General features: G+C 36.0%; 42 protein-coding genes, 2 tRNA genes, 3 rRNA genes and 1 pseudogene (2 of these 48 only partly in view). 25 read left to right on the top strand and 23 right to left on the bottom strand.

Annotation, left to right across the window (positions count from 1 at the left end):
* A protein-coding gene (locus XJ32_RS05435; protein ID WP_254422500.1) for a type IIG restriction enzyme/methyltransferase crosses the window boundary here: on the bottom strand, positions 1-3,173 show its 5' portion. 958 nt of this gene lie to the left of the window's left edge; only the first 3,173 of its 4,131 coding nucleotides appear in the window; it begins with the start codon at positions 3,171-3,173; its stop codon lies beyond the left edge, outside the window.
* A 116-nt stretch (positions 3,174-3,289) separates the two neighbouring features.
* On the bottom strand, positions 3,290-4,132 hold the full coding sequence (locus tag XJ32_RS05430; RefSeq protein ID WP_077388595.1) for a 4-hydroxy-3-methylbut-2-enyl diphosphate reductase: 843 nt from the start codon (positions 4,130-4,132) through the stop codon (positions 3,290-3,292).
* Between the two features lie 310 nt (positions 4,133-4,442).
* Between XJ32_RS05430 and XJ32_RS05425 the strand changes: the two genes are divergently transcribed.
* A complete protein-coding gene (locus tag XJ32_RS05425) occupies positions 4,443-5,987 on the top strand; it encodes a flagellin A (protein WP_004086178.1) in 1,545 nt (514 codons plus the stop codon).
* Between the two features lie 593 nt (positions 5,988-6,580).
* Here XJ32_RS05425 and XJ32_RS05420 read toward each other — a convergent pair.
* The 3 genes from XJ32_RS05420 to XJ32_RS05410 all read right to left on the bottom strand — a co-directional run bounded on the left by XJ32_RS05420 (position 6,581) and on the right by XJ32_RS05410 (position 10,211).
* Positions 6,581-7,189, bottom strand: coding sequence for a hypothetical protein (locus XJ32_RS05420; RefSeq protein ID WP_077388594.1), 609 nt, complete (start codon positions 7,187-7,189; stop codon positions 6,581-6,583).
* Positions 7,190-7,464: 275 nt separating this feature from the next.
* Positions 7,465-8,895, bottom strand: coding sequence for a response regulator (locus XJ32_RS05415; protein WP_005216989.1), 1,431 nt, complete (start codon positions 8,893-8,895; stop codon positions 7,465-7,467).
* Between the two features lie 83 nt (positions 8,896-8,978).
* Positions 8,979-10,211, bottom strand: a complete 1,233-nt coding sequence (locus XJ32_RS05410; protein ID WP_005216990.1) for an ABC transporter permease — start codon at positions 10,209-10,211, stop codon at positions 8,979-8,981.
* A gap of 338 nt (positions 10,212-10,549) precedes the next feature.
* Between XJ32_RS05410 and XJ32_RS05405 the strand changes: the two genes are divergently transcribed.
* The 4 genes and pseudogenes from XJ32_RS05405 to XJ32_RS05390 all read left to right on the top strand — a co-directional run bounded on the left by XJ32_RS05405 (position 10,550) and on the right by XJ32_RS05390 (position 16,653).
* Positions 10,550-12,367 (top strand): SLOG cluster 4 domain-containing protein, encoded by a 1,818-nt coding sequence (locus XJ32_RS05405; RefSeq protein WP_077388593.1) that lies wholly within the window; start codon positions 10,550-10,552, stop codon positions 12,365-12,367.
* A gap of 1 nt (position 12,368) precedes the next feature.
* Positions 12,369-14,000: a polysaccharide deacetylase family protein gene (locus tag XJ32_RS05400; RefSeq protein WP_077388592.1), complete on the top strand. Its 1,632-nt coding sequence runs from the start codon at positions 12,369-12,371 to the stop codon at positions 13,998-14,000.
* Positions 13,987-16,191 carry a glycosyltransferase family A protein gene (locus tag XJ32_RS05395; protein WP_077388591.1) on the top strand — a complete coding sequence of 735 codons (2,205 nt, stop codon included), beginning with the start codon at positions 13,987-13,989 and terminating at the stop codon, positions 16,189-16,191. The genes XJ32_RS05400 and XJ32_RS05395 overlap by 14 nt, the downstream gene beginning before the upstream one ends.
* A gap of 42 nt (positions 16,192-16,233) precedes the next feature.
* Positions 16,234-16,653: pseudogene (locus XJ32_RS05390) on the top strand (MerR family transcriptional regulator).
* A gap of 187 nt (positions 16,654-16,840) precedes the next feature.
* Here XJ32_RS05390 and XJ32_RS05385 read toward each other — a convergent pair.
* Positions 16,841-17,575, bottom strand: coding sequence for an AzlC family ABC transporter permease (locus XJ32_RS05385; protein WP_005220107.1), 735 nt, complete (start codon positions 17,573-17,575; stop codon positions 16,841-16,843).
* A 296-nt stretch (positions 17,576-17,871) separates the two neighbouring features.
* On the opposite strand from XJ32_RS05385, the gene XJ32_RS05380 reads away from it, so the two are divergent.
* From XJ32_RS05380 to XJ32_RS05355, 6 genes are all read left to right on the top strand, one after another.
* Positions 17,872-18,186: a hypothetical protein gene (locus tag XJ32_RS05380; protein WP_004084531.1), complete on the top strand. Its 315-nt coding sequence runs from the start codon at positions 17,872-17,874 to the stop codon at positions 18,184-18,186.
* Between the two features lie 26 nt (positions 18,187-18,212).
* The gene (locus XJ32_RS05375) at positions 18,213-18,935 is read left to right on the top strand and encodes an RNA polymerase sigma factor FliA (protein WP_004084530.1); all 723 of its coding nucleotides are present in this window, start codon (positions 18,213-18,215) and stop codon (positions 18,933-18,935) included.
* Positions 18,928-19,998: a flagellar motor switch protein FliM gene (gene fliM / locus XJ32_RS05370; RefSeq protein ID WP_004084529.1), complete on the top strand. Its 1,071-nt coding sequence runs from the start codon at positions 18,928-18,930 to the stop codon at positions 19,996-19,998. The genes XJ32_RS05375 and fliM overlap by 8 nt, the downstream gene beginning before the upstream one ends.
* Complete coding sequence (gene fliY, locus XJ32_RS05365) at positions 19,991-20,827, top strand: flagellar motor switch protein FliY (protein WP_004084528.1); 837 nt, start codon at positions 19,991-19,993, stop codon at positions 20,825-20,827. Before fliM ends, fliY begins: the two co-directional genes overlap by 8 nt.
* 163 nt (positions 20,828-20,990) lie before the next feature.
* Positions 20,991-21,434: a hypothetical protein gene (locus XJ32_RS05360; protein ID WP_077388590.1), complete on the top strand. Its 444-nt coding sequence runs from the start codon at positions 20,991-20,993 to the stop codon at positions 21,432-21,434.
* The gene (locus XJ32_RS05355; protein WP_077388589.1) at positions 21,395-22,651 is read left to right on the top strand and encodes a DUF2972 domain-containing protein; all 1,257 of its coding nucleotides are present in this window, start codon (positions 21,395-21,397) and stop codon (positions 22,649-22,651) included. Before XJ32_RS05360 ends, XJ32_RS05355 begins: the two co-directional genes overlap by 40 nt.
* Positions 22,652-23,074: 423 nt before the next feature.
* On the opposite strand, the gene XJ32_RS05350 is transcribed toward XJ32_RS05355, so the two are convergent.
* The 4 genes from XJ32_RS05350 to XJ32_RS05335 all read right to left on the bottom strand — a co-directional run bounded on the left by XJ32_RS05350 (position 23,075) and on the right by XJ32_RS05335 (position 28,206).
* On the bottom strand, positions 23,075-25,087 hold the full coding sequence (locus XJ32_RS05350) for a methyl-accepting chemotaxis protein (protein ID WP_077388588.1): 2,013 nt from the start codon (positions 25,085-25,087) through the stop codon (positions 23,075-23,077).
* A 231-nt stretch (positions 25,088-25,318) separates the two neighbouring features.
* Positions 25,319-25,732 carry a hypothetical protein gene (locus tag XJ32_RS05345; RefSeq protein WP_077388587.1) on the bottom strand — a complete coding sequence of 138 codons (414 nt, stop codon included), beginning with the start codon at positions 25,730-25,732 and terminating at the stop codon, positions 25,319-25,321.
* Between the two features lie 206 nt (positions 25,733-25,938).
* Positions 25,939-27,237 (bottom strand): RNA polymerase factor sigma-54, encoded by a 1,299-nt coding sequence (locus XJ32_RS05340; protein WP_005217557.1) that lies wholly within the window; start codon positions 27,235-27,237, stop codon positions 25,939-25,941.
* A gap of 111 nt (positions 27,238-27,348) precedes the next feature.
* The gene (locus XJ32_RS05335) at positions 27,349-28,206 is read right to left on the bottom strand and encodes a flagellar hook-basal body protein (protein WP_005217556.1); all 858 of its coding nucleotides are present in this window, start codon (positions 28,204-28,206) and stop codon (positions 27,349-27,351) included.
* A 464-nt stretch (positions 28,207-28,670) separates the two neighbouring features.
* On the opposite strand from XJ32_RS05335, the gene XJ32_RS05330 reads away from it, so the two are divergent.
* A complete protein-coding gene (locus XJ32_RS05330; protein ID WP_077388586.1) occupies positions 28,671-29,483 on the top strand; it encodes a tetratricopeptide repeat protein in 813 nt (270 codons plus the stop codon).
* A 253-nt stretch (positions 29,484-29,736) separates the two neighbouring features.
* Here the strand turns inward: XJ32_RS05330 and tsaD are convergent, their stop codons facing one another.
* Positions 29,737-30,846 carry a tRNA (adenosine(37)-N6)-threonylcarbamoyltransferase complex transferase subunit TsaD gene (gene tsaD / locus XJ32_RS05325; RefSeq protein WP_077388585.1) on the bottom strand — a complete coding sequence of 370 codons (1,110 nt, stop codon included), beginning with the start codon at positions 30,844-30,846 and terminating at the stop codon, positions 29,737-29,739.
* Between the two features lie 78 nt (positions 30,847-30,924).
* Between tsaD and XJ32_RS05320 the strand changes: the two genes are divergently transcribed.
* On the top strand, positions 30,925-32,088 hold the full coding sequence (locus tag XJ32_RS05320; protein ID WP_077388584.1) for an agmatine deiminase family protein: 1,164 nt from the start codon (positions 30,925-30,927) through the stop codon (positions 32,086-32,088).
* Positions 32,089-32,395: 307 nt separating this feature from the next.
* On the opposite strand, the gene XJ32_RS05315 is transcribed toward XJ32_RS05320, so the two are convergent.
* Together XJ32_RS05315 and waaC are read right to left on the bottom strand one after the other, a co-directional pair.
* Positions 32,396-33,166 carry a hypothetical protein gene (locus XJ32_RS05315; protein ID WP_005216866.1) on the bottom strand — a complete coding sequence of 257 codons (771 nt, stop codon included), beginning with the start codon at positions 33,164-33,166 and terminating at the stop codon, positions 32,396-32,398.
* 89 nt (positions 33,167-33,255) lie between these two features.
* Positions 33,256-34,338 (bottom strand): lipopolysaccharide heptosyltransferase I, encoded by a 1,083-nt coding sequence (gene waaC, locus XJ32_RS05310; protein ID WP_005216865.1) that lies wholly within the window; start codon positions 34,336-34,338, stop codon positions 33,256-33,258.
* Between the two features lie 124 nt (positions 34,339-34,462).
* On the opposite strand from waaC, the gene pyrD reads away from it, so the two are divergent.
* Together pyrD and XJ32_RS05300 are read left to right on the top strand one after the other, a co-directional pair.
* Positions 34,463-35,536 carry a dihydroorotate dehydrogenase (quinone) gene (gene pyrD, locus XJ32_RS05305; protein ID WP_005216864.1) on the top strand — a complete coding sequence of 358 codons (1,074 nt, stop codon included), beginning with the start codon at positions 34,463-34,465 and terminating at the stop codon, positions 35,534-35,536.
* Positions 35,537-35,574: 38 nt separating this feature from the next.
* Entirely contained in the window at positions 35,575-36,843 is a 1,269-nt protein-coding gene (locus tag XJ32_RS05300) for a M16 family metallopeptidase (RefSeq protein WP_077388583.1), read from the top strand.
* Positions 36,844-37,031: 188 nt separating this feature from the next.
* Here the strand turns inward: XJ32_RS05300 and XJ32_RS05295 are convergent, their stop codons facing one another.
* On the bottom strand, positions 37,032-37,610 hold the full coding sequence (locus XJ32_RS05295; protein WP_077388582.1) for a hypothetical protein: 579 nt from the start codon (positions 37,608-37,610) through the stop codon (positions 37,032-37,034).
* 150 nt (positions 37,611-37,760) lie between these two features.
* Between XJ32_RS05295 and XJ32_RS05290 the strand changes: the two genes are divergently transcribed.
* From XJ32_RS05290 to fliS, 3 genes are all read left to right on the top strand, one after another.
* Positions 37,761-38,090, top strand: a complete 330-nt coding sequence (locus XJ32_RS05290; protein ID WP_004086043.1) for a YraN family protein — start codon at positions 37,761-37,763, stop codon at positions 38,088-38,090.
* Positions 38,091-38,378: 288 nt separating this feature from the next.
* Positions 38,379-40,418, top strand: coding sequence for a flagellar filament capping protein FliD (gene fliD, locus XJ32_RS05285; protein ID WP_005216860.1), 2,040 nt, complete (start codon positions 38,379-38,381; stop codon positions 40,416-40,418).
* Positions 40,419-40,427: 9 nt separating this feature from the next.
* The gene (fliS, locus tag XJ32_RS05280) at positions 40,428-40,817 is read left to right on the top strand and encodes a flagellar export chaperone FliS (protein ID WP_004086047.1); all 390 of its coding nucleotides are present in this window, start codon (positions 40,428-40,430) and stop codon (positions 40,815-40,817) included.
* A gap of 746 nt (positions 40,818-41,563) precedes the next feature.
* On the opposite strand, the gene XJ32_RS05265 is transcribed toward fliS, so the two are convergent.
* The 9 genes from XJ32_RS05265 to XJ32_RS05225 all read right to left on the bottom strand — a co-directional run bounded on the left by XJ32_RS05265 (position 41,564) and on the right by XJ32_RS05225 (position 49,400).
* Positions 41,564-41,878 (bottom strand): hypothetical protein, encoded by a 315-nt coding sequence (locus XJ32_RS05265; protein WP_077388579.1) that lies wholly within the window; start codon positions 41,876-41,878, stop codon positions 41,564-41,566.
* Between the two features lie 309 nt (positions 41,879-42,187).
* Entirely contained in the window at positions 42,188-42,469 is a 282-nt protein-coding gene (locus XJ32_RS05260; protein ID WP_077388578.1) for a hypothetical protein, read from the bottom strand.
* A gap of 235 nt (positions 42,470-42,704) precedes the next feature.
* Positions 42,705-42,938 carry a hypothetical protein gene (locus XJ32_RS05255; RefSeq protein WP_077388577.1) on the bottom strand — a complete coding sequence of 78 codons (234 nt, stop codon included), beginning with the start codon at positions 42,936-42,938 and terminating at the stop codon, positions 42,705-42,707.
* A gap of 51 nt (positions 42,939-42,989) precedes the next feature.
* On the bottom strand, positions 42,990-43,229 hold the full coding sequence (locus tag XJ32_RS05250) for a LysE/ArgO family amino acid transporter (RefSeq protein ID WP_077388576.1): 240 nt from the start codon (positions 43,227-43,229) through the stop codon (positions 42,990-42,992).
* A 126-nt stretch (positions 43,230-43,355) separates the two neighbouring features.
* Positions 43,356-43,471, bottom strand: a 5S ribosomal RNA gene (gene rrf, locus XJ32_RS05245).
* 520 nt (positions 43,472-43,991) lie between these two features.
* A 23S ribosomal RNA gene (locus tag XJ32_RS05240) occupies positions 43,992-46,874 on the bottom strand.
* Between the two features lie 361 nt (positions 46,875-47,235).
* A tRNA-Ala gene (locus XJ32_RS05235) sits at positions 47,236-47,311 on the bottom strand.
* A gap of 90 nt (positions 47,312-47,401) precedes the next feature.
* Positions 47,402-47,478, bottom strand: a tRNA-Ile gene (locus tag XJ32_RS05230).
* Positions 47,479-47,722: 244 nt separating this feature from the next.
* A 16S ribosomal RNA gene (locus XJ32_RS05225) occupies positions 47,723-49,400 on the bottom strand.
* Together the 16S, 23S and 5S rRNA genes with 2 tRNA genes alongside form the textbook arrangement of a ribosomal RNA operon.
* A 970-nt stretch (positions 49,401-50,370) precedes the next feature.
* Between XJ32_RS05225 and XJ32_RS05220 the strand changes: the two genes are divergently transcribed.
* The 7 genes from XJ32_RS05220 to atpD form a co-directional block, all read left to right on the top strand.
* Entirely contained in the window at positions 50,371-52,506 is a 2,136-nt protein-coding gene (locus XJ32_RS05220) for an ATP-dependent helicase (protein WP_077388575.1), read from the top strand.
* A 407-nt stretch (positions 52,507-52,913) separates the two neighbouring features.
* Positions 52,914-53,339 carry a F0F1 ATP synthase subunit B family protein gene (locus XJ32_RS05215; RefSeq protein WP_004086526.1) on the top strand — a complete coding sequence of 142 codons (426 nt, stop codon included), beginning with the start codon at positions 52,914-52,916 and terminating at the stop codon, positions 53,337-53,339.
* A gap of 23 nt (positions 53,340-53,362) precedes the next feature.
* Positions 53,363-53,893, top strand: a complete 531-nt coding sequence (locus tag XJ32_RS05210; RefSeq protein WP_004086524.1) for a F0F1 ATP synthase subunit B family protein — start codon at positions 53,363-53,365, stop codon at positions 53,891-53,893.
* Positions 53,894-54,430 carry a F0F1 ATP synthase subunit delta gene (locus XJ32_RS05205; protein ID WP_077388574.1) on the top strand — a complete coding sequence of 179 codons (537 nt, stop codon included), beginning with the start codon at positions 53,894-53,896 and terminating at the stop codon, positions 54,428-54,430.
* A gap of 13 nt (positions 54,431-54,443) precedes the next feature.
* Complete coding sequence (gene atpA, locus XJ32_RS05200; protein ID WP_005216490.1) at positions 54,444-55,961, top strand: F0F1 ATP synthase subunit alpha; 1,518 nt, start codon at positions 54,444-54,446, stop codon at positions 55,959-55,961.
* A 12-nt stretch (positions 55,962-55,973) separates the two neighbouring features.
* Entirely contained in the window at positions 55,974-56,879 is a 906-nt protein-coding gene (atpG, locus tag XJ32_RS05195; protein ID WP_004086518.1) for an ATP synthase F1 subunit gamma, read from the top strand.
* A 22-nt stretch (positions 56,880-56,901) separates the two neighbouring features.
* Positions 56,902-57,671, top strand: the 5' portion of a protein-coding gene (atpD, locus tag XJ32_RS05190) for a F0F1 ATP synthase subunit beta (protein ID WP_005216492.1). The gene runs 640 nt beyond the window's last position; 770 of the gene's 1,410 nt are visible here — the first part of the coding sequence; its start codon is at positions 56,902-56,904; the stop codon falls past the right edge of the window.

Below are 57,671 nucleotides of genomic sequence, written 5' to 3'. Positions count from 1 at the left end.
TTATTATCTATAAAATCTCTAATTCCCTTGCCAGAATCCACACAAATATACGCAATAGGGTTAATAAAACAACAATATCCATTACTACGCATTAGCTCTTTAGTTCTTTCTATAAAATACACAAAAATACTTCCTTCTTTGTTGGTTTTGTATATCTTTGATTTTTTATTTAAGAATGATTTTGTTTGGGTATCTATTTTTCTATAATCAATATAAGGCGGATTGCCGATGACCAAATCAAAGCCTAGAAAGTCGCCATTAGAATCTAGCACTTCAGGGAATGCAAACCGCCATTCAAATGCGTTAGTGTAGCCTTCACCACTTGTTGTAGAATCTAGCTTTTTACGCAGGGCGACTATTTTGCCATAGGAAATATAGGCTTCATCTTCTTGCTCTTTGTTAAGCTGTGGATTGCCAAATATATTGTGTGCGTAGGATAAGCCATCTAATAAGCTTTCATTATCTAAAAGCGAAATGCCATAATTTGTGATATGTGTTTGAATAGCTTTTTCTAGCTCATTTTTGGTCTTTGGGTCTTTCAGTGTGAGTGTGAAAGTTTGCTTGATAGATTCAATTTGTGCTTCAATCTCTTGCTTTGAGATGTTTAAGATATTTTGGTCGGCGTTTTTGTAGTCAAAGACAAGCTTTTTGTATCTTTCTATTTGGTGTGTAATATTTGGAATATGTTTGAGTGAATCTTTTAAATCAAAGCGGCTTATAAGTGAATTTCCACATTTAATATTTATATCAATGTTTGGCAGGGTTTCTAAATCGCCTGTATTTTTACCATTAGAATCAAAGATATAAAAGCTGTATTTAAGTAGCTCTATCCATAGCCTTAGCTTTGTGATTTCACAAGAGTTTGGGTTTATATCCACGCCAAAAAGGCAGGATTCTATCAAAATGCGTTTGTTATGAAATAGGGCTTTTTGGATTATGTGAGATTCTAAATTTTCGTGGGCTGGGGTTTGATAAGTATGCAGGGTGTTATTAGAATCTTGTATTAAAATCTCATCATTTTCTAGGCGTAATCTTATGTCTTTTAATCGCTTGTAGTCTCGCTCTCCATTATCATCAATGTGAATCTCACAGAGAATCTTAAGGCGGAATTTTAGCTCTATCATAGCATTGAGCATAGATACAAGGAAGTGTCCGCTACCAACGGCTGGATCGCAAACCTTTATAGAATCAAAAATGGCATTTGCCTCTTTATAGCCATCTTTTGAATCTGTGAGTTTATCTAGCTTTTGTGCTAAAGATTCTAAGCTATCGCATTCCCACGATTTTCTTTCATTAAACTTATCTATAACGACTTTTTCTAGCGACTCTTTACACATATAGCTAGTGATAAAGCTAGGCGTGTAGAAACTGCCCTCTTTATAGCCATTTAGCTTTTCAAAGACTAGTCCTAACACAGCGGCATTTATCAGCTTGTCGTGGTTTGTTTTGGTGTGGTTTATAATGTCCTTTGGCGTGGTGGTGAAGTCATAGGCGTGTAAGAATTTAAAGAGATATTCTAAAAGGGGCAGGGACTGCGTGTCTTTATAATCTTTGTCTTTTTTAAGGATTGAGTGCTTGAAAATGGCGAGATGATTAGAATCTAGTTTGCTTATTTCGTTATTTTGCTTTTCTAATTCTGTTTTGTCAAAAAGGCTTGAGTTAAGATAAGGGATAGAATCTTTTAGCTTTAAGTCTGTTTTTCGCTTCTCTTTTTTAAGGGCTAATATGTCAAAAAAGAGTGTGTTTAAGTCTGTGAAGTTTTGCAATGTGTCAATGTCTAAAAAGGGCTTTTTAATATGCTTGAAACTTAAAAGCATAGATTCTAAAAGCCTTAGGAATAATATGCGGTTATTCCAAGTGGTAAGCAAGGAAAAGATTGTCTCAAAGTCTTTGTCTCTATCAAGTCCTAGTTTGTTGCAGATTGAATCTAAAAGCGTGTTTTGCTCTGTGGTGGGGAGGATTAGAATCTTGCCTTTTTGGTCTATCTCTTTTAGCCCTAGAATGTAGAGCAATTCATCATAAAAGCTTTGATTGAGTGTGTTGGCGTCAATGCAATTTTTTTGTTTGAGTAGGATTTGTGGGCTTAGGGCTTGATATAGCAGGGGCAGGGGTGTAGTCTGTATATTAAAATGGGTAAATTTTAGTGTGGAGTTAAGGGAGAGCAAATAGTCTTTAAGTGTGGCGTAAAACTTGCTTGTGCTTGTGTCTGTGCCTTGATTCTTATCGCAGTTATCAAAGGCTTTTAGGATTGTTTTATCTTTAGCAAATGTGAGATACTCTCTAGCGTCTATGAGATAGAAATCTCGCGTATTTGTTAGGATAATGTGCTTTATGTCGTTGTTGTTATGGGTTTTATACTCGCGTAAAAAGTAGAGAATGGATTCATAAAAGGCTTTGGATTCTAGATTTTCTACCAAAACTGGGCGGGTGCAGGGTTTAGGGTGCGTTATTTTAGATTCTAGTTTCTTGTCATTTTTGCAAGTGTGGGCAAGAGATTGTTTCGTGTGAGCCTTTGAAAAAGGCAAAAAATCTTTTTTAGAATCTATGTTAGATATTTCGCTTTGCTCAATATGACAAGCATTAGACTCCAGATTTTCTAGGATTTGTGCCTTAACCCCCACAGCCAGCTCAAGTGGTATAGATTCTAGATTCTGTATTGTTTGGTTTGTGCTATTTATAGAATCTGTAGTTTTAGTAGATTCTAGAATTTTGTCATTTTTGCAAGTGTGGGCAAGAGATTGTTTCGTGTGAGCCTTTGAAAAAAGCGAAAAATCTCTTTTAGATTCCAAATCTTTAGATACTTTTGCTAACGCTTCAGTATGACAAGGATTAGAATCTAGACTATATTCTGGTGCAAATAGTGTTACTACCCCCCCCCCCCCATTGTTAGCGTTTATAAACTCTGCTTTGTTGCTTAGACTTTTGACTTCAAAAAGCACTCTAGCTTTGTTGTCTTCATAAATGCTTAAATCAATGCGATTTTTGGTGTTGCACTCATAGGCAAAGCTTTTGGCTAGAAACTCTATCAAAGCGATTTTTTGATGCTCTTCACTCTCATTTTCATTTGTGTGTAAAAGCTTATCCCTATGTTTGCTAAAAGATTCTAGCTCACTCTCACTTGGACTATGGGCGTTTGATAGAAAGTCTTCTAGGGGGATAGGCGTGTAAGTCATTGTAGCTTCTCTTTTGTGGGGTTTGTAAAGTGGATTATAGCAAAACTTTGACCATTCAAACTATACGATGGATAGCATTTAATAAAAAGCAAGTAGCCTTATTAAAATGGCAACATTCACACAAGACTCTTTATCGCATTTTCTACATTTTTTATAACCCAATTTGGTGTGCTAGCCCCAGCGCTTATTCCACATATTTTTTTACCTGCAAACCATTCTTGTTTGATGTCGTTTTCATCTTCGACTAGATAGCTATCCTTGCAATGATTTTGTGCGATATAGAAAAGCTGCTTTGTATTCGATGAGGTTTTGCCGCCGACAATAATCATAATATCAGCCTTTTGACTAAGCGTCCTTGTTGCCTCTTGATTCTCAAAAGTCGCATTGCATATTGTGTTAAACACTCGCACTTCCATGGCATTACTGACAAGATACTGCACGATTTGTAGGAATTGCTCTATTTGCTTTGTGGTTTGTGATACGACTGCTACTTTTTTTGGAATCTTTTTTATTTGCTGCAAGGATTCTAAATCACTCACAACGATGGGTGTTTTCACACTATAACTCATCACGCTACGCACTTCAGGGTGATTAGAATCTCCAAAAATCACAATATTATACCCATCATTACTCATCTTTTCTACAATCTGCTGTGGCTTTGTAACAAAGGGGCAAGTCGCATCAGTGATACTAACGCCCTTTGTTTGCAAGATTGCTAGATTCTGTTTTGTGATGCCATGTGTGCGGATAATCACGCTTTTACTATCGCCTAGCTTTGTAATATCTTCTTGCACTTTTACGCCAAAATTTTTCTCTAAACGGCTGATTTCAAGCGGATTGTGTATAAGCGGTCCTAGTGTGAGTGTGTTTGGGTTGTTTTGTGCGATTTTTTCTGTGATTTTTATCGCTCTTTTCACACCAAAACAAAATCCATATTTATCTGCAAGTATGACTTCCATGATATTCCTTATTGTAATTTTTTAGCCTTATATAATGTGTATTGTGAAAAATTATAACAAAGTTGTTTTAAGATTGCATGGCTTTTAAAATAGGGCAAATAAGATTCTAAGATTGCATTTATATGATTTAACGCCATATTAGAATCTTTTCTTTTGAGTTTAGAATCTAGTCTAAACTCGCACAGACACTACACATGAGATATTTTGCCAAAACTATATCGCGTCTAAAAACTTCAATTCATCTCATAATTTTAGGAACACCTTTTGCTTCAAAGAGTGCGTATTCAAATTTTTCGCAAAGGATGCAAACATGAGTTTTAGGATAAATACAAATATCGCGGCACTCAATGCGCATACCATCGGTGTGCAAAACAATAGGGCAATAGCTAACTCGTTAGAGAAGTTAAGCTCTGGTTTGAGGATTAACAAGGCAGCAGATGATGCTTCAGGTATGTCAATCGCAGATAGTTTGCGTAGCCAAGCAAGCTCGCTAGGGCAAGCAATCGGCAACGCAAATGATGCTATCGGTATGATTCAGATTGCGGATAAAGCAATGGACGAGCAATTAAAGATTCTTGATACCGTGAAGGTTAAAGCAATCCAAGCTGCTCAAGATGGGCAAACCACTGAATCAAGGCGCGCGTTGCAAAACGATATTGTGCGACTCTTAGAAGAGCTTGATAATATCGCTAATACAACAAGCTACAACGGGCAGCAAATGCTATCTGGTGCTTTCTCTAACAAAGAGTTCCAAATCGGTGCGTATTCTAATACAACGGTGAAAGCTTCAATCGGTCCAACAAGCTCGGATAAAATCGGGCATGTAAGACTTGAAAGCTCGTCTGTAACAGGTATTGGTATGCTTGCTAGTGCTGGTGCTAAGAATCTTAAAGAGGTAGCATTGAAATTCCGCCAAGTTGATGGTAAGAAAGACTACAAGCTTGAGACTGCAGTCATTTCTACAAGTGCTGGCACAGGTATTGGTGTATTAGCAGATACTATCAACAAATTCTCTGATACACTCGGTGTGCGTGCGTATGCAACGGTGCTTGGGACTGGTGGTGTGCCGGTGCAATCTGGAACGGTGCATGGCTTGGTTGTAAATGGCACAACTATTGGGACAATCAATGATGTGCGTAAAAATGATGCCGATGGTAGATTGATTAATGCCTTTAACTCAATTAAAGAAAGAACAGGTGTAGAAGCGTATGTGGATATCGAGGGTAGATTAAACCTTAGAAGTCTTGATGGTCGTGCTATATCTGTGCATGCTGAAGGTAAAACAGGTGCGGTGCTTGGTGGCGGTAGCTTTGCTGGGGTATCTGGGACAAATCACGCTATCGTGGGTCGTATAAGCCTTGTTAGGACAGATGCAAGAGATATTATTGTATCTGGGACAAACTTTAGTAGCGTTGGTTTCCATTCGGCTCAAGGTATCGCACAATACACTGTGAATTTGCGTTCTGTTCGCGGTAATATGGACGCAAATATCGCAAGTGCAAGCGGTGCAAACGCAAATGCGGCTCAAGCAGTGCAGAATAAAGATGGTATCGGTGCAGGTGTAACATCACTTCGCGGTGCGATGGTTGTTATGGATATGGCAGAATCTGCTACAAGACAGCTTGATAAAATCCGTGCTGACATGGGTTCTGTGCAAATGCAACTTGTTGCTACAATCAACAACATTTCTATCACACAAGTTAATGTTAAAGCGGCTGAAAGTCAAATTAGAGATGTGGATTTCGCACAAGAATCTGCGACATTCTCTAAGCATAATATCTTGGCTCAATCTGGTAGCTTTGCTATGGCTCAAGCTAACGCAGTGCAGCAAAATGTTTTAAGACTTTTACAATAGTGAAAGCTTTTAAAGCAAATGGGCTTGTGGCTTAGAGGCTATAAGCCGCTATCTTAAGATAGATTACGCCACATTTACCTTTGATATAGTTTTTCATATATCTTTGGGTAGATGTGGCTTTTTAGATTCTGTGCTTCTTTTTTCTTTGTGTTTTTATTCTATCAAATTTAATTATGTAGTTTTATATGCTTTATGTTTTAAATAAAAGATTCTATAATCTCTTTATATTCTTTACGAAAAGATTCTATGCGATTATAGAGTGTGTGTTATTTATAGATATGAAGGCTTTAATGATAGCCTTGCATAAAACTTTTAGATATTAAAGATTTTAGTTTATGTGATCTTAGATTCTGCATTTATTTATCACTGCTTGAATTTAGATTTATTATTGTTAGAGTATTTAGAATCTAAAATGGATTTTGTGCTATGTCTTTATGCAAGGCATGTATAAATTATTAAATAATACTATGTTTTATAATCTTGTGATAAGTGATCAAATCTTAGATTCTAAAAGCTTATAAATTTTTCTTTTTAGAATCTATCATACTAAAATAATTATAATCTAGTTTAGACTGAGTAATTATTTAAAGCGATTATTTTTCAATAGTAATAAGCGGTGAGCTGCCACCTAGCACTCTTTCATGCTCTTTCGCAAGGACTTTTAGATTCTCTCCTTTAATGCTTATGCGTAACAATCCTACATTTAAAAAGCCAATTTTTTCTAGAAATAAAGACTCTAGCTTACCATCGTATAAACCACAAAAACGCAACACTCTAGGCAAGACTTCAATCTTTATAGAGAGACTCTCATTATCTAGCATTGTCTTTGCCTGCATGAGTTCTTTTACGCCAAGTTGATTTGATAACTCACTTTTTCGTAAGAAATAGAATCCATGATATTTTTTCACGCTTATGTCATGCAGGTCGCTTGGAGAATAGATCCTGCCATTTCTGCGTGCTTTTATGCTAAACTCAACACAATCTCCATTGTGAGTGATATTTTCTATCACACCGCTAATTGGCGATACTATGGCATTTGGTATCGTGGGATTAATGAGTTTTGAACTACAAAAAAACAGCCATGCTAATAACATAAGCAACAAAATCCCAGTCAAAATATAGAATCCAAAATATGCAGCAATCAATCCAAATATAACGATAATATAAGCTCCTTGCTTACTTTCACTCTCTATAACACGCATCTTTTCCCCTTAAAATAAATATATGGATTATAGCAAGTTTTTATACAAACGCGCTTTAAGATTTTTGTTATTTTAGATTTCAGCACAACTTAGAATCTAACTTGCTGCGGATTAAGAAAACCTAAACTAAACATAATGCTTAAATACTACATAATTTGCTTTAAACTCCAAAGTATCACAACCTAATATTATCCAACAAACAAAAAAATACCCAGCATTTGTAACCCAGTCCTAAGACACAAAACAATCTGGAATCTTTAATAAAGACAACGCGATCAAATAACCATTCGTATAGCGTCAGAGAAGCCTTCAGCGTCATTTGCTAATACATAATATTCTACGCCGATTGCTCTGCCTTCCTCCATTACATCGTATTCAAGTGGTGTGGGTGTAACTACGATAAACACAGGGTTTTTAGCATTTGGCGTTGCTTTATATTCTCGTATGAAATCAAAGGCTAGTAATCCCATGTTTTTATAATCAAGCACAACTATATCTTGTGGTTTTGCCCCTAGCTTTGCAAGTGCATCAAAAGGATTATGCTCAACTGTTACCTTAAGTCCAGAATCTACGCGTTCAATAAGCTGTTGGGATTTAAATGACTTTGTGTCGTTTTCTTGTATCACCATGACATTTTGCATACTAAGCTTTTCTAAATCTTTTAGCAGTCCAAAAAGCTCTTTTGTCTTTGCGGATACAACCTTATTCTTATCAAGCCCTTTGAGAAAATAGCGTAAGTAAGTCTTTGAGTTATATCCACCATGAATGTCTGCATCGCGGAAAAATTTCTTTACATACTGATTTGTCTTTGCACGCGCCCACATCGCCTTATCTAGCTCATAGCCTTTTGTATTAAGTAGCTTTATAAAACGCCCCTTTATTTCAGCGGTCATAGGGGCAAATACATCAGCAAAGGTTTGAAAATGCTTTTCTTTAAAGACTTGCAATCTCGCACTCTCTCTTGCGATAATATCTTTTTGCTTTGCGATATAATCTATCAAATCTACAAATCTTCTGCGTAAAACTTTCACTTCTTTTTCAAACTCTAAGTATTCCTTGCTTTTTTTATCAGGCATAAGCCTTAAAGTCCGCTCTTCTTCTTCAAGTCTTCTGCCAAGTGGTTCAGATTCTGCCTTTGCACCTGCCATGCCTATTTTCACATCTTCGATATATTGCTCTAAATGAGTGTAAGAGACTTGTCGCACCAAAAAGATTCTCTCAAAAGCATAGGGTAGTGGATATTGCGTCTTTTTATTATACTCTTCAAAGTCTCTATATAGTGATGCAACTTCATGCTTAACCGCTTTTAACTCTTTGTTTTCAAGCATAGAATCTAAATCGCACAAATCATTATAAGCTGTGAATAAAAAGCGTTTCATACGCATAAAGTCAAGCTCTTTATTGCCCTCAATAAAATCATGATGATGACTTAAGATATTCTTTTCTCTTGCAAAATATTCGTTAATGCAATCTTCTGGAGATTTCGTAACAGGTATTGCCTCTTCATCTTCTAATGAAATCTTTAACTGCATTTTTACGACAACGCGATTTTCTACCACAAACTCAACCTCAATGTTTGTTGCTAACTCTTCTTCTTCGCCCTGCCACACATCAAAGGTAAATGGATAAACGCGTTTATTGAGTGTTTGCTCTACTTTACCCTCTTTATTTGCAGGATCTAAACTTATAATTTGCCCTTCTAGCATTATTGCTCCTTAAGTTATGACAAAACATAAAACTTTATATTATATCTAAAAACATGTATTTTCAAACACAATAATCTAAAATTCTACTCATTACGCAAGACTTGCAATACATCTATTTTGCTTGCTTTTTTAGCAGGATAATATGACGATAAGCACACAATAACACATGCTCCAATGATAGTCCATAATAAATCACTCCAAAGTAACTCAATAGGCAGTTTTGATACACCATACACATCAGCAGGGATTGAGATAATATCAAAAGTTTTTAGAATCCACATGACAATAAATGCCCCAATTACGCCAAATACAATGCCACTCCCGCCAATCACCGCACCTAGGCGGAAAAATATCTGCTTTACATGCTTCTTACTTGCCCCAAGACTAATCAGCAGGGCAATCTCTTTTCGTCTATTCATCACAACCATAAGCAATGAGCTAATAATATTTAAACTCGCCATAAGAATAATTAGCATAAGCACTAAAAACAAAGCCTTTTTCTCCAACTCCATAGCCGCAAAGAAATTGCCATTTTGCTCCCACCAGCCTTGTGCTTCTGCATGCACGATATTACCACTCTCTTTCATATAAGATTCTATAGCAAGGCGGATAGATTCTATATCTTTCATAGGCTCATTAGAAAAGATATGAAATCCCTCATAAGCCCCATTTCCCACACCACGCAATGCTTGTAATGCCTCAAAAGTCGTATAAACAATGGAGTTATCATAGTTTCGCAGACCACTTGTAAAAGTGCCATCAATGCCAAATTTCTTCATCTTTGGAGTAAGGGCTATGCCTGTTGGGGCAAGCTCTGTAAATATGAGAGTAACTTTTTCATCTTTATTTAGCCCAAGTGAATAGTAAAATGTCTCACCCATAATGAGATTAAAGGTATTGCTAAACTCTTTTGTGCGACTTTCATATAAGACCTTATTGACATTTTTCTCTCTCTCTAGATCGATTGCATACACAACGAGTGGATAGATTTCTGCATTCATGCGGATTACTGCTTGTGTTTGCATATATGGGCTAAATTTTAATTTTGGAAACTTTTCTTCTAAATACTCTAAAAGCTCTTTTGATAGCCCCCTATTAGAAGTTGCAAAAATAGTAATTGGATAATTCATTATAAAAAGCTTGTGTTCAAACTCTTTTATCATGCCATTCATAATACTCATCGTTACCAAAAGCACCATAACGCCCACACCCACACCAAGAAAGGCTAAAATCGCAGTGATTGATATAAAAGGCTGCGTTTTATCAAACTTAAGATAATGTCGCAATATAAATGTTATAAGGCGTGTATTTTGCATAGAATCCCTTTTTGTGAAGCCATAAAATTTTAAGTATTATAACAAAATCATTTTAGGTTTCTAAATAACTGAGTGTGAGTGCGGGGGTTTTAACAAGCTACATTAATCTTATTCAAGTTGTGCTTATTGCGGTTTTTAGAAATAGAAAGTATCCACAAGAATATGGTTAATTACATTTCTATGATCATATATTCCGCTTAACTGCAAACAAGATGAACTTAAGTTTGGACATATGTATGTTAGCTTAAGGACATGTAGCACAGGCTAAATTGTTCCTTGACTTCAAAAAAAAAAAAACGATACACTACGATTTTTATTTTAAATTCTGCGGAGTTTATATGCGTAAGATTATTGCTGTTATTGGATATGCAAGCTTAGAGCGTTTGGAAGAAAAAGATAAACAAATAATACAAGATTTAGCACGAGATTTAGGTAAAAAGCTTATACAAGAGGGTTATGTTATCGCAAATGGTGGGTTAGGTGGCGTAATGGAGGCTGTTTCTCTTGGTGCTAGATGTGCTAATAATTATAGCGATGGACAGATATTAGGACTTATTCCAAATTATGATAAAAGTATCGCAAATCCCTACATTGATAGGGTATTGCCACTTGGGTTTGATATAGCAAGAAATGTTTGTGTGGCAAGTGTTTGTGATGCTATGATAATTATTGGCGGGGAGAGTGGAAGTCTTAGTGAAATGGCTCTTGCGTGGCAGCTTGGTAAATTAATTATCGCACTTTCAGATTATGGTTATGGTGGTGAATTTAAAAACAGAACACTAGATTCTAGACGAAAAGATAAAATCTATTTTGCAAACAACGCAAACGAAGTTATAGAGATTTTAAGAGAGAAATTACCCCTTTATCAAAAAACTTTTGCAGGTATTAAAAAAGATATGACAAAACAAGAAGCAAAAGATATTATTAAAGCACATTGTGATATTGAGGTGGGATTAGACTTTTTAGGTCAAGGAAGTGAGGGTTTTGTATTCACAGATAGGAAAAAGATATATAAACTTTTTAAACACTCCCCCTATATTTCAAGGCTTTATTTTCAATTAGAACCACTCTCTAAACAACTTAAAAATACGCGTTTTAGCCTGCCTTTTGAGATATATTATAATAATGATATATTGATCATATCGTATGAGTATTTTGAAACAAAACCTTTTAAACCTATGCCTTATACTGCATATATAGAGTTACTTTCAGATTTTTATTATGCAGGTATTGTGTGTTGTGATATGCAGCCTAAAAATTTATTAATTGATACGCAAAATGATAGGCTTGTTATTTGCGATATTGGCTGGGATTTTGTCTCTTATAGTGATGCATTTTTTAAGAGTATGTGTAGAAGGGCATTTGCGATTTATAAATTACAGAATCATTTATGCAAACTTGATAATATCAAGGAATTTCTTAGCCCACTTAATACACAAGAAGATTTTAGTGTCTTAGAGAAATTTTTACAATGTGAGAATCTCTTAAGCGAATATCAAAGATTTTTCTCAAAAATTGGGGCTTTTGGACTGCATAAAACTTTAATAAGAGATTTTTATAAAGAGAATCTGCAGTATAAAAGCATTTTTGATTATGGTGCTGGAAGTGGAGAAATCGCTTATAGCTTAAATAAAATAGGTAAAAGCGTCGTAGGTTATGAAATTAGCAAAGATATTATTAAAGATAAATATCAAAAGGCTTTTGAAAAAATTATTATTGAGAAAGAGTTAGAAAACTTTATACAAACAAAGAAGCAGTTTGATTCTATCTTATGCTCTCTAGTGCTATGCCATCATCTAGCAGATACGCAAGAAGAGGCCTTAAAAATTATTGATTCTATTATGAATAATCTTGTGTTATTAAGCAAAAAGCATATTTTTATTGTGATTTGTAATCCACTTTTTTATAATGCAAAATCTAATATACAAAAGCGTAAAAGTAGCGACTTTTATGATACACAACACATTATTACAAAAACAATGTTTGCTACAAAAAGAGATAGACTTGACTTTCATTATCCTTTGGGATTTTATGAGAATCTTTTTAAGCGCTTTAATCTTAAAATAGAAAATCTTTTTCAAAGTGGGGATACAAGCACAAGTCCTTATAGAATCTATAATTCTGATTTTATGTTTTTTAGTCTTATAAAGGAATGATATGGATAAATCTAAGGAAAAAATTGGCATTATTGGCTATGGTTATGTTGGCAGGGCATTTTATGAATTTTTTAAAAATCATTTTGAAGTATTTGCATATGATAATAATCCTACCCTAAAGAATGATTTTTCTTATTTGCAAGATTCTATGGATTTTATTGAAAATGTTTCATTAGTGCTTGTTTGTGTGCCAACAAATGCCCTGCCTAATGGATGCGTAGATACGAGTGCGGTGCATCAAGTGCTAGAAAGCATTAAACAAGAAAAACTCGTATTGATTAAATCAAGCATACCGCCATTAAGCACTGAATCTTTGTCAAAAAAATATCCGCATTTAAAACTTGTATGTAGCCCTGAATATATTGGGGAAAGTAGCTATTACTTGCCACCACCTTATGATTTTGATAAAGAGGTTGTCAAGACGCCTTATTTTATTTTTGGTGGCAGGGATAATGACTGCTCTGCTATTATTAATTTTTTCAAAAAAGTAGCTGGACCAACAAAAGAATATATAAAAACAACAAGCTCTAATGCTGAAGTGTGTAAATATATGGAAAATTCATTTTTTGCAACTAAAATTACTTTTTGCAATGAATTTGAAAAGATTTGTAAAACTTTTGGGGCAGATTATGATATTGTAAGAGAATTATGGCTAAAAGACCCACGCATTACAAAAACTCACACTTTAATAATGGATGAAGATAAAGACTACTGCTTTGGTGGTAAATGTCTGCCAAAGGATTTAGATGGGATTATTACGCAAAGCTTTAAGTATGGTTATGAGGCAAACTTTCTAAAATCTGTTAGAGATTCTAATAAAAATTTAAGAAATGAAGCTATAAGGCCCCACATTTTATGCTTTCATCGCATTGCATATGAAGAAGCAATAAGTCCAATTTATTTTGAACGAAAAATGGCAATAGGGCTTTTAAGATTAGAGCAGTATATAGAATCTTATCTTCAAAGGGGATATAAATTTGGCAGTATTAAGCAATGCTTAGATGAGCCAAAGAAGTATTTTTGCTTAAGTTTTGATGATGGTTTTAAAGAACACTTAGAGATTGCTAAAATATTACAAAATAAATATAATCCAAAAAAAGAATCTTTAATTTTTTCCATAAATGTGAATAATGCTTTAAACAATATGCTTTGCGGAATGGATTTATTGTATTGTTTAATTGAGAAAGGGAAAATAAAGGAAATTTTTGAATATTTTAAACTTGATTTAACACCAAGCACTCTTAATAATATAGAGGTATTAAAACAACACTATATCAAGCAAGATTCTAAAAGTCTTTGCAAATTTTATGAAACATTTAAAGCAGATTTATCGCATATTTTCTTAGATTCTAAAGAGCTTAAAGAACTTGCAAATTACGGCTTAATTGCTTCTCACGCATTATTTCATCGCGACCTTACCCAACATAAAGCACAAAGCAAAGAAGAGATTCTAGAATCTAAACAAATTTTAGAGCAATTACTTGATACAAAAATAGATATTTTTTGTTATCCAGAGGGAAAAAATGATAAAGAATTGCAAGATTTTGTAAAGGAAGCTGGTTTTACATTTGCACTTTCAATCAAGCATATACACTCACAATATGGTATAGGAAGACGCGTTGCGAAACTTTGAAATTGGTGTGATTATTGCATTAAGTAGCAATAGGATAGAAAGTTTATTTGACAGGGCATTGAAAAGTGTTTATAAGCAACAATTACCCCTTAAAATAAAGCCTAAAATTAGAGTTATTATATCTTGTGATGATTTTAATGAGGCACAAAAAGAAAAGGTTAAAAATAAAGTTAAGAGCATAAGAGATGAATTATGTTTTAGTGATAATTTTCCAACACAAATTATAGATAATAATCGCACAAAAAAGCATTCTGGCACAGGAGCGTGGAATAGTGCCGCTTTTCATTTACTTAGTATTTGCAAGAATAAAAAGAAATGCTATTTTGCCTTTTTGGATGATGATGACTGCTGGGATATAACATATTTGCAAGAATGCCTTAAAGTTTTATACAAAAATAAAAATGTCGGCTTAATTGCTAGTGGAATCTACTATCACACGCCCAATGAAACAAAAATTCTTCAAGCAAATAAAAATACCCTGCAAAAAGAAAATGTTTTCTTGCAAAATCCCTATATACAAGGAAGTAATCTTTTTATCTCTTTGAGAGTATTTTTTGCTATAGGTGGATTTGATGAGAGTATGCCTAGCACGACAGATAGAGATTTAATTATGCGTTATTTAGAATACACGGAAGTTTGTAAAAAGATTCAAACAAAATTTATAAATAAGCCATTAGTATCTCACTTCGCAGATGATGATAGGGAGAGAATTACAACAAATAGTAAGGCAAAGCACAAAGGATTGGAGTTATTTTACCGCAAGTATCTAGATGATTTTTCTTTGATATTGCAAGAGAAATCATTGAATAGAGCAAAAAATATTTTTAATTTCAAACTTCACTCTTTTAAAACATTAGATTCTTATAAAAATTTAGAACAACAAGATAATAAACACAAAACTTTAACACAACAAAATTCTACAAAACCTTTAAATCTTATTTTAGCCTTTGCCTGTTTTGATACAAAAAATATAAAAGAGCTTTTAGAATCTTTTATAAAAATCACACTTTCCAAGCAACCAAATTTAAGTATTAAAACCTGTGTGCTTACAAGCACTAAGCTAGAAACAAAAATGCAAGAAATATTAAGTCAATACCCTTTTAACTTTCATTTAAGCATTATGGATAAAAAGGAGAGTATTGCTATTTCACGCACGAAATTACAACATTTTGTATATAAAATAGGAACAAAACATTACGGGAATGATTTTGTAACTTGGATTGTTGATGATGATTTGAGATTTTGCGGATTTGATGGAGAGAAAACATATAAAATAGACTACCTCTCACATATTGCTGCATATAAAGATAGTGGTATTGACTGCTTATTTGGAGGAGTAGTAGGAGAGCCACCCCTACCTTTTTTAAGCACACTAAGAATGCAGCTTTTAGATTTATTCTACACATTGAAACATCAAAATAACCTTACGCATAAGATAACACAAGAAAAAGATTATTTTGGGAGAGAATATTATTATGATTTAAGTAGTCAAGATTTTGCATTTTTAGAATACCCTTTCTTTAGTGATATGTCTCCAAAAGATATGATAGTAGAACTTCAAAATGGCTGCATTGCCACTAGAAAACTTACAATGCCTAAAATCAAAGCGGGAATCTTGCAAACAGATTCCATTCATAGAGGTGGAAATAGCATTATTTATAATCCTTTGTTGCTAAAATTGCCAAATTTTACACCAAATAAGAAGCGCTATAATCGTCGCAGTGATTTTAACTGGGCGATTATACATAAGGAATTGCATTGCTATACCCTAAAGGCTGTAAATCTACCATTACTTCATATTCGTAATAGCATAGCATTAAAAATAGAGTGCGAAAAGATTCAAAGTGATTTTGTAGGATTAGTATTTTATCGTATTTTTCAACATTTATGTGTGTCTTATAAGCAAAAAAATCCATTAAGCTATGATGAAATGCAAAAATTATTCAAACAAGAATTACAGAATCTTAAAATAAAACTTTATGCAAATATGTATCGTATAGAGACGCTAGACAAACTAATTTACAACAAGATACATAAGAGAAAATACCAACAACCATATAAAAAATTAAGCAAAAAGATTCAACAGAGCCTGCAAGAATTTAAAAAGTTTTGCAAGCAGAATCAAAGCTTATCCTATGATAATTATATAAAATGTTGCGATTTTATAGAAAAATATCTAAGGCATAAATAATTTATAGAAATGCCCTGCAAAATAATATGACAAGGAAAACAAATGGCATATACAATCATAGAAGTTGAGAGGGCAACAAATATCCCTTCAAGAAAGATTAGATTCTGGGCAGATAAGGGGCTATTCCCCTTTGTATAACGCGATGAAAATGGGGTGCGTTATTTTGCAAAAAGTGATATGGAGTGGGTGAAGTGGATAGAGTGGCTTAGGCAGTGTGGAATGAGCCTGAAAGAAATTAGAGAGTATGCGGAGGCTTTAAGTGGAGGCATTAAAACTGCACCAAAACGCAGGGCATTATTGCAAAAAAGCTATGCGAATTTACAAGCACATATCGCTTCATTGCAGGAGATTTCGCAAAAGCTAGAGACAAAACTTAGAATGTATGATGAGATGATAGAAAAGGGTGTAGATACCTTTAATCCACAAAGCAGGGATTATAAAGAGTGTGAAAGGGGGTGTTAAATTGACTTTTCTATTAACTCGTTCTTGTATTTGAATATGCTACAACAACTTAACGCATTTTTAAGAATCTCGATTGCCTAGATTTTATACAGACTTTAAAACTTCAATCCTAATTCAACCATATTATACATAATAATTGGTTATACAAAGACACCCTTAGTAATTTACAAATAAGTAATAAAGAGATTTATACGCCCTTTTTTTGCATATATTTCCTAACAATAAGCAATACACATACAATCATAACCAACGCATAAGAGAGAAAATGCTCTCTATCTAACATAAAGCAAAACAAAGTGCTAAAAACACCAATAGCAATAGGCAACATATTCTCTTTTAGTCGCATATTTTCATACAAAAGCACACAAAAAGTCGCAACCACGATAAAATCAAGCCCTTGTATATCACGGATAAAACTAATTTCATTGCCAAGTATAGTCCCACATACACAACCAGCAATCCAGTAACAATGATTAAGCAACGAGATATAAAACATTACCTTTTGATTATGGATTTGCTGTGTAGAATCTAGCATAACCTTTGCTTGAGCGCTTTTTTGCTCCTTGAGATTCAGTATCGCAAAGGTTTCATCTGTAACGCTAAATATAAGATACCATTTACGCCAACCACCCAAGCTATATCGCTTGAGACATGCTATCGCATAAAAGAATTGACGCGCATTTACACTTAGAGTAATCAAAGCAATACTTACAAAGCCAACCCCACCAGCAAGCCATGCCACTGCAATATATTGCAGTGCCCCAGCATAAATAATAACCGACATAAAAAGACTAATCCATGGGCTATAACCAGCATTTGCCATCATAATGCCAAATACAGCACCCATCAACAGATAGGTTGCCATAATAGGCAGACTATATGGGAAAGCCTCTTTTAAAGCTCTAATTTCACTACAAGACAATATTATCCCTTTCATACTACAAAAAACATAGTGTGCAATAATACAACAAATTACAAGGTTATAGCTAAATTTTGATATATCATGGTAGCATGGAAGTTAAAAACAAACGATATGCAAATTACCACCAAAAACAACAAAATGCTAACTTTTTGGCTATCTTAAATAAGCTAGGAATCTTCATTTTTAAGATATAATACGCAATTTATGGAACAAATTATGCTTTAAATCAAGTGTGTTATGGGTAGCTTCATTTATGTCTAGTTGCCTAAAGACGACAGAGATTCAAAGGATTGAGTATGTTGAAGCAAGAGAATTATTTGAGTTTTGCTATCGTAGTAGGGTTTTTTCTTGGATTAATGTTTGGTATCGCAAAGTTTGATGAACCAGAGCTTATGGTGCTTTGGACGATACTTGCTACAATGGGGATTTACCTTATTACGACGGTGTGTATATCGGCGTATTATTTGTTTATGGATTCTCATGGCACAAAACTTCATAAAGAGCGTTTAGAAGAAAGTCTTGAGCATTACCGCAAAGAGTTTGATAAGAAAGAGCAAGAGGCACAAAACATTCGCAACTTTATTAAAGGGTTGCAAGGTTCAGAGAGTTAAAGCTAAGATAATAAAAAGGATAAGGTATGCAACAAGCTTTCAGTGCGGCAGCAAGAGGTCAAGATGCGTATAATCAGTATTTAAAAAATACGCAAGATGAGCTTGCTTTGCAATACTTGCCTGCAGTTAAGGCGATGGCATTTCGCTTGAAAGAGAGATTGCCAAGCTCTGTTGATATGAATGATTTAGTTTCTATTGGGACTGAAGAGCTTATCAAACTTGCTAGACGATATGATTCTAATAAGAATGATTCCTTTTGGGGTTATGCAAAGACACGCGTTAATGGTGCAATGCTTGATTATTTGCGGACACTTGATATTGTCTCAAGGTCTTCAAGAAAGCTTATTAAAGCGATTGAGGCAGAAGTTTCACGCTATTTTAATGAGTTTGAGGAAGAGCCTAGCAATGAGTATCTTGCAAAGGTGCTAAATGAAGATATTGAGAAAATCCATCAAGCAAGACTTGCAAGCGATATTTATGCGGTTGTCCCGCTTGATGAGCAGTTTAACGCACTAGAAGATGGCGATATTTTGCAGTATTGTGAGCAAAAGGAATTAATGGAGATTATCCAAAAAGTCTTAGCAAAGCTTACAGAGAGAGAGCAGCTTATTATCCAGCTTTATTACTTAGAAGAGTTAAGTTTGAGTGAGATTAGTGAAGTTTTAGATATTACAGAATCTAGAATCTCACAAATATCAAAGGAAGTGATTAAAAAAATCCGCAGAGAAATAGGAGAAGCAAATGGCTAAGATTCTAAGTCAAGAAGAAATTGACTCCCTTTTAAATGTTGTCGATGAAGAAGGTGCGGTCGATGAGGCAGAGCAGTCAGAGATAGTTACTGAAAAGCAGATTGTAGTCTATGACTTTAGACGACCTAATCGTGTGAGTAGAGAGCAGCTAAGAAGTTTTAGATCTATCCATGATAAAATGGCAAGGAATCTTTCTAATCAGATTTCAGCGATTATGAGATCTATTGTTGAGATTCAGTTACATAGTGTGGATCAAATGACTTATGGTGAGTTTTTGATGAGTTTGCCTACACCTACAAGCTTCAATGTGTTTTCTATGAAGCCTATGGATGGTGCGGGAGTTTTAGAGATTAACCCTAGCATTGCTTTCCCTATGATTGATAGACTTTTAGGCGGTCGTGGCGATCAATATGATGACACAAGGGAGTTTTCAAATATTGAGCTAAACCTGCTTGATACAATTTTACGGCAAATCATGCAGAATTTAAAGGAATCATGGGCAGCAGTCGCAGAGATTTTCCCTAGCATTGATGCGAAGGAATCAAGCCCAAATGTCGTGCAAATCGTGGCACAAAACGAAGTTGTCGTTATGGTTGTTATGGAGATTGTAATCGGGCATAGTAGCGGTATGATGAATATCTGCTATCCTGTTATCTCACTTGAGACAATCCTTAGCCGTTTAGCAAGTCGCGATTTAATGATGAGTGAGACAAGCGGTAAAAAGTCAAGGAATAGAGAATTGCAAGCCTTAATCGGTGGTGCAGATGTGCATATTGCCGCTATGCTTGGTGGGACGCAGCTAAGCTTTAAAGAGATTTTGGAGCTAAAGGTTGGCGATGTAATCATGCTTGATAGAGTAGCCGATGATACCGTGCATGTTAGCATTGATGGCAGGGATAAATATCGTGCAAAGATTGGCTTACAAAGATTTAGAAAAACAATACAGATTCTAGATGAGATTAAAACAGAAAAAGATCAAGTCAAAGAAATGATTGAAATGCTTGAAGCACAAAGAAAGAGCAAGGTAACAGACCTACAAGATGAAGGATTTGGCAATGAATGATTTTATTGAACTCTTTATACAAGAAATGGTAGCCACTATCGATGGCATGATGGGTAGAACTGCAGTCGTTACACACACTGGAGATACAGAAGTAAGCGATAGTTTGCTTGGCACGCCATTTGGAAAAGTTGTAGTAAATGTATCGCTTGGGGCTTCACAAGTTAGCACACTTTGCTTTATCATGCCAGAGAATCTTGCCACTGCCCTGCCTGATTTAATGATGGGTGGAGAGGGCGATACTGGCAAAGATATGATGGATGATGATGATAAAGATGGCTTAAAAGAAGTGTTTCAATCTATCACAGGAGCACTTGCTACCGCACTTGGCGGACATGAGAAGCTGCCGCATTTCTCTTTTGCTATCGCTGATGTGAGTAATGTGGAGAGTGAAGGGAGTTTAAGTGATTTTGATACTGCAAGTCGCTTTGATGTGGGTATAGATTCTGTAAAATCAGAGCTTATCATGCTTACAAAAAATGATCTTTTAACACATGTCCCAAAAGATTTAAAAGCACCAGCTAGCACAGCTAGTGGAAGTAAAGATGTGAGTTTAAGCGATAAAGAAATGCGAAATATCGGCATGTTGCTAGATATTGGACTGAGTGTAAAGGTTCGCATTGGGCAGAAAAGAATGCTTTTAAAAGATGTTATTTCAATGGATATTGGTAGCGTTGTGGAGCTTAATCAACTCGCAAGCGATCCGCTAGAAATCTTAGTCAATGATAAAATCATAGGAAAGGGCGAAGTCGTTGTCGTAGATGGTAACTTTGCTATACAAATCACAGAGATTGGCACAAAGAAAGAGAGATTGGAGAGTTTGAGAGGTTAATTGGCTTTTGTTCTTGGTCGTTTTATGTTGGTCTCAAAAACTACATGAAATCTTTTTAATGCTGTTAAAGAATTTGTTGTAATGGAATGGGTATATTGCCACATTTTGTTGGATTAATCTTCACCCTGAAAGAGAGATTTGTGTTATTGTATTAAGGATTTATATGGGATTTAAAGATTCTAAAAGTATGAGAATATTGAAGGAGTATGGGATAAAGCCTTTCATGTCGCATTGTCTGCATAAAAGCATAAAATCACTCAATAGACGATCTATTTTTGTGTTGTTGCAATTCTATCCCAAAATAGTTTTAAATAAAAATCAGTTTAAAACTTTCAAATTGGCATATAAACATTTTGAAGAAAATTATAGAAATATCATTGCTATTAGTCCATCATTTTTTATGAAAAACCTTAAAAAACATATTGCTTGGTTAGAATCTGATATATTTAAAAACCAATATGGCGATGTTGAGAATCTAGAAAATATTAGCAAAAATACAATAGGTGCAACTTCGTTTTCTATACAAGAAGATTCTAAAATAAATACATTTACCCCCCCCCCCCCCCATTGTGTCAAACTCAATGCAATGAAGAATCTAGCGGTTTAGAATCAAACGCTTCATCTACTCCAACATATGAAGATAGTTATCAATTTTATCCACCTTTATTACAACCAGAAAGCATAGACTATTCTACAATAGATTCTAAGATAGCATTAGAATTGCGTTTGCCACCCGCAGTGCCATATAAGTTTGTGTTTGTGCGTTATAGTTTATCAGGTAGTCTTGCGTTGCAAAGATTTTTTGAGCGATGTAATGTATATCCATGTGAATATATTGATTTCTTAAAAAGTAAAAGCGCTATACATAAAAACACTTATTTTGATATACAACATTTCCACACATACGAAGCCATGCAAGACAATAAAAAGCTGTATTGTTTGAAAACACAAGACACTATTATTTTACTTGCAAGAGATCCTATATCGCGACTAAAAACGCTTGTAAATCATGGTTGGTATGTCAAACATATACACAACTTAGATCATAGCTTTACTATGCAAGAAGACCCCTATGATGTTGTTAATAGAAAAGGATATCATAATGAGCATTATAAATTTACTTCCAATAGCCCTTTCGTTACAAATGGCTTGTTGTCGTTCTTCTTTTCTACATGGTCGTTTGATTATAGCTCTGTTGTATCTAAGTTAGCTTTATGTCAAAATATAACCTACATCGATATGCAAGAAATTATGCCAGAAAGGGCATTTGACACTATGACAAAACTTGCTAAAAAATTTAACTTTACACTACCCAACGAAAAAGACAGAGAATTCTATCGTGCAATACGATTTGATAAAACATCGTATATCCTGCCTTTAGCGTGCATTATTCCTATAAATCATACGCAAAAAATCACATTACATATCACATCTTTATATGAGAAAAATAGTGATTTTTTGAGTGCAAATAATACAATATTTGACACACCCCACCCCTTATTAGACCAAGTTGCTTTCAGTATGAGTGAAGATGATTTGAAAGCCTTGCAAGATGACAAAGAAACACTAGGTAAAGTGAAGGCGTATATGGTGAGATTCCTAGATGAACTAAAAAAGCGTATAGATTATATACAAAGAAACAACAAGCATGAAAATGATGTGTTGGAGATATTTAGGGGCGATAGAGAATTATGCAGAGAGTTTAAAACTATGCTTGATAAAGAACTCATTCATATAAAAACACATAGACCAGATATTATTGCCTCGTGGAAATACTACCAAGAGTTTGAGAGAATATGTATAGAAGAACATGGGATTAATTAATATATTATTGTGTTTTACACATTTGGTATGGCTTATTTGCTGGTTGAAATTGTTTCGAGATTGCATGATAGATTCTAACCAATTTTTTAATTTATCTATCTCTATCATAGAGAATCTAAAATGCTAGAAATAGCTGTGTGATAAATAGCAGAGCAGATATGTTGTTATGAAGTTTCTTAATGGTTGTGTTGAATATCGCCAGATCACACGCCAATACTTTCATGCGAACTTTTATCCCCCTAGAAGCATTCATAATTTCCAACTAAGGTGCAAAAAATATTTTTCACAACAAACAAGGACAAATAAAGGGCTATAGGCAAGACTCATGAACATAATGCAATGTATGTAAATAATAAAACTGCTTGTTCTTATTGTTTAGTGTATGTTTGACTTCATATCCAAACAATAACTAAAAACCCCACTCTAAAATCTCTTCCTATTCACATCTTCTAGAATCTTAGCAGCAACAGAATCTATTGCCGTGCTTATATCTTGTGATTTGTTTGCGATTTCTACATTTTGCTGTGTGGTTTGCTCTAGTTGTGAAATAGATTCATTAATCTGTCCTATGCCTTGAGCTTGTTCTTTTATAGATTCTGCCATATCATTTATGCTTTGGACTAGTATATTTGTATTTGCTTCTATTTCACCTAGAGACTTTTGAGTTCTCTCTGCTAGCTTTCTTACTTCATCAGCAACGACTGCAAAGCCTCTACCATGTTCCCCTGCTCTTGCTGCTTCTATTGCTGCATTAAGTGCAAGTAGGTTTGTTTGGTCTGCTATATCTCTAATAATGCCTATAACATTTTTAATATCTTCGCTTTGTGCTATAACTTCACTTGTTCTGCCACTTACATTTTGCATTGATGAAGTAATCTCTTCAACTGAAGCAGCAGTTTGTTGTAGTGAGCTTGCTTGTGTGTTTGAGCTTTGTGTAAGAGTGGTTACCGCTTCTTCTAGATCTTTTGATTTAGATTCTAACTCTTTTGCAAAACTTTGAGTTGTATGCAGCATTTTTCTTATTTCTTCACCTAGTGTATTGGTTACTACTTCTACTCTACCATTTGCATCTCTTACTTCTGTGGTAAAGTCTAGATTAACATAGCTATCAAATACTCTTGCTATCTCGTTTGTATCACTACCTATCTTTTTCTCTAAATCATCTAGCATGTGATTTAATACATTTTTTAACTCATTTAATTGTGGATTATGTGGTGTTTCTGTGATTCTTGCTCTAAAATCACCTGCTTCTATTGTTTTAGCTGTTTCTACGGCTTGAGCTACTGCTTTAGAATCTTGCTCTAATCCTAGCTTTGTTTTTTCTATGTTTCCGTTTATGGCGTGAGCCATTACACCTACTTCATCGTGTGAGTTAATGCTTAGTGGTTTTGGGGCAGTCTTGACTTCATGATTCAGATACCTAAAGAATGCCACTAAAGAATCTTTAATTGTATTAATAGGATTTGTAAAGAATCTAATAAGGAAGAAAATCGCCACAGCACCTAAGGCAATCATAGCAATTGCCAAGCCAATTGTCTGTATAAGGCTCTCATTAATAGCTTCCGTATAGTCAGCCTTATCAGCAGTAGATACAACGGTCCAACCAAATGGAAATTGTTTATAATATCCAAACTTATCAACCACCTGCCCATTTTTCAGGGTTAAATCATAATCAATAAAGCCTTCCTTGCTTTTTGTAAGTGCATCTTTGAGTGCAACTTCCACATCTTTTGATAAACCGCTTCTCACAAAATCCATATCTTCATGTGAGAAAATCGCTCCACTTGAATCTATTAAAAATACACTCATTGAGGGTAACTCTGGATTCTTAAAAGACTGAAATCTTTCTTGGAAATGACTAACGCCAATATCAAATCCTACAACACCGATAAATTTACCATTTTTGATTAAAGGCATTGTTGCGGTAGCAAACATTTCGCCTTTATATTTACCAACTTCACTTGCATATACAGGCGTAATGATACCAGCTTGTTTTGCCTTTGTTTCTACATACCATGGGCGTTGTCGTAAATCTATATTGCCCACATCTTCCCATTCTGATGAAAATTTCGCCGTTCCATTTGGATCATAATCTTGCAAAATAGCCTTACCATCATCTTCATAAACTATAAACATTAGAGGGTATTTAATAAGCGAAGAAGTTGAGTTAAGAAGAATTCTTTGACTTACGACATTATTTTTATCAATATTAACAATATCCCTTGCTAATACCCTTAAATGCTCTTGGGCTTCATCACCCATTGTTATCATTATACTACGATAGGCTGACTCTAGTGTTTGTGCTTGAATACCTTGATAGATGTCTGTTACATCATTCTTTGTCTTAATAAAGTTAAAAACGCTAATAATAACAATGATAACAGAAAATATTGCGACTGCACCGGCTGCGAGTTTTCCACTTAATGAACGAAACATTGCTAATTCCTTCTACATTCTTATCCAAAATCTTTTTATGTCATAAAAATAACATAAATCGTAAAATCCGAAATTATAACACAGATTCATGTTAAATAGTGTGAATAAATAAGCATTATTATAATTAATTAGTGTAGATTCTAAGCATAAATCCATAATAACAATTGAGTTGTAAAGATTAATATATGAAAATTGGCAAAATATGGTTGTATCGATTTATAAAAATATCAATCATTTTGCGTGTTTTCTGTGATAGATTTTCCTGCAAAGATCATGCGATGGATTGCAGGTGATGACATAATGATTTGTGTTTGTTTGTCGTATTATCATATTGAGTTTCTTTTTGCCTATTTGTAAAACAAGGCGATTATTTTGCCATGTGAGTGAAAAAAGATTTGTGTTTATCTGGGTATTTTGTAGTAGTGAAGTTAGGGTTTGTTGATTTAGAGGCTTTTTTTGCAAAAATGCGTAATAGGCTTGTTTGTTTATCTCTTGCTGCAAGGTTTGTATATGTAGGTTTGCCTGTCTTAGAGCTAGGGATTGTGTAGTATAGGGTTTTAGCATGAATATAGATAGGATTGAAAGCAAAGTAAGGCTTAATAAAATCTCAAGTAAGCTAAACGCATGGGTATATTTTATCTGCATTTTATTCCTATTTTTATTTCTAGGGTTTTTTATCGTCCCTTATTATAGGATATTTTGTTTTGTTTGTAGAATCTTGATGGAATCTTTGGGTTATAGATTTTTGGATTTTTATTAAAGTATAGAATCTAAAAATTAAAAGATTCTATAATGTGGATTCTGTATGGTGAGATTCTAAAGATTCTAAAAGATAGAATCCAAAAGCATATTTACATACTTATCGCATACATTCTTTTGCGTTCGCTTGAGCCTAAGATTCCAAGCTGTTTGCGGTATTTTGTGATCGTTCTACGCACCATTTTTAGCGCAAACTTTTTTTCTATGAGTTCAAGTATTTTTATATCTGATAGCGGCTTTTTCTTATCTTCATTGCGTATGAGTTCAAGCAAGAAGTCTTTAATACTCGCATTAGAAGTATCGCCATCAACAGCAGTTGTAAAAAAGCTTTTAATTGGAAATATACCGCGATTGCATTCTAAAAATTTATTGGCAATAGCACGCGATATGGTGCTTGGTGAGTGTCCAAACTCATCGGCTAAATCTTTTAGCTTCATGGGCTTTATCTCTCCGCCTGTGAAAAACTCATATTGATATTCAATGATCATAAGTCCTATTTTGCGTATAGTCGCCTTTCGCATGTCAAGGGCATCGACTAGATCTCTTGCTTCTTTGAGTTTGGTTTTAAAATATGAGTTCTCTTGTGCTTCTTTAAAATGGGGCTTTTCTATAATCATGCTTGGATAATATGAGTCATTAAGGCTTAGTTCAATGCTATTTTCTTCCTGTGTGATGATAATATCTGCAATAACCGCACTAGAATCTTCATGGAAGTCAAGGCTAGGCACTCGTCTAAAACCGCGAATGACTTGCATGACTTTTTCATAGTTTTTATGCTTTTTGTATTTTATGTGATTCTCAAGATTTTTTATAATCTCTAAGGCAAGATCATAATCTGCGTTATCTAGCTCACTTGCATCAAGCTGAAATATTAGGCTTTCTTGTAAATCTTTCGCACCTATTCCACCCGGCTCTAAATGACAGAATCTCTTCCTTACTCTCTCTATCTCATCAATATCAGTTTGGATTCCAACATGCTCTAAATCTGCAAGTAACTCATCTGTATCGCAGTCAAAAAAGCCCTCGCTATTGAGATTATCAATAATGGCTAGGGCTATTTCTTGGCTTCTTTGTGTGGGAAAAAGTGGGGGATTAATCTGTTCTTGCAGTGTTTCAATAAGCCCTTTTTCATAGATAGTAAGAAGCTCGATTTTATCGCCCATTGAATTTTTAGTATTGTGCATACCTCTTTGTGGGGCTTTAAGCGGTGTGAGTTTTGTTTGTAAGCTTGAAGTGAGTGCTGATTGAATCTCAATGTAGGGATTATCTTCGCTAATTTTACCTAGTGTCTCTTCTAGCTCATTAATAGGGCTTTGAAGAATAGGCAACCAGCTTTTTAGCGTTGATGATAGTTTTGATTTAACAGCGACATTCTGTCTTAACTTTGCCATTACAACACACGCCTTTTTAGAATCTTAATGTGTAATTGTAGCAAAAAACTAGACTTTTCTAGCTAAAAATCACTTGAGTAAGGCTATATGAAGACTAGATTATGAAATCACTTATCCCCTAGCAGCAAGTTTATTTATCGCCTCTGCATTCAGCTCGTCCATATGCGTTTTCATCACGCGAGAATACATATCTACAAGCCTATTTGTCTCAATCATGCCTGTCATTTCTAGCACTGCATTGACATTACTTTTTTCTAAAAATCCTTGTGTAACTGCCCCGCTATTATAGACAAGATTTGCCCCTGCTAGACCTTCTGAGTCTGTATTATCTGGCTCTTTTCTCTCTTCGATATAAAGGCTACCACCGATTTTTTTCAAAAACTTTGGATTATCAAAAGTAACGATAGCTAAACTCCCACCAGCAATATTATCTGCCATGCCCTCATTACCAAGCTCTTTAAAGCTTACATTTCCATTTGTATCGACATTTATTTGCATGTTTGCATTCATTAAGATTCCGCCCTCATTGTCGATACCATCGCGAGATAATACATGGAATCCCTCTTGCGTTACAAGATAGCCATCATCGCTTATACTAAAGCTACCATTTCGCGTATAGGCAATGCCATTTGGCGTTTGCACGGCAAAAAATGTATTCGGTGCTTTCAAAGCAAAATCAAGCGTATTTTCAGTTTGCTCCATAGCACCAACGCTAAAATCTGTATATTCCTCTGCGATTGTAGGCACACGAGTCATTGTGCGATTTATAAACTTTGCTGCTGCCTTTGTCTCATCAGGTATAGGCAGAGTGTCTTGATGTCCTTGCACCATACGCAAAAAATCGCCTATCACAACATCATCGCGTTTGAATCCATTTGTATTGAGATTTGCTAGATTATTTGAGATTACATCGAGTCGATTAAACTGCGTAATCATACCGCCTGTTGCACCATAATATCCTGTTTGCATAGTTCTATCCTTAGAATTGTTTTGTGATTATAAGCAAAAAACTTTCCATTTTTGTGTTTTTTAGGTTATTTATAGAATCTTTTTGTTTTTTTTGGGGTATATGTTGTGGATTCTGTTTTATTGGGGTTTGGTGTGTATTTTGAAAAGAGTTAGATTCTTAACCATTTGGGCGGGTGCAGGGCGTAGCGGTGCAAAATAGCAAGAATTTAAATTTTATAACAAATTGTCATATTGAGCGTAGCGAAATATCTTTAGTCTTTATGATAGTTTGTAAAGCCACCATTATGAAAGCGAAGTATTTTAGAGATAGAATCTTTTGAGTATTTTATATGCAATCTTAGCAACCTCAAGTTTTTAAGTTAAATCTTTTTATATAAATTAGATAAAGTTTCAATAATTTAAGCGTGTTGTAATTATTATTTTATAATCGCTCATTTATGCTAACTTTAATTTAAGGATATTCTATGATACAGAAGCTATGCAAGCGTATTGTTTTGACATTGTGTGTGGGTATGAGTGTTGCATTTGCACTTGATGATGAAGTAAAAAGTTTAGAGAAAGATTGTAATGGCGGTAATGCTGGTGCTTGTGTTGATCTTGGAAATATGTATGATTTTGGTTATCCTTTCAAGCAAGACTATAAAAAAGCGGCAGAATTATATCAAAAAGCATGTAATGGTGGTGATGCTCTTGGTTGCTATAATCTTGGCTTAATGTATGCTAATGGTAAAGGCGTAAAACAAGACTACAAAAAAGCGGCGGAATTGTTTCAAAAAGCATGTAATAGTGGTAATGCTCTTGGTTGTTCTAATCTTGGAGTCATGTATTGTGATGGCAAAGGCGTAAAACAAGACTACAAAAAAGCGGCGGAATTGTTTCAAAAAGCATGTAATAGTGGTAATGCTCTTGGTTGTTCTAATCTTGGAGTCATGTATCGTGATGGCAAAGGCGTAAAACAAGACTACAAAAAAGCGACAGAATTATATCAAAAAGCATGTAATAGTGGTAATGCTGGTGGTTGCTATAATCTTGGGGTAATGTATGCTGATGGCGAAGGCGTAAAACAAGACTACAAAAAAGCGGCGGAGTTGTTTCAAAAAGCATGTAATAGTGGTAATGCTCTTGGTTGTTCTAATCTTGGAGTAATGTATGCTGATGGCGAAGGTGTAAAACAGAATAAAAGTAAGGCAAAAAAGCTATTTGGCGATGCGTGTGATATGGGGTATCAAGGTGGCTGTGATGCTTATAGAGAATTAAACGAAGCTGGTGTGCAGTAAAGACTAGATAATACTTTGTAGTTTATTATACTTGTTTTTATATTTTCATATATGTTTTATGGGGTGTATAAACATATAGCTATTGTTGAATGGTGTTTTACCATGTGAAACATACTTATTTATGTTTAGTAAGCCACTTTATATAAATTACAATATAAAGAGTATTTACCAAGCCTTTTTTATTTCAACTTAGAGTAAATATAGCGACTTGACAATGAAAAAATGTCGGTTAATTGGTATGGAATTTAGTTTTTTAAGATTGTGTATCTATTTCTGTATTGCGGGGGGATACTTGTAAGGATAGGGGATTGTAGATTCTAGAATCTAGATTCTGTATTGTTTTGTTTTTAGATTCTATGTCTATCATATTTTCATATTGTATTTTAGCGATAGCGGCTCTGCCTATCATTGCGGCATTATCACTACAATATTTTAACTCACTCATTAATAGCTTGTTATCAAATTGTGCGGCTAGGGATTGTGCCTTCTCTCTTAGCATAGAGTTTGCGCTAGCCCCACCTACGATAGCAAAGTGCTTGATATGGCTATTTTGCTTCATATAGGACCTGCATTTTTGGATAAGATGCGTTGTCGCACTCTCTTGCAATCCTAAGGCTAGTGCCTTTGCTTGTGTGCTATTTTTTATATCTTGTGTTTTAGAATCTTGTATAAAGTTTTTTAACTCCATTTTTTCAAGCTGCAAGCGAAACGCATTTTTTAACCCCGAGAAACTAAAGCTTTGTATATTTTGATTTACAAGCGGTATGGGTAAGGCTATGGGGGCAATATTTTCTTTTAATGCCATTTGTGCCATAGAATCTATAATCATACCACCCGGATAGCCAAGCCCTAGCATTTTGGCTGCTTTGTCATAGCATTCCCCAAAGCTATCATCAAGTGTATTTGCAATCACTCGCATATCATTGTAGCTATAACATTCAAGTAGCATTGTATGCCCACCTGATACAAGCAAAACGCAAAGTGGCAAAATCGCTTCAGATTCTATAAAAAGTGAGTATATATGCCCTTTTAAATGATTTATGCCAAGTAGAGGGATATTTAGAGATAGGGCTAAAGCCTTTGCCATTATTACGCCCTCTAAGAGTGAGGTAGATAAGCCCGGCTCATTTGTTGCTGCGATATGGGTTATATCTTTTAGTGAAAAATTTTGCTTAAAATTTTCTAATAGCTGGACTAAATCCCTTGCAAAAAGCCTTGAGGCAAGCTCTGGCACAACACCGCCATAATGGCTATGCGAGGCTTCCTGTGAAATCTTTTCATGCCATAAAAGCTTTGTATTAGTGCCATCTGTGTATGCTAATGCACTATCATCGCAACTTGATTCAATACTTAAAATCCGCATATTTTCTCTTTAAGTGTTATGTTTTAATGTATAATTGTATCAAAGAAGTAAGTATTTGTAAGTCTTAGGAGGTAGAACATGTTTGCAGAATGGGAAGAGCAAAAAGGGATCGTGCTTATTTATCCGCATGTATTTTGTGATTTTAATGCGAATCTAGAGGAAGTGCAAGAATGTTATGAAAGTTTGATTACAGAGATTCTAAAGGTTGAGCCTTTATTTCTCATCGTGCATCCAAAGGATAATGGTGCTAAGACGAGATTGCAAGACTTTCTATCCACACTTGAAACAAAGGCGTATCCATGCAAGATTATCGAGCTAGAGAGCAATGACTTATGGGCTAGAGATAGTATTGCCATTTCTGTGAAAAAGCAACACTCACAAGTTTTAGCACAAATCACAAATGCTATGCTAGGTAGTAAAACCAAAACCAATAAACTTGGAATCCTAGATAAAATCATCAACAAAGAAACAGAAGAAGAGCATATCTATGCAAACTTTGGATTCAATGGTTGGGGGCTAAAATACCCTGCAAATCTTGATAATAAGCTAAACACTAAACTACATGAAATAGGGCTTTTTGAGAATATGGAAACCTATGGTATGATACTTGAGGGCGGAAGTATTGACTATAATGGCAATGGACTTTTGCTTACAAATACGCAATGCTTACTCGAGGCAAATCGCAATCCGCATTTAAGCAAAGAAGAGATTGAAGAAAATCTTAAAAGCACATTGCAAGTAGAAAAGATTCTATGGCTTAATCATGGATTTTTGCTTGGTGATGATACAGATAGCCATATTGATACCCTTGCTAGATTTATCAATGAAAACACCATTGCCTACATTAAATGCGATGATTTAAATAATCCGCATTTCAGTGCGTTAAATGCTATGGAACATGAGCTAGAATCTCTTGCAAAGACACATAATCTAAACCTTGTGCCACTTCCATTTTGCGATTATGTAGCAAAGTGTGATGAAGATTCTATAAATAATAATTCGCTTGTAAATAATCTATCTAATGATAATTTACCTACTAACAACCTGCCCGCAAGCTATGTCAATTTCTTATTCTTAAATCAAAAAGTTTTGCTTATGCCAACCTATAATAAACCAACAGACCTTACCGCACTACAAATACTAAAGAAAGCCCTACCAGACTATAATGTCATAAGCATAAACTGCGAAGCATTGATACAACAACATGGAAGTTTGCATTGTGTTAGCATGCAGATACATTAGTGTAGTATTAGGTTTGAATAACAGAAGTCTGCAATGTGGAACCATGTAAATTTGAGGCTACAAACTGCATATCACAGGATATAACCAAACATTTATCCTTTCTTTACATACACTTTTGATACAACTCCTGCCTCTTAGAAGTCGATCAAGACCCTACAATAAACGATTGTGTAGAACATAAACACTAACCCAAGCATAATCAAACGCACAACCCAATCGCATTTGAGAAAATATCTAGACTATATAGCATATCAACAAGTCTAATCCAATTCTCACAGATAGCAACTCTCTAAATTCAGCCAAATGCTTAGAATCTAAGTCCAGTCTCTAGCATGGTAGTCCATGCGTTGGCATGGGGAAGAGTTATAGTTTGATTATTGATTTGCACGGGACTACTTGCTGGTATATTATAATACTTTGCAATGGCTTTGATATAGAATCCTAGATTTCTTGTCATGCTTATATCCACACCAAGAGAGCCAAACAGACTATATCCAACATCACCTGTGCCACCATTTGCCGCCTCTGCCTTGCCTTGTGCGAAAGCATATATCGAATTTGCCGCACCGCCGCCAAAGCTATATAATAGACTAGTTCTTCCGCCAAATGACTTCCTGCCTTGCAACTCCGCACCATACATTGCCAAGCCATAGCCAAACGCACCCGCATATCCATCAACACCGCCAATGAAACTGATATAAAGCGGAGATTCTAAACTTGCAACATTGAATCCTATTTTGAAATGTGTCGCCGCAAATGCACCCACATTGCCACCAAGCAGACTGCCATTAAGATTGTCTGTAAAATCTGGTCCATAAACGCCCATAGACCCAGAGCCACCCTTCAAGTTTAAAGAAAATAGTAATCGCCGTATAACGATTAAGTCAATATCTAACGCACCATAGCCGCCCTTAAAATCCCCATCTGCTCTATTATTACCACCAAAATCAGTATAGATTCCACCGATACCGACATTACCACCGACACAAATTATAGAATCACAAGCCGCATTCGCACTCACTCCAAGCACACTTGCCAACACGATACTTAATCCTAGCCTTTTATACATTTTTACCATGATTTCTCCTTTTCAATTTAATGGCAAATCGGCTTATTTTACAAAAAGATAACTAAGACAAAGCTTAAAAGCATATTCGCAATGATTACTCACTCTTGCAAAGATTCTAAAGCTCCTAAAGATTCAAGCACATTGTGTTTAAAGACTTCAAATATCTCTCGTGGTTCTATGCTTTCAATCTCAAAGTTTGTGCCTTTTGAGACGACATAAGGATTCCCAAGCAATACACGGCTAAGCTTTGTATCTCGCATGTTTTTACCGCTACTCTCTGTGTTATTCCCATAAAGTGTAATGCAGTTTGTCCCCATAGCCCATGCAAGATGCGTTACGCCTGTATCACCACCGATAGCACAATCAACCTGTCTTAATACAAATTTCAAGCTATTAAAGTCAAGCTTATCAAGCTGCGTAGCCTTTAATCCTTGCTTTTTTAACAGCGTAAGCATAGAATCTGCCCTGTCTTTATCCTCATTCCATAGAATGTGAAAATGGCAATTTTGCAATAAGCCTTGCAGTAATTGTGCTAATTTTGCGTATTTTTCTATTGGATACATTTTCTCTTTAATAGAAGCTTCAAGGATAAATAAAAAAGTATAGGGCTTTTCTTCCATATGATTTAGTGCTGAAAAATGCGAAGTAAGAGATTCTGCAATAAAATGATAGCTAAAGCCTAGCCCTTGTGAATGCAGTGGCATAACTCGCTCAAGTGTAAAAGGGTTTGCCTGAAACTCTTTTATATGACTAAAAAGCACAGAGAAATTTCGCTCAAGGATATTAGAATCATAGGGTATTGATACCTTATGTGTATAAAAATAGCTAGCAAAGCCCTCCCTTGCCCCATCTTTAGAGAATCCAACAAATTTTTTAGACACAAGGCATTTACCGACAATGGCTGACTTTATAAGCCCCTGCATATCTACCACCATGTCAAATTCACCGCAACTCTTACAATATCTTCGTATCTCTAAAAGCCCGCCTATGCTTTTTAAAAGCTTTTTAAATGGCAGTGAGTGAATCTTTGTAATACAAGGGGAATGCTCCAAAATACCGCTAAATCTCTCATCAACAAACCATTCTATCCTATAATCCCCAAGAGCCTTAAGTCCAGCAAGCATGCTTGATGCGATGACAACATCACCAAATGCAGATAATCGTATGATAGCAATTCTCATATTTTTCCTTTCTGTGAAATTAAGATTATAGCATAGATAAGCTTAGAAACTTTTTGTCATATTAAGCAGGATTTTATTGTGTTTTGATATAATCTAGCATTTTGTTTATTATTAAGGGTTAAACATGGGATTCTATAAAAAAATACGACCTTATTTGTATAAATGTGATGCCGAAAAGATTCACAACTTCGCAATAAAAGTAATGAAAATGCCACAAAAGATTCCATTATTTGAATCTATGATTGCAAAGTGCTATTGTCGTATCCATGAGAATTTAGCTCAAGATATACATGGTTTGCATTTCTACAATCCCATAGGACTTGCAAGTGGATTTGATAAAAACGCGGAAGCGGTGCGACCTTTAGCTAGTCTTGGCTTTGGATATTTAGAGTTAGGTAGCGTTACACAAATGCCTCAAGATGGGAATGAAAAGCCTCGCATGTTTCGCCATGTAGAAGAAGAGAGTTTGCAAAATGCAATGGGCTTTAATAATATCGGGGCAAGGGGAATGTTGGCACATTTAAAGGAAGTATATCCCTTTTGTATCCCGCTTGGTATAAATATTGGCAAAAATAAGAATATCGCACAAGGTGATTCTCTAAAAAATTATGAATTAAGCCTTGATACACTCAAAGACTATGGCGATTATTTCACCTTTAATCTCTCATCGCCAAATACGCCCGGTTTGCGTGATTTACAAAATGAGAGCTTTGTAAAAGAGCTTATGGAGATGGCAAAAAGCACAACAAATAAGCCAATTTTCATTAAAATATCGCCTGATATGGAGATAGAATCTATGCTCGCTGTATGCGATGCGGCTATCCAAAATGGTGTAAATGGGATCATTGCTACAAACACAAGCATTGATTATAGCCTTGTCTCAAATCCAGTGAAAAAAAATGATGTATGCTTTGGTGGTCTTAGCGGTAAAGCTATTAGCACAAAATCTAAAGAGGTTTTAAGAATCTTAGGGAAGAATTTTCATAAGAAAACTACGCTTATTTCTGTTGGCGGCATTGGCGATTCTAATGAAGTGTATGAAAGAATAAAGCTTGGGGCAAGTTTAGTGCAGATTCTAAGCAGTATGATATATGAAGGTCCAACGCTTATATCTCGCATGAATAATGAGTTAGCAGAAAAGCTAAAAGCCGATGGATTCAAGCATATAAACGAAGCGATTGGAGTAGCGATTCAATGATGAAGTTATATCAAAAAATTGTATTAGGAGTTTGCATAATGAGTAGTATTGCATTTGGTAGTGTATTGCCAAAATATGAAAGTAAGATTCTTGAAAATGGTTTGCAAGTCGTGGTGATTCCACTGCATAATAAAAGTAATGTAATTGAGACAAATGTATTTTATAAAGTCGGCTCTCGTAATGAAGTCATGGGGAAAAGCGGTATAGCACACATGCTAGAACACATGAATTTTAAAACAACAAAGAATCTAAAAGCTGGTGAATTTGATGAGATAGTAAAGCAAATGGGCGGTGTGAATAATGCTTCTACAAGCTTTGATTATACACGCTATTTTATTAAATCTAGCACACAAAATCTAAATAAGTCCTTAGAGCTTTTTGCTGAACTCATGCAGAATCTAGAATTTATAGATTCTGAATTTCAATCAGAAAGAGATGTGGTAGCACAAGAGAGATTATGGCGGACAGATAATACACCAAGTGGCTATTTATACTTTCGCTTTTTTAATACCGCCTATGTTTATCACCCATATCATTGGACTCCAATCGGCTTTATGACTGATATACAAAATTGGAGTTTGCAAGATGTGAAAAGCTTCCATGAGACTTACTATCAACCACAAAATGCAATATTGCTTGTAAGCGGCGATGTCAATCCACACGATGTATTTAGCGGTGCGGAAAAATATTTTAGCAAGATTAAGAATAAAGGCGAGATTCCAAAAGTGATTATGCAAGAGCCAGAACAAGATGGCATAAGAGAAGCCTATATCAAAAAGGATACAGGCGGGATAGAATGGCTTATCATGGGCTTTAAAACCCCAAGCTTCACGCATAAAGACCAAGTAGCCCTAGAAGCTATCGGCGATATATTAGGCGGTGGTAAAAGTGCGATTTTACCCTCTATCCTGCAGGATAAATTGCAACTTGCTTCATCTGTGAGTGCGTATAATATGGATATGATTGACTCAGGCATGTTTATCATTATAGCAACAGGCAATGCGGGAGTAAGTGCAAATGCTTTGAAAGAAGAAATATTAAAACAGATTGAAAAGCTAAAAAAAACACAAATCACACAAGCACAGCTTGATAAAATTAAGATAAACACTCGTGCAAGTTTTATTTATAGCTTAGAGAGTGCAAGCTCTGTGGCAGGACTCTTTGGATCATATTTTGTGCGAGGTGATATACAACCGCTTCTAGACTATGAGAAAAATCTAGAATCTCTAAATACCAAACAGATTCAAGAAGTCGCAAAAAAATACCTTGCGCTAGATCAAGCAACAACTTTGATTATGAGAAGATAGTGAGTGGGATTGAGTGTTAGGTGAGTTTAGCAATTCGAGTTATATTTCTATGTCTCGTTGCCTTACAAGAATCTAAAAGGATTCTAATTGTGTAGTGGGTAGGCGAGTTGCTTTTACTAAGTGCCATAATCCATTTAAAGCTATTCGGCATGTTAGAAGCTGCTTATTGGAATAGCTTTAAACTTCAATTATTTCACATCAGCAGTGAAAATTAGCTCTACATTACCCCATGTAATACCAGCATGACCAGCAGCCGCATCACTTAAAGCTTTTAGTGCCTTTTCTCCCTGTGAAAAATTATGTAAATCCAAAGTGCCCTTCGCAACAAATTTGCCGTTATTAATGGTATAAACTAATGGGACAATACTTAATTCCTTGCCGATCATAACCTTTGCTCTAAGTAACCCAGTATCTTCACCCTCTACAACCTTAATAAAAGTAACTTTTATATTATTTTTACCAAGCAGTGTGGGGAAAAATACTTTATTCATGTTGTCTGTTGCAATTTCATTATCTGGAATCTCACTACTTGTTGGGACAATAGTCGCACTTGCATTCTGCAAAACACCCACAATACTACGAGTATCTTTACCAAAGGTATATTGTATTGTCTTAAAAGAACCAGCTAAATCCGCCATCACAGGTGCCTTGTAGCCTACAAATTCTACTTTCACACTTTTTGTATCAATCGTACTTGCATACACAGAAGAGCTTGCTGCTAATCCAAATATACATGGTATAATCTTTTTCATCATAAACTTATTCACAAGAAATTCCTTTCACAATTAAAATAGCCAAGCAAGGTATCACATGTTTGTAAATATATGGAATTTACTTTGCTATATCAAGCTCACAAACGCATAAACTTGATTATAGCTAGGTATAATAATACAATTTAAGTTTAGGCTGTGATTTTCATGCGACAAAAGGGTAGATATTACGAGCAAGTAGCATTAGAATATCTTATAAGTTTGGGGTTTGAGTTTATTGAGCAAAATTTTCATAGTCGTTATGGTGAAATCGACCTTATTATGAAAAAAGATTCTATCCTACATTTTATAGAAGTAAAATCATCGCATTGTATCAATCCACTTGTAAATATCACGCCAAAAAAGCTAGAAAGACTCACAAAAACTATACATGTTTTTTTAGACCAAAGACAGATTGTAAGCCATTTTTGCATAGATGCGGTGAGTATCTATAAAGACAATATTACATTCATTGAAAATATTACATTTGGATTGTAATGCAATATTTTTTAGAATCGATATCAAAAATTATGTTTATGCAATGGCAAAAAAAGACTAGCCAAGTAGCTAAAAATATTTAAAGTTATTACAACAAAATACTTTAAGATTCTATAAAAATGCCGATTAGAGAGTATGTTTTGTATTCTAGTCTAAAAAAATGTTGGATACAATACAAAAAAGATTCCATATTACACAAGCACAATATGTAAGTATGGAATGTAAATTTCTTATACTTTTGATTGAACTTATTTGAATATAAATCGCAATGTTGTTTAGGAGTGCGTTATGGCAGGAAAGATTACTTCTCTTGGGCTTGGTAGCTCGGTTTTAAATGCTGATGTTATTGATAAATTGCGTAAAGCCGATGAAGACAATGTTATTAAACCTGTTGATAAAAAAATGGAGCTAAATATTGAGAAGCAAAAGCAACTTGTAGAAATAAAAACTGCCCTTGAAACATTGCGACAACACACACGCAAACTCTCTGACTACTCTACATTCTTAGGGCGAAATGTAAGCGTATCTGGCGAAGCAGTAAAAGCTAGTGCAGCAGCTGGTGTGCCTGTGCAAAATATCAATATGGAAGTAAAACAACTCGCAAAAAGCGATATTAATGAAGTCGGCACAAAGTTTGCCTCAAGAGATGATGCCTTTAGTAATGATGATGGTGTGCTTGACTTTTTTAGCGATGGGCAAAGCTATCGCGTTGAGATAAAAGGGGGAATGACCGTTGGTGAAGTGAGCCAAGCCATAACCGATGCAACAAATGGAAAAATCATGGGTTCTATTATGAAAATCGGTGGGGAAAAGCCCTATCAACTTATGATTAACTCAAAAGAGACGGGCGAGAATAGTAGAATCTATTTTGGTTCTCTTTTACGATCAGAGGGCATGGGGAATCTTGATATTGACTTACAAGGGGAGCAAGACTTCTTCATAGAAGTAAAAGGCACAGATGGACAAATGCATAAAATAAGTGTTACTCTCAACATTCCACAATCTGCTAGTGATAGATTCCTAATGCTACAAAATGCGCTAAAAGAAGCCTTAAGTGCGAATGAAGCAACAAAAGATTTAGTAGAAAGTGGTGATATTACCTTTGGATTGCCAAATGAGGGCAGAGGCTTTATTATCAACGATAAAAGAGGCTTTAAGATTAATGTCGGCGGGGATAAAACGGGCAATCTAGGCTTTATGCAAAAAGAATCAAAATCACAAGATTTATATTCAAGCAATATTGAAGTAAAAGAGGGGGCGCTTACAGGTAGCTTTCAAGTCAATGGCAATACGATAGATTTAGCCCAAATCACAAAGAAAGAAAATACCGCAGACCAAAACGCCCAAGCAGTAGCAGAAGCTCTCAATACAATCAGTGGAGTGCAAGCAAGCACTAGTCAAAATAAAATCGCTTTAAATAGCGATGGCGTTACCATTGATATTAAGGCTACAAGTCCAGAAGAAACACAAGCCCTTGAGAGTGTCGGATTAAAAGCGGGGAAATATAGCGGTTTCTCATCATTGCAAAAAAATGTGCTAAAGATTAAGAATGTGCAAAGTGCTGCAGATTCTGAAGTGCTATATAATGGTGCGACAATCAAGCGTCCAAGTAACACTATCGATGATATTGTAGGCGGATTAACCATAAACTTACAAAAAGTATCAGAAGAGGGCAAACCAGATGTAATAAGCATTACGCAAAATACAGAAGACATCGTAAAAGAGATACAAGAGTTTGCAAAAGTATATAATGAAACCGTGCCAAAGCTAGATGCGGTTACAAAGTTTGACCCAGATACAAAACGAGGTGGGGTATTTAATACTGAAACGCTTATAAGGAGCATTCGCCCAGATTTAAACCAAGCCATTACCCAACATATTGCAAATGGACTTGAAGTAAAAAGCTTAATGGATTATGGAATCTCGCTGAATGATAAAAGCGTTATGCAGCTTGATGGTGGCAAACTCTCAAGTGCATTGAGTGCTGACCCAGAAAAAGCAAAAGAAGTGTTTTATGGTGGGGAAAAAAAGGATAGTTTAGGAAAATATAATAGATATGATGGAGTTTTTACAAAAGTAAATAAAGTTTTAGCCGATTTATTAGAAGGTGGAAACGCTAAGTTAAAAACTTTTGAGCAAACACTTGAAAGAGAGCTAAAAAACTACAATCAAGAGAAAGACAAAGCAAAGAAAATGCTTGATGCTAGATATGATACCATGCAGCAGAGATTTGCGTCTTTTGATGAGCAAATAGCAAAAGCAAATAACTCTTTCAATGCCGTTCAAATGATGATAGACCAAGCCGCCGCTAACGACAAAAAGAAATAAGGAGCAGTTATGAGAGCGTTTAATGCCCATAATATGTATCAGCAAAATTCTGTAAGCGTGGAAAGCCCAGCAAAGCTTATAGAAATGTTGTATGAAGGTATTTTGAGGTTTTTAGGTCAGGCACGCAGATGTATGGAGCAAGAAGACATTGATATAGAAAAGAAGATTTACTATATCAATAGGACGACTGATATATTCACGGAACTATTAAATGTCCTTGACTATGATAGGGGCGGTGAAGTAGCAGTATATCTTACAGGGCTTTATACGCATCAAATTAAGCTTTTAACACAGGCTAACATGGAGAATAATGTCGAAAAGATCGATATTGTTATGAATGTAGCAAAGGGCTTATTAGAGGCATGGAGAGAAATACATCAAGAAGAGCTAGGACGCTAGTATCTTTTGCAAACAATTTGAATACACTTTTATAGAATCTTGTGTTGGATTCTATAGCTTCTTTCATCTTTCATATTTTATTCACTTCAATATCAATAAATCGTTTGACATGTTGTTTTTTGTGTTTTGGAATCTTGTTATTTTGAATGCTTTGTCATTCTGGATAATTTCACACCACACTTAAATTTAATATTATTGTATTTAAAAAGGCTTAAGATAAAAATAGAATATATGAGTTGCTAAAAGAAGTAATCCAATAAGAAAAGATAACATACGCAATCCAGAAAGTAATGCATTTCTCATACTATAAAACTTGTTTAAAATAATACATAGAATAATAAGGAAAAATATCCCAATCCCAAATGACATAACTTCAAATGCAATATCAATTTTATATTGCAAAGTGAAAATGCAAAATGTTGCCATGACATATAAAATAAAAGGTGCGGCTAGTGTCAAAATGGCAAGAACTATAAGCCTATAAATACTCATTGATATATCCCATATCGCATTATAAGTTCATTGCCATATTCTCCACCTTTCTTATTAGCAATTATGTCTCCCCTTGTCAAACCCCGTGCCATCTTTACCAATTTTTGTTTAGCCCAATCTAGTATTTCTGCTATATAACCTGCAGCCAATGCTACACTTGGACCCTTTAGAAAACATAGCATGGCACTATATAAAACGTGCAACACTTTAATCCAACCCCATTCTCTTCACCATCGAATTTAGAAACATAATTTTCATAAAGATGATAAAAACAACACCACCTTGAGTATTCCATTCTGGATTTTACTATGCAACATGCGACACATTGGGACCATAGTATAATACACCAAGCCTGTTACTTTGATTCTATTTGAAGCAAGATGACTTTGATAATATTTGAGAAAAATTTTTATATTTTCTTCTACCATATATTTTCCAAACTCCACATAATAATCTTGTGGAAAATCATCTTTATAGGCTTTATAATCATCAATGAGTTCATCTAACGCTTTGTATAAAATGATATTTTTACTCATATCTTTACGATTAATAATTTCAAAAGCTTGCAATGAAATGATTCTTGTATGATTTGATTTAATTTACCTATTTGTATCAACCCAAGATTTTAGCATTATTGCATGATATAGCGCTGGTTTTTCAAATTGCTATCAATTTGGGATGCAGGTAAATCAAGTATTACAATACTACCACTTTCTTTGCGAAGTGATAAAATATGCGTATGCAACTCCATCTCCACACATATTTCTATTTTGTCTTTTTGCCCGTGAAGTTTAAGTATAGTTTGCAATGCCTGAAAATTTTGTGAATCTAAACATATCTGTTTTCTTTCATGGACAATGATTTTGTAAAAATAATAGCTATATCCTTATTGGTTTCTCTATCCTTATATATGTTAAGTTAAATGTCATAAGTTTTGTAGAATCTGCATCAACAAGCAATATATTTGCTATATCAAGATAAGATACCTCACTCCATGAACTACAATATGCACCGCAACCCCCCCCCCCCTCCATATCAAACCTTATAAAATCATTATCAAAGCATGAAATATTGATAACAGCACCCGCGGAAGGCGACCTAAATATTTGTTCTGCTTCTTCTGTGTCTTCTATATCATTCTTGTCTACCCAAGTATTCAAGTCGTCGCGAACAAAGATTTTGCTTTTTTTGTAACTTTGTTATTGTGATCCACATCATGCACTGCCATACATAAATCTTCAAAATACAAAACACCTTTAAAAAGACTAGTTTCACCTCCAAGGCAACCAATCAATGCAACATTACATACTTTATCTTACAATTATGTGTCATCATGATTGCATAATGAAATCTTTAATTCTTTAAAATAGTGCGGATTTAAGCTGTTTAGAAGCCCTAAAAGATTTCTATGACGCTTACACGCTTATTCATTGCAGATTCCATACATTCTTTATCTGCTTTACATGCATATAATGTTGGCCGCCATTTCTCTTGAGGTTTGGATAGATCTTTACTCCTCTCCTCATTAAATTTTATCATATGATAATACAATACACTTGCGAGTCTCTCCATTATTTGCACAAGATTCTCATCAGCTATATTTTTCATAAAATAAGATTTATATGGCATAAATCCCCTATTCGCAAAATATTATATTAGATGATATAGCACAAATTTTGATTATATGAAGCCATATGTCAAACATTTAATTGACAAGTTTAAAACTTTATTTTTCGCTAAAAACTCCCCTACCCCAAAAATCCCAAGTCCCATTAGAATCACATCGCAGATAAAGCAGATTCCACTCACCACAAAAACATAATTACGAGTTATGCCCTGCTTAATAATAAAAGCATTTTGTGCCCCAATAGCAACAATAAGCGAAAGAGATAAAAGAAAACCTTTTAGGAAAATCCCCATAAACCTACCCTATTAATTCTATCATTTTATTACAAATACATTGAAAGGCAAATACAACAACAAAAAAATCAAAAAATAAAAAAGTAGCTAAAAAAATAATTATAAGAAGAATTTAAAATTTCCCTATCCCTGCATCGACCTACATTCCCACACCTGAAAGGTGCAGTATCATCGGCGAAGAGAAGCTTAACTGCCAGGTTCGGAATGGAGCTGGGTGTTGCCTTCTCTCTATAGACACAAGGAAAAGGGAAATAAAGACAAATCAACTAATAAGCTAAAGCTCTACAATTTAAAAAAATAAAACTTGATAGCCCTAAAAACTTACACAAGCTCCAAGCTCTATGCTATGTTTGTTTTTATGTTTGAATCTGTCTTAAGCCCAACTTTTAAGTTAAGCTCATTACAATCAAACTTCATAGAAGCAAACAAAGAAAAGAGACGAATACTAAACTAAACTCTCAAACTAGAATCTAACCCATAATCACTAGATTCTATAAAAGCTAACCTGTATTACTTTCACTTATCTCGTTTTGCTTTTTTCTTTTGTCCTTATTTCCATTTTCCTTATAGGGTAATGGTGTTAATAGCCTTTGATATGTCATAGACTGCATTATTAGAATCTATGCTATCTATAAAAGCCCAAATGTTATTTGTCTTTTTCTAGTAACTAACTATATCAATTACACTTCTTACTTCTCTCTTATGAAAGCAGATTCTGTAAAAACCCTTAGAATCTTGCACTCAATAAGGCAGTAATCCTTATATAAAAAGCCAAACGGTCTATTAGTAGTAGTCAGCTGAACATATTACTATGCTTACACACCTACCCTATCAAGCAGCTAGTCTTGCTGCGACCTTCAGGGAAAGTTAATCTTGGAGTTGGCTTCCCGCTTAGATGCTTTCAGCGGTTATCACATCCACGCGTAGCTACAGAGCGATGCTCTTGGCAGAACAACTCTTACACCAGTGGCGTGTCCATCCCGGTCCTCTCGTACTAGGGACAGCTCTCCTCAACTTTCCTACGCCCACGGCAGATAGGGACCGAACTGTCTCACGACGTTCTGAACCCAGCTCGCGTACCGCTTTAAATGGCGAACAGCCATACCCTTGGGACCTGCTCCAGCCCCAGGATGCGATGAGCCGACATCGAGGTGCCAAACCTCCCCGTCGATGTGAGCTCTTGGGGGAGATCAGCCTGTTATCCCCGGGGTACCTTTTATCCTTTGAGCGATGACCCTTCCACACAGAATCACCGGATCACTATGACCGACTTTCGTCTCTGCTCGACTTGTTTGTCTTACAGTCAGGCTGGCTTATGCCATTACACTCTACTTGCGATTTCCAACCGCAATGAGCCAACCTTTGCAAGCCTCCGTTACTTTTTAGGAGGCGACCGCCCCAGTCAAACTACCCACCAGGCATTGTCCTGCTAGAGGATAACTCTAGCCAGTTAGCAGACAGAAACATTAAGGGTGGTATCTCAAGGATGGCTCCATCTCCACCAGAGTGAAGACTTCAAAGCCTCCCACCTATCCTGCGCATAATGCTCCCATCGGCAGTGCCAAGCTGTAGTAAAGGTCCACGGGGTCTTGCCGTCTTGCCGCGGGTAGGAGGAATTTTCACCTCCACTACAATTTCACTGAATCCCTGGTTGAGACAGCTCCCATCTCGTTACGCCATTCATGCAGGTCGGTATTTAACCGACAAGGAATTTCGCTACCTTAGGACCGTTATAGTTACGGCCGCCGTTTACTCGGGCTTCAATTCAACGCTTCGACTTGCGTCTAACGAATCCTCTTAACCTTCGAGCACCGGGCAGGCGTCACACCTTATACTTCCTCTTACGAGTTTGCAAAGTGCTGTGTTTTTGGTAAACAGTCGGGAGGGACTCTTTGCTGAGACCTAATTACTTAGGCACACCTTATCGCGAACTTACGGTGCTAGTTTGCAGAGTTCCTTAACCAGAGTTCTTTCACGCGCCTTAGAATACTCATCTCATCTACCTGTGTCGGTTTGCGGTACGGGCAACATTAGCTAAACTTAGAGGCTTTTCTTGGCACGACGGCGTCAGTAGCACTCATCTTGATCCGAAGATCGCAACAAGCTATTCAAGTTTCGAATACAAGAGCGGATTTACCTATCTCTCAATCTACGCTTTTAAATTAGCACTTCCATCAGCTAACGCTACTTAGCCCTATGCGTCCCCCCATCGCACACTAATGTTGGTATGGGAATATTAACCCATTTTCCATCGACTACCCATTTCTGACTTGTCTTAGGACCCGACTAACCCTACGATGACGAGCATCGCGTAGGAAACCTTAGACTTTCGGCGAAGTGGATTCTCACCACTTTTATCGCTACTCATTCCTGCATGCTCACTTCGCATCGCTCCAGCACTCCTTACCGGTATGCCTTCAACGCTGATACGAACGCTCTTCTACCACTGTGCATCAGCACAATCTACAACTTCGGTGTCTATCTTAGCCCCGTTATATTTTCTGCGCAAAATCACTAGACCAGTGAGCTGTTACGCTTTCTTTAAAGGATGGCTGCTTCTAAGCCAACCTCCTGGTTGTCTGAGTAACTTCACATCATTTTCCACTTAGAATAGAACTTTGGGACCTTAGTTGGTAGTCTGGGTTGTTCCCCTTTTGACGATTGATTTTATCACCCACCGCCTGACTCCCAAGATACGGTAATAGGTATTTGCAGTTTGACAGGGGTTGGTACCGCGGTGAGCAGCCCTAGCCCAATCAGAGCTCTACCCCCTATTACTATCACTTGAGGCTATACCTAAATATATTTCGAAGAGAACCAGCTATCACCAAGTTTGTTTGGCCTTTCACCCCTATCCACAGCTCATCCCAACCCGTTTCAATGGGTACGAGTTCAGTCCTCCACGAGCTATTACACTCGCTTCAACTTGGCCATGGATAGATCACTTGGCTTCGGGTCTGCAGCATCTGACTAAACGCCCTTTCAGACTCGCTTTCGCTACGGCTTCGCGTGTGCTTAACCTTGCCAGATACCACAACTCGCAGGATCATTATGCAAAAGGCAGTCCGTCACCCTGATAAATCATAGGGCTCCGAATGATTGTAGGCAGATGGTTTCAGGTTCTATTTCACTCCGCTCACTGCGGTTCTTTTCACCTTTCCCTCACGGTACTTGTTCGCTATCGGTGTGATAGTAGTATTTAGGGTTGGAGAGTGGTCTCCCCGGCTTCAGCCCGGATTTCACGTGTCCTGGCCTACTCTGGATCCTGCTACCTATGAATAATATTTCGCATACGGGACTATCACCCTCTATGATGTGTTTTTCCAAACACTTCTGCTACATTATTCAAGTGGATATTGCAGTCCTCAACCCCAGTAGCAAGCTACTGGTTTGCCCTTTTCCCCGTTCGCTCGCCGCTACTAGGAGAATCTCTATTGATTTCTTTTCCTCTAGCTACTGAGATGTTTCACTTCGCTAGGTTCGCTCCATTAAAGGTAATACATATCTCTATGTATTGGGTTGCCCCATTCGGAAATCTATGGATCAAAGCTTCTTAGCAGCTCCCCATAGCTTATCGCAGCTTAGTACGTCCTTCATCGCCTCTATCACCCAAGGCATCCACCATCTGCCCTTAAAAGCTTTTTACTTCCAAGGATACTGCCTTATTGAATGCAAGAGTTTTTTATCAAACTCTGCCCCAATAAGACAAGTATGTCGCGTAATTGTAGTTAATTACTATTTAGGCTATTAACAATAAAATTTCAAATAACATTTAGACTAAAGTCTAATGCAAAGTTTTCTTTAGATAAAACAAGTAAAACCTTGCATTAGACTTCATATATCTCTTACACATATCTATAAGCTTCATGTAATTAAAACCTATGCTATGTGTATTCAACATATCAAATCATTTTTTATATTATTTATAATAAACTTATATACTCTCTTTTAAATCATATTATTGCATTACCCATCTACATAGCATACCTAGAGACTATTCTCAAAATGGTGGAGAATAGCGGGATCGAACCGCTGACCTCCTGCGTGCAAAGCAGGCGCTCTCCCAGCTGAGCTAATTCCCCCTAACGATGATAGTAAAACTAGAATCTAGTTTCCATATTCAACTTTAGTTATTTTCTAACACTCTACAAAGCATTAAAAAGAATAATTTATGGTGGGCTTAGGAGGACTTGAACCTCCGACCTCACCCTTATCAGGGGTGCGCTCTAACCACCTGAGCTATAAGCCCTTTACTAAAGAGAAAGCTAGTTAAAAGCAATAGCAAAATATGACATAAATTCGATTTCAATATTTAATATTTATAAAATACGCAAATAATCTCTGAAAACTAAGCAAGATGCAATATCATAGCCAAACTATCACTACCACATAGCATACAACTATAAAAAGACATAATTTATAGACTATATAGCAACTATATCTAAACAACTTCATAATGATTAAGATAAACAAATATCTTAACATATCTCTAGAAAGGAGGTGATCCAACCGCAGGTTCACCTACGGTTACCTTGTTACGACTTCACCCCAGTCGCTGCATCCGCCGTGGGCGGTAACCAATTTAGTATCCCGACTTAAGGCGAATACAACTCCCATGGTGTGACGGGCGGTGAGTACAAGACCCGGGAACGTATTCACCGTGACATGGCTGATTCACGATTACTAGCGATTCCAGCTTCATGTAGTCGAGTTGCAGACTACAATCCGAACTGAGAGACATTTTAGAGATTTGCTCCACCTCGCGGTATTGCATCTTTTTGTATGTCCCATTGTAGCACGTGTGTAGCCCTAGGCGTAAGGGCCATGATGACTTAACGTCGTCCTCACCTTCCTCCTCCTTACGAAGGCAGTCTCCTTAGAGTGCTCAGCCGAACTGCTAGCAACTAAGGACGAGGGTTGCGCTCGTTGCGGGACTTAACCCAACATCTCACGACACGAGCTGACGACAGCCGTGCAGCACCTGTTTTCAAGCTCTGGCAAGCCAGCACTCCACTATCTCTAGCGGATTCTATCAATGTCAAGCCTAGGTAAGGTTCTTCGCGTAGACTCGAATTAAACCACATGCTCCACCGCTTGTGCGGGTCCCCGTCTATTCCTTTGAGTTTTAATCTTGCGACCGTACTCCCCAGGCGGAATGCTTAATGCGTTAGCTGCATTACTGCCCTGACAAGCAGGGCAACAACTAGCATTCATCGTTTAGGGCGTGGACTACCAGGGTATCTAATCCTGTTTGCTCCCCACGCTTTCGCGCATCAGCGTCAGTAATGTTCCAGCAGGTCGCCTTCGCAATGAGTATTCCTCTTGATCTCTACGGATTTTACCCCTACACCAAGAATTCCACCTACCTCTCCCATACTCTAGATGGTCAGTTTCAAATGCAGTTCTGTAGTTAAGCTACAGGATTTCACATCTGACTTGACCACCCGCCTACGCGCTCTTTACGCCCAGTGATTCCGAGTAACGCTTGCACCCTCCGTATTACCGCGGCTGCTGGCACGGAGTTAGCCGGTGCTTATTCGTAAGATACCGTCATAATCTTCTCTTACAAAAGGAGTTTACAATCCTAAAACCTTCATCCTCCACGCGGCGTTGCTGCTTCAGGGTTTCCCCCATTGAGCAATATTCCCTACTGCTGCCTCCCGTAGGAGTCTGGACCGTGTCTCAGTTCCAGTGTGTCCGATCACCCTCTCAGGCCGGATACCCGTCATAGCCTTGGTGAGCCATTACCTCACCAACAAGCTGATAGGACATAGGCTGATCCTTTAGCGAAGGCTTTCAATAAAAAATTCGTCTTTGGACGATAAATCGATGGGTTCGCAATTTGCTTGTGCGACAGACACTAAGTCTAGTCTCCGCACAAATTGCTTCACAACATCAATTTCTCATTCCAAATACTAGAATTTTGTGCCAACAACACAAAGCACTAAAAAGAGAAATTCTTTATTGAAAGCCCCTTTCCCCCGTAGGGAGTATCCAGTATTAATCACCGTTTCCAGTGGCTATCCCAGACTAAAGGGCACATAACCTATGCATTACTCACCCGTGCGCCACTAATCCACTTCTAGCAAGCTAGAAGCTTCATCGTTCGACTTGCATGTATTAGGCACGCCGCCAGCGTTCACTCTGAGCCAGGATCAAACTCTCCATAAGAATTATGGAAGTTTGTATCTATCAAAATTAATTAATAGTAGCAAACTCTCCATAAATAATGAAAACCCAACAAAATACACAATAAACATATAGCTTAAAATATATCAGTTAGAATCTTCACAAATAATCTCAATATCAAACAACATTTCATATTTAACATAAGTTACATACAAAATGCCATAACATTAAAGATTATTATTTAAAGAATTTGTCCTAATCTCTAAAATGTTTCACAAAGACTAAAACTTACTATGCCCTGCCCTACTCTCTTACAAAGACTAAAGCAAAACATAATAAATCAGTTATAGTCGAGTTGTATAGATTAACAATTTAAAGACTTGGTTGTTAAAATAAAATTGAAGCATTTAAAACATAGTAAAAAGCAATATTCAAATTTCATAATAATTTTACAAAACTAAGATATTAACTTTAAACAATCTAGCTACAATATCACAATCAAATCTTGCTTAGTTGTCAAAGATCATTGCTTTAAAAATATCAAAATTTCCAAAGTCAAATAACGCAAGTATTAACAAAAACACAAAAAAGTAAAACAAAATATAAAAACTCTAAAATCTAAAAGGATAAAAAGAGTTTGATAAAAATATTACTGATTTTAATGAAAAAATGCTATAATATTCGGTATATTTACATCTTGTAAATCTTTAATTTGCTTTCTGCAAACTTGAGAAACAGAATTATATGCTAATAAAGCTTAAATAAAGCTTAAATTTAAAAAAGTTTTTGATTTTTTTTGAGTTTGTTTTTTAGGGGGGATTTTTTAAGGCAATTCTAATGACTATCATGTAAATTAAAATTACATTGTATTAGATATTAGGTGATAGTAACGACATGCTTTTACACAAACAAAAAGCAATACAGCAAAACAATATCCCTAACACTTATAATATAGTCTATAATTACATTCAGAATCATGCAAACACAAATCAAATAAAAATAAGGAATAATTGTGGATATTTTAGAATCACTTAATGACGCTCAAAGAGAAGCCGCCATCCATGTAGATAATGCCTTGCTTATACTTGCTGGGGCTGGAAGCGGCAAAACTAAAACGCTAACAACAAGACTTGCCTATCTCTTAAGTATAGGTATCCCCGCACAAAACACATTAACATTAACATTCACAAATAAAGCCGCAAGAGAAATGCGAGAGAGAGCATTAAAGCTTATAGAATCAATGAGTATTCCTGTGATAAATACCCCCTTGCTTTGCACCTTTCATAAATTTGGATTGCTTTTCTTACAACGCTACATTCATTTACTTGCGCGTAATTCCATGTTTAATGTCATAGATGAAGATGATAAGCGAAAGATAATACGAAATATAAAGAAAAATAGCAAAAATATCGCAAAAGAATTAACTCCCGCAACACTCTCAAGTGCTATATCTGATTATAAAAATAATGCGATATTGCCAGATATTGCAAAGCAAAGCCCAAACATGATAGATGCACAAGTCGCAAAGATTTATCAAAAATATGAAGACTATCTTTACGCAAATAACCTTGTAGATTTTGACGACTTATTACTGCTACCTTATAGAATCTTATATGAAAATGAAACTTTACGCACACAAATAAGCAATAAATATCAATATATCATGGTAGATGAATATCAAGATACAAACAACCTGCAAGCAAGTCTTTTAAAACTTCTATGTGCCACACATGAGAATCTTTGTGTAGTAGGCGATGATGACCAAAGTATTTATAGTTGGCGTGGTGCAAATATCGAAAATATCCTAGACTTTGATGCCCAATTTGAAAATACAAAGATAGTAAAGCTAGAGCAAAACTATCGCAGCACAGAAGAGATTCTAACAATCGCAAATAATCTTATATCACACAACACAACACGATATGATAAGATTCTAAAAGCAACAAGGCATAATGGCAAAAAAGTCCAATATATAAAAAGCCATGATGACAAAGCCGAGATGAAACAGATTATAGAATCTATACAGACACTCATAGCACAGGGCGAGAGCTATAATGACATTGCGATATTATTCCGCTTAAACGCACTTGCAAGAAATGTAGAAGAATGCTTTAATCGCGCTAAGATTCCATTCAAAATGGTAGGCGTTATACGATTTTATGATAGACAAGAGATTAAAGATGTGCTTGCCTATTTGCGTTTAGCCCTAAACCTTGATGATAACTTTTCACTTGAGCGAATTATCAATCAACCAAAGAGAAGTATCGGCGAAAAGACATTTGAAAATATAATAGCCGCAAGTACGCAATACACAAGCATATATGTCGCATGGAAACAAGGCGGATTATCTTCACTTAAATGCCATGCAAGGCTAAGCGAGTTTTTTACATTAATAGAATCTTTAAGGGAGTGTTTGCAGCTTAATCCAAGCGAAATACCGCATTTTTTTAAAACCAAAATAAAACTTTATGCAGATGATATACCAACAAAAGATTCTGAAAGCAATGAGGATCGCAGGAAAAATATGGACGAGCTATTTGCGACTTTGCTAGATTTTATAGAATGTGAGAGGGGCGGGGATTACGCTAGTAATGAAGAGATAATACAAGCATTTTTAAATGATATAGCATTAAGCTCTAGTAGCGATATGGAAGATTCTCACAATGTGCTTTGCATGAGCGTACATAATAGCAAGGGGTTAGAGTTTAAGCATGTATTTGTTATCGGCATGGAGCAAGGCTTATTTCCATTAATGAATTTTTATGAAATAAGTATAGATTCTGTTGATAAAAACACACAAAATCTTAATGAAGAACGAAGACTTGCCTATGTAGCCTTTACCCGTGCAAAAGATACACTTACGCTAAGCTATGCAAAAGAGAGAATGCGTCATGGCAAATACAGAGAGTATTACCCATCACAATTTTTAACAGAATGTGGTGTAGTATCAAAACAAAATGCGATATTAAAACCTGAAGAAAGTGATAAATGTGTGGCTGGGCTAAAACGCGGCGATTGTGTCCAGCATAAAATATTTGGCTTTGGCAGGATAGAATCTGTAAGAGAGCTAGGCGACAACTCAACCGCAATGGTAAATTTTGGCGGCACAAAGAGAAATATCCTTATATCTTTTCTCACAAAAGCATAAAGCATGTTTGTTTGAAGCGATTGAGCGATTGCTAGTAATTTGGAGCCTAGATTTCAGTAATTATATAATGCTAGGCATAGTAGCATAGCAAAACTTTTAGCAGAGACTTAAAAAAGGTTTTTATTTAGCCCTCAACATAATAAGATTCTAATATTACAAGCATAGCTTAATACATGCGATTCCAGATTCCATAAGATATTATTCGCACTTCTTTATGGATTCCATATAAGTATAAATTTTGTTTATTTTATACCCTAAACTTACAATTTTTTGCAATTTTATTTTCAAATTATGCGTTTTTTAAGCTTTTAGTATTGTAACTTAGCTAGAAATTTGCTACAATAGCGACTTAGTTTTTTAAAATATAATCGCAAAGTTGCCAAGCAAACAAGTAAAAAGGGAAAAATATGGAAATTATGCCAAATCCACAGGTCATGCTTGTCGTGTTTATAGTGTTTATGGTTACAATGTTTATGCTCAATAAGTTTGTATTCCAGCCACTTTTTGCCTATATGGACCAAAGAGAACAGAAAGTTACAAGTGATTTAGAGCTTGTAACGCGTGAAGATAATGAACTTCAACGCATAGAAAACGAGATTCATGAGATTTTATCTCATGCGAAGACACAGGCTTTTACAGCTAAGGAAGAGCAAGTTGAAGAGGCGAAAAAGAGTGCAGGTGCAAAAATAGAGCGTATGCAAAATGAAAACCGAGAGAAAATGGATGCTTTCATGGCAAAATTGCAGGAAAGCAGGGATTCTATGAAAAATGAATTGCGTGCAAATATAGGCGATATAGAATCTTTACTTGCTGCAAAGATTAAACATATTTAAAGTTAGTGTATAAAGGAATAAGTATGCGATACATATATATGGCTTTCATGTGCTTTGTGCTATGTAGCATATCCTATGCAAGTGGCGAAGCTCATGTGATGGATATTTCAAAAACTGACATTATAGAAAGATTGATAAACTTTGTTATTTTTGTGGCGTTAATGTGGTATTTACTTGCAGATAGGCTTAAGTCCATGTTACAAGAACGCACAAAAGGCATTGCAAATAAGCTTTCACAGACACAAGAAAAAGTAAATGAGATAAGAGCAAAGAAAGAAAAAGCACAACAGCGATTGAAAGAAGCAAAAGAGCAAGCGGCAGAAATAATTGCTACTGCCAAAAAAGAAGCAAATGCGTCTGTATTGCGTATTGAAGAGAAAACGAAAGAACAAATTGCAAATCTATTAAAAGCAAATGAAGAAGCAATGGAATTTCAAGAAAAAATGCTACAAAAGCAGCTTGTTGCAGAGATCTTACAGGAAGCATTTGTAAGCCAAGCCTTAAAACTTGAATCCAAAGATTATGTTGGAATCCTAGAAAAGAAGGTGGTGTAAATGCAAGAACATGTTATAGCAAAAAAATACGCCAAAGCATTAGCTGGTGTCCCCAATGTCGACATTACGCAGGTGTATAACACATACGCAGAGATAAATAAAATGTTTGCTATAAGCAAATTTAGAGATATTGTCATGTCGCCCATTATTGACAACACAAGTAAGCTTGCATTTCTAAAATCTCTTGTTGATATTACAGCGAACCCTTATGCTGAAAAGCTTTTAACAATTCTTGTTAAAAACGACAGAATCTATTTGCTACCTTTTGTAGCACTTGAGCTTAAAAAAATTATTGATAGTCGCCTTAATGTGTATCAAGCTACACTTTATGTGAAACAAGAATTAGGTCAAGATTCTCTGCTCAACATTCAGGATAAGCTTGGCAGGAAACTAGGCACGACACTAAAAGTTACCCAAAGCATTGATCCTACTCTAGATGGCATTAAGCTTGAGGTTACGGAGTTGGGCATTGAAGTTGCGTTCTTAAAACATAAATTCACGCAAGAATTACAAGACTTTATTTTAAAAGCAATCTAATAGAAGGAGACACATGGTTACCGCAAAATTAAAACCCGAAGAAATAAGCTCTATTATCCGCGAAAAGATTGAGCAGTTTGACCTGCAGGTTGATATTAGTCAAGTTGGCAAGGTTACGAGTTACGCTGATGGTGTTGCTAAGGTATATGGCTTAAACGATGTTATGTCGTATGAGATGGTCGAGTTTGACACAGGTGAAAAGGGACTAGCACTTAACCTTGAAGAGGGCAGTGTTGGTGTTGTTGTGCTTGGTAATGGAAAAGGTATTAAAGAAGGCACAACTGTTAAGCGATTAAATCGCCTTATGAAGATTCCAGTTGGAGAAAGTGTAATAGGTCGCGTTGTAAATACCGTTGGTGAGCCACTTGATGGCAAAGGTGCGATAGAATCAAATGAATATCGTTTTATCGAGCAAAAAGCTCCCGGCATTATGCAACGAAAAAGTGTGCATGAGCCATTGCAAACAGGTATTAAAGCTATTGATGCACTTGTGCCTATCGGTAGGGGACAAAGAGAGCTTATCATTGGTGATAGACAAACTGGGAAAACGACCGTTGCTATCGATGCGATTATCAACCAAAAAGGGCAAGGTGTTTATTGTATCTATGTTGCCATAGGACAAAAAGAATCTACTGTGGCACAAGTTGTGCGTAAGCTTGAAGAGCATGGTGCTATGGAATACACGGTTGTAGTGAATGCTTCTGCGAGTTCAAGTGCGGCTATGCAGTATCTTGCACCTTACTCTGGTGTTACAATTGGGGAGTATTTTAGGGATAATGGCAAACATGCACTTATTATCTATGATGATCTTACAAAGCATGCTGTTGCTTATCGTGAAATGAGCCTTATTCTAAGAAGACCTCCGGGAAGAGAAGCTTTTCCGGGTGATGTTTTCTATATCCACTCTCGTTTGCTTGAGCGTGCGGCTAAATTGAGTGATGAGCTTGGTGCTGGATCTTTGACTGCATTGCCTATCATTGAAACACAAGCAGGCGATGTTTCAGCCTACATTCCTACAAATGTTATTTCAATTACAGATGGACAGATATTCCTTGAGACAGATTTATTTAACTCTGGTATTCGCCCTGCGATCAATGTTGGTTTATCTGTATCGCGTGTTGGTGGTGCTGCACAGATTAAGGCAACAAAACAAGTTGCCGGGACATTACGACTTGACCTTGCACAATTTAGGGAGCTGCAAGCATTCGCACAATTTGCTTCAGACCTTGATGAGTCAAGCAGAAGACAGCTTGAGAGAGGGCAAAAAATGGTGGAAGTCTTAAAGCAGGGACCATATAGCCCACTGCCAATTGAGCGACAAGTAACTATCATTTATGCCGGTGCGAAAGGATTCTTAGATGATATTCCTGCAAATAAGGTTGTTGAGTTTGAAAGACAGCTTTATCCATTTATTGAAGCAAAATATCCAAGCATTTTTGAAGATATAAGCTCTAAAAAAGCGCTAGATAAAGAGATAGAATCTTTGCTTAACAAGGCATTAAGTGAGTTTAGAACAAGTTTTGCGATTTAATAAGGCATACTTATGGCAAATGGACTAAAAGAAATTAGGAAAAAAATATCAAGCGTAAATAACACTAAGAAAACTACGCGTGCTATGAAGCTAGTCTCGACCTCAAAGCTTAAAAAAGCTGAAGAGATGGCAAGAAGGGCTAGGGCATTTGCGGATAAGTTAAATGAAGTTTTTTACGACATGATGTTGCGTATTAAGCGAAGTGGTTTAACAAATATTGATAGCAAGTTCTTCAACAATACAGAATCTCATGATGTAAAAATTGTAGATATTGTATTTGTAACTGCGGATAAAGGCTTGTGTGGTGGCTTTAATAGTATCACCATGAAAGAGGTTTTACGCTTAAGAGATGAGTATGAAAAGAAAAAGATACGAGTAAGATTTCGCTGTGTTGGCAAAAAGGGTAATGCGTTTTTTGCATTCAACAACATTCCTTTAGAAGCTAGTGTAGCGGATTTGAGTGCTTCACCGGATTACGAAAAATCAAGTAGCTTTATTGGTGCGGTTGTCGATGATTTCTTAGCAGGTAAAACAGACGAAGTTATTATCGTGCATAATGGATTTAAGAATCTTATCTCACAAGAATTGAAAAGTGTGAAGATTCTGCCACTTGTGCCGGATAAAGACGCCTTGCAGCAAGATAGCGAGATGTCTAGCGTTTTAAACATTTCGCCCGAAGATGAAGAGAATATGATTCTAGATGAGTTAGCAAAAAAGTATGTAGAATATAATATGTATTATGCGCTTGTAGATTCTCTAGCGGCAGAGCATAGTGCAAGAATGCAAGCAATGGATGCGGCGACAAATAATGCTACTGAGTTAGTAAAAACGCTGACTATTTCTTACAATAAAGCACGACAAGAAGCGATTACAACAGAATTAGTTGAGATTAATGCTGGCGTAGAAGCCATGAAGTAAATATGTGAAAGGAGCTTTAAATATGAATAAAGTAGGTAAAATCACACAAGTCATGGGACCTGTTGTTGATGTTGAGTTTGAAAATTATTTGCCAGAAATTAATGAGGCACTTGATGTAAATTACAAGTTTGATTCTGAAGAAAAGCAGCTTGTATTAGAAGTAGCGGCACACTTGGGCGATAATGTCGTAAGAACAATCGCTATGGATATGACAGAAGGGCTTACAAGAGGACAAGAAGTTAAAGCGCGTGGTGCGATGATTGAAGTCCCAGTTGGCGAAGAAGTATTAGGTAGAATCTTTAATGTTATTGGTGAAGTTGTTGATGATGGTGAGCCGGTTAAGGCGGCGGTAAAATGGCCTATCCACAGAGAATCTCCAAGCTTTGATAATCAAAGCACAAAAACAGAAATGTTTGAAACAGGTATTAAGGTTGTTGATTTGCTTGCCCCATACTCAAAAGGTGGTAAAGTTGGGCTATTTGGTGGCGCTGGTGTTGGTAAAACCGTTGTTATTATGGAGCTTATACATAATGTTGCGTATAAGCATAGTGGTTACTCTGTATTTGCAGGTGTTGGCGAAAGAACAAGGGAAGGAAACGACCTTTACCACGAAATGAAAGAAAGTGGTGTTTTGGATAAAGTTGCCCTTTGCTACGGACAGATGAATGAACCACCGGGCGCAAGAAATAGAATCGCTTTCACAGGTTTAACAATGGCAGAATACTTTAGAGATGAAAAAGGGCTTGATGTGTTGATGTTTATCGACAATATCTTCCGCTACGCACAATCTGG

Origin of the sequence: Helicobacter bilis (assembly GCF_001999985.1) — a bacterium.
Classification (GTDB): Bacteria; Campylobacterota; Campylobacteria; order Campylobacterales; family Helicobacteraceae; genus Helicobacter_A; species Helicobacter_A rappini.
Note: the sequence above shows the minus strand (reverse complement) of the source record. Positions and strands in the feature narration are given on the sequence as shown.

Coding starts and splice junctions, on each gene's coding strand:
- XJ32_RS05430 (WP_077388595.1), bottom strand. CDS start 4,132: ATGGAAGTCATACTTGCAGATAAATATGGATTTTGTTTTGGTGTGAAA.
- XJ32_RS05425 (WP_004086178.1), top strand. CDS start 4,443: ATGAGTTTTAGGATAAATACAAATATCGCGGCACTCAATGCGCATACC.
- XJ32_RS05420 (WP_077388594.1), bottom strand. CDS start 7,189: ATGCGTGTTATAGAGAGTGAAAGTAAGCAAGGAGCTTATATTATCGTT.
- XJ32_RS05415 (WP_005216989.1), bottom strand. CDS start 8,895: ATGCTAGAAGGGCAAATTATAAGTTTAGATCCTGCAAATAAAGAGGGT.
- XJ32_RS05410 (WP_005216990.1), bottom strand. CDS start 10,211: ATGCAAAATACACGCCTTATAACATTTATATTGCGACATTATCTTAAG.
- XJ32_RS05405 (WP_077388593.1), top strand. CDS start 10,550: ATGCGTAAGATTATTGCTGTTATTGGATATGCAAGCTTAGAGCGTTTG.
- XJ32_RS05400 (WP_077388592.1), top strand. CDS start 12,369: ATGGATAAATCTAAGGAAAAAATTGGCATTATTGGCTATGGTTATGTT.
- XJ32_RS05380 (WP_004084531.1), top strand. CDS start 17,872: ATGTTGAAGCAAGAGAATTATTTGAGTTTTGCTATCGTAGTAGGGTTT.
- XJ32_RS05375 (WP_004084530.1), top strand. CDS start 18,213: ATGCAACAAGCTTTCAGTGCGGCAGCAAGAGGTCAAGATGCGTATAAT.
- fliM (WP_004084529.1), top strand. CDS start 18,928: ATGGCTAAGATTCTAAGTCAAGAAGAAATTGACTCCCTTTTAAATGTT.
- fliY (WP_004084528.1), top strand. CDS start 19,991: ATGAATGATTTTATTGAACTCTTTATACAAGAAATGGTAGCCACTATC.
- XJ32_RS05360 (WP_077388590.1), top strand. CDS start 20,991: ATGGGATTTAAAGATTCTAAAAGTATGAGAATATTGAAGGAGTATGGG.
- XJ32_RS05350 (WP_077388588.1), bottom strand. CDS start 25,087: ATGTTTCGTTCATTAAGTGGAAAACTCGCAGCCGGTGCAGTCGCAATA.
- XJ32_RS05345 (WP_077388587.1), bottom strand. CDS start 25,732: ATGCAGATAAAATATACCCATGCGTTTAGCTTACTTGAGATTTTATTA.
- XJ32_RS05340 (WP_005217557.1), bottom strand. CDS start 27,237: ATGGCAAAGTTAAGACAGAATGTCGCTGTTAAATCAAAACTATCATCA.
- XJ32_RS05335 (WP_005217556.1), bottom strand. CDS start 28,206: ATGCAAACAGGATATTATGGTGCAACAGGCGGTATGATTACGCAGTTT.
- XJ32_RS05330 (WP_077388586.1), top strand. CDS start 28,671: ATGATACAGAAGCTATGCAAGCGTATTGTTTTGACATTGTGTGTGGGT.
- tsaD (WP_077388585.1), bottom strand. CDS start 30,846: ATGCGGATTTTAAGTATTGAATCAAGTTGCGATGATAGTGCATTAGCA.
- XJ32_RS05320 (WP_077388584.1), top strand. CDS start 30,925: ATGTTTGCAGAATGGGAAGAGCAAAAAGGGATCGTGCTTATTTATCCG.
- XJ32_RS05315 (WP_005216866.1), bottom strand. CDS start 33,166: ATGGTAAAAATGTATAAAAGGCTAGGATTAAGTATCGTGTTGGCAAGT.
- waaC (WP_005216865.1), bottom strand. CDS start 34,338: ATGAGAATTGCTATCATACGATTATCTGCATTTGGTGATGTTGTCATC.
- pyrD (WP_005216864.1), top strand. CDS start 34,463: ATGGGATTCTATAAAAAAATACGACCTTATTTGTATAAATGTGATGCC.
- XJ32_RS05300 (WP_077388583.1), top strand. CDS start 35,575: ATGAGTAGTATTGCATTTGGTAGTGTATTGCCAAAATATGAAAGTAAG.
- XJ32_RS05290 (WP_004086043.1), top strand. CDS start 37,761: ATGCGACAAAAGGGTAGATATTACGAGCAAGTAGCATTAGAATATCTT.
- fliD (WP_005216860.1), top strand. CDS start 38,379: ATGGCAGGAAAGATTACTTCTCTTGGGCTTGGTAGCTCGGTTTTAAAT.
- fliS (WP_004086047.1), top strand. CDS start 40,428: ATGAGAGCGTTTAATGCCCATAATATGTATCAGCAAAATTCTGTAAGC.
- XJ32_RS05255 (WP_077388577.1), bottom strand. CDS start 42,938: ATGCCATATAAATCTTATTTTATGAAAAATATAGCTGATGAGAATCTT.
- XJ32_RS05250 (WP_077388576.1), bottom strand. CDS start 43,229: ATGGGGATTTTCCTAAAAGGTTTTCTTTTATCTCTTTCGCTTATTGTT.
- XJ32_RS05215 (WP_004086526.1), top strand. CDS start 52,914: ATGGAAATTATGCCAAATCCACAGGTCATGCTTGTCGTGTTTATAGTG.
- XJ32_RS05210 (WP_004086524.1), top strand. CDS start 53,363: ATGCGATACATATATATGGCTTTCATGTGCTTTGTGCTATGTAGCATA.
- XJ32_RS05205 (WP_077388574.1), top strand. CDS start 53,894: ATGCAAGAACATGTTATAGCAAAAAAATACGCCAAAGCATTAGCTGGT.
- atpA (WP_005216490.1), top strand. CDS start 54,444: ATGGTTACCGCAAAATTAAAACCCGAAGAAATAAGCTCTATTATCCGC.
- atpG (WP_004086518.1), top strand. CDS start 55,974: ATGGCAAATGGACTAAAAGAAATTAGGAAAAAAATATCAAGCGTAAAT.